At 67.2% G+C, this 57,671-nt stretch carries 46 protein-coding genes (1 of these 46 running past the window's edge); 24 read left to right on the top strand and 22 right to left on the bottom strand.

Going from position 1 to position 57,671, the window contains the following annotated elements; all coding sequences use genetic code 11:
• The 9 genes from darT to CJ014_RS28320 form a co-directional block, all read right to left on the bottom strand.
• Positions 1–389, bottom strand: partial view of a type II toxin-antitoxin system toxin DNA ADP-ribosyl transferase DarT gene (gene darT / locus CJ014_RS16920; RefSeq protein WP_100081664.1) — the 5' portion only. It extends 268 nt beyond the left edge of the window; the window shows 389 of its 657 coding nt (coding positions 1–389); the start codon lies at positions 387–389; its stop codon lies beyond the left edge, outside the window.
• Positions 390–475: 86 nt separating this feature from the next.
• A complete protein-coding gene (flbD, locus tag CJ014_RS16915) occupies positions 476–1,855 on the bottom strand; it encodes a sigma-54-dependent transcriptional regulator FlbD (RefSeq protein ID WP_100081663.1) in 1,380 nt (459 codons plus the stop codon).
• Positions 1,856–1,869: 14 nt separating this feature from the next.
• Positions 1,870–2,214, bottom strand: coding sequence for a flagellar motor switch protein FliN (fliN, locus tag CJ014_RS16910; protein WP_100081662.1), 345 nt, complete (start codon positions 2,212–2,214; stop codon positions 1,870–1,872).
• A complete protein-coding gene (locus tag CJ014_RS16905; protein ID WP_100081661.1) occupies positions 2,211–2,897 on the bottom strand; it encodes a FliH/SctL family protein in 687 nt (228 codons plus the stop codon). Before CJ014_RS16905 ends, fliN begins: the two co-directional genes overlap by 4 nt.
• Positions 2,898–2,925: 28 nt before the next feature.
• Positions 2,926–3,990 carry a flagellar motor switch protein FliG gene (gene fliG, locus CJ014_RS16900; protein WP_100081660.1) on the bottom strand — a complete coding sequence of 355 codons (1,065 nt, stop codon included), beginning with the start codon at positions 3,988–3,990 and terminating at the stop codon, positions 2,926–2,928.
• Positions 3,991–5,703: a flagellar basal-body MS-ring/collar protein FliF gene (fliF, locus tag CJ014_RS16895; RefSeq protein ID WP_100081757.1), complete on the bottom strand. Its 1,713-nt coding sequence runs from the start codon at positions 5,701–5,703 to the stop codon at positions 3,991–3,993.
• A gap of 271 nt (positions 5,704–5,974) precedes the next feature.
• A complete protein-coding gene (gene sciP, locus CJ014_RS16890; RefSeq protein ID WP_026784035.1) occupies positions 5,975–6,250 on the bottom strand; it encodes a CtrA inhibitor SciP in 276 nt (91 codons plus the stop codon).
• A 635-nt stretch (positions 6,251–6,885) separates the two neighbouring features.
• Positions 6,886–7,545, bottom strand: a complete 660-nt coding sequence (locus CJ014_RS16885) for a flagellar hook assembly protein FlgD (RefSeq protein ID WP_100081659.1) — start codon at positions 7,543–7,545, stop codon at positions 6,886–6,888.
• Positions 7,546–7,576: 31 nt separating this feature from the next.
• Positions 7,577–9,925 (bottom strand): flagellar hook-length control protein FliK, encoded by a 2,349-nt coding sequence (locus CJ014_RS28320; protein WP_100081658.1) that lies wholly within the window; start codon positions 9,923–9,925, stop codon positions 7,577–7,579.
• Between the two features lie 304 nt (positions 9,926–10,229).
• On the opposite strand from CJ014_RS28320, the gene mnmA reads away from it, so the two are divergent.
• Both mnmA and CJ014_RS16870 read left to right on the top strand, forming a co-directional pair.
• Positions 10,230–11,384, top strand: coding sequence for a tRNA 2-thiouridine(34) synthase MnmA (gene mnmA / locus CJ014_RS16875; RefSeq protein ID WP_100081657.1), 1,155 nt, complete (start codon positions 10,230–10,232; stop codon positions 11,382–11,384).
• A 1,019-nt stretch (positions 11,385–12,403) separates the two neighbouring features.
• A complete protein-coding gene (locus tag CJ014_RS16870; protein ID WP_165790872.1) occupies positions 12,404–13,492 on the top strand; it encodes a porin in 1,089 nt (362 codons plus the stop codon).
• Positions 13,493–13,898: 406 nt separating this feature from the next.
• Here the strand turns inward: CJ014_RS16870 and mgrA are convergent, their stop codons facing one another.
• Positions 13,899–14,945 (bottom strand): L-glyceraldehyde 3-phosphate reductase, encoded by a 1,047-nt coding sequence (mgrA, locus tag CJ014_RS16865; protein WP_100081655.1) that lies wholly within the window; start codon positions 14,943–14,945, stop codon positions 13,899–13,901.
• Positions 14,946–15,010: 65 nt separating this feature from the next.
• A complete protein-coding gene (locus tag CJ014_RS16860; protein ID WP_100081654.1) occupies positions 15,011–16,492 on the bottom strand; it encodes a DEAD/DEAH box helicase in 1,482 nt (493 codons plus the stop codon).
• Positions 16,493–16,891: 399 nt separating this feature from the next.
• On the opposite strand from CJ014_RS16860, the gene CJ014_RS16855 reads away from it, so the two are divergent.
• Complete coding sequence (locus CJ014_RS16855) at positions 16,892–17,227, top strand: hypothetical protein (RefSeq protein ID WP_245427412.1); 336 nt, start codon at positions 16,892–16,894, stop codon at positions 17,225–17,227.
• A 1-nt stretch (position 17,228) separates the two neighbouring features.
• Positions 17,229–17,798, top strand: coding sequence for a type II toxin-antitoxin system VapC family toxin (locus tag CJ014_RS16850; protein ID WP_100081653.1), 570 nt, complete (start codon positions 17,229–17,231; stop codon positions 17,796–17,798).
• A 22-nt stretch (positions 17,799–17,820) separates the two neighbouring features.
• Here CJ014_RS16850 and CJ014_RS16845 read toward each other — a convergent pair whose 3' ends face one another.
• On the bottom strand, positions 17,821–18,849 hold the full coding sequence (locus CJ014_RS16845) for a LacI family DNA-binding transcriptional regulator (RefSeq protein WP_425351926.1): 1,029 nt from the start codon (positions 18,847–18,849) through the stop codon (positions 17,821–17,823).
• Between the two features lie 149 nt (positions 18,850–18,998).
• On the opposite strand from CJ014_RS16845, the gene bglB reads away from it, so the two are divergent.
• The 12 genes from bglB to CJ014_RS16785 all read left to right on the top strand — a co-directional run bounded on the left by bglB (position 18,999) and on the right by CJ014_RS16785 (position 34,130).
• Entirely contained in the window at positions 18,999–20,081 is a 1,083-nt protein-coding gene (gene bglB, locus CJ014_RS16840; RefSeq protein WP_100081651.1) for a beta-galactosidase BglB, read from the top strand.
• A gap of 12 nt (positions 20,082–20,093) precedes the next feature.
• Positions 20,094–20,930: a 5-dehydro-4-deoxy-D-glucuronate isomerase gene (gene kduI, locus CJ014_RS16835; RefSeq protein WP_100081650.1), complete on the top strand. Its 837-nt coding sequence runs from the start codon at positions 20,094–20,096 to the stop codon at positions 20,928–20,930.
• Positions 20,927–23,455 carry a hypothetical protein gene (locus CJ014_RS16830; RefSeq protein WP_245427410.1) on the top strand — a complete coding sequence of 843 codons (2,529 nt, stop codon included), beginning with the start codon at positions 20,927–20,929 and terminating at the stop codon, positions 23,453–23,455. Before kduI ends, CJ014_RS16830 begins: the two co-directional genes overlap by 4 nt.
• 76 nt (positions 23,456–23,531) lie before the next feature.
• Positions 23,532–24,788 (top strand): ABC transporter substrate-binding protein, encoded by a 1,257-nt coding sequence (locus tag CJ014_RS16825; RefSeq protein ID WP_100081649.1) that lies wholly within the window; start codon positions 23,532–23,534, stop codon positions 24,786–24,788.
• Between the two features lie 143 nt (positions 24,789–24,931).
• Complete coding sequence (locus CJ014_RS16820; RefSeq protein ID WP_100081648.1) at positions 24,932–25,969, top strand: carbohydrate ABC transporter permease; 1,038 nt, start codon at positions 24,932–24,934, stop codon at positions 25,967–25,969.
• Positions 25,969–27,021 carry a carbohydrate ABC transporter permease gene (locus tag CJ014_RS16815; protein ID WP_100081647.1) on the top strand — a complete coding sequence of 351 codons (1,053 nt, stop codon included), beginning with the start codon at positions 25,969–25,971 and terminating at the stop codon, positions 27,019–27,021. The genes CJ014_RS16820 and CJ014_RS16815 overlap by 1 nt, the downstream gene beginning before the upstream one ends.
• Positions 27,022–27,034: 13 nt before the next feature.
• Positions 27,035–28,114, top strand: a complete 1,080-nt coding sequence (locus tag CJ014_RS16810; RefSeq protein WP_100081646.1) for an ABC transporter ATP-binding protein — start codon at positions 27,035–27,037, stop codon at positions 28,112–28,114.
• A 958-nt stretch (positions 28,115–29,072) separates the two neighbouring features.
• A complete protein-coding gene (locus CJ014_RS16805) occupies positions 29,073–30,020 on the top strand; it encodes a substrate-binding domain-containing protein (protein WP_100081645.1) in 948 nt (315 codons plus the stop codon).
• Positions 30,021–30,160: 140 nt separating this feature from the next.
• The gene (locus CJ014_RS16800; RefSeq protein ID WP_100081644.1) at positions 30,161–31,675 is read left to right on the top strand and encodes a sugar ABC transporter ATP-binding protein; all 1,515 of its coding nucleotides are present in this window, start codon (positions 30,161–30,163) and stop codon (positions 31,673–31,675) included.
• The gene (locus CJ014_RS16795) at positions 31,665–32,627 is read left to right on the top strand and encodes an ABC transporter permease (protein WP_100081643.1); all 963 of its coding nucleotides are present in this window, start codon (positions 31,665–31,667) and stop codon (positions 32,625–32,627) included. Before CJ014_RS16800 ends, CJ014_RS16795 begins: the two co-directional genes overlap by 11 nt.
• A 24-nt stretch (positions 32,628–32,651) precedes the next feature.
• The gene (locus tag CJ014_RS16790; RefSeq protein ID WP_100081642.1) at positions 32,652–33,533 is read left to right on the top strand and encodes a TIM barrel protein; all 882 of its coding nucleotides are present in this window, start codon (positions 32,652–32,654) and stop codon (positions 33,531–33,533) included.
• Positions 33,534–33,578: 45 nt separating this feature from the next.
• Positions 33,579–34,130 (top strand): SIS domain-containing protein, encoded by a 552-nt coding sequence (locus CJ014_RS16785; protein WP_100081641.1) that lies wholly within the window; start codon positions 33,579–33,581, stop codon positions 34,128–34,130.
• Between the two features lie 150 nt (positions 34,131–34,280).
• On the opposite strand, the gene CJ014_RS16780 is transcribed toward CJ014_RS16785, so the two are convergent.
• Positions 34,281–34,748 carry a MarR family winged helix-turn-helix transcriptional regulator gene (locus CJ014_RS16780; RefSeq protein WP_100081640.1) on the bottom strand — a complete coding sequence of 156 codons (468 nt, stop codon included), beginning with the start codon at positions 34,746–34,748 and terminating at the stop codon, positions 34,281–34,283.
• Positions 34,749–34,931: 183 nt separating this feature from the next.
• Here CJ014_RS16780 and CJ014_RS16775 point away from each other — a divergent pair, with 183 nt between their 5' ends.
• The 4 genes from CJ014_RS16775 to folD all read left to right on the top strand — a co-directional run bounded on the left by CJ014_RS16775 (position 34,932) and on the right by folD (position 40,252).
• Positions 34,932–35,354, top strand: a complete 423-nt coding sequence (locus CJ014_RS16775; RefSeq protein ID WP_100081639.1) for an organic hydroperoxide resistance protein — start codon at positions 34,932–34,934, stop codon at positions 35,352–35,354.
• Between the two features lie 650 nt (positions 35,355–36,004).
• On the top strand, positions 36,005–37,468 hold the full coding sequence (gene cysG, locus CJ014_RS16770; RefSeq protein WP_100081638.1) for a siroheme synthase CysG: 1,464 nt from the start codon (positions 36,005–36,007) through the stop codon (positions 37,466–37,468).
• A gap of 73 nt (positions 37,469–37,541) precedes the next feature.
• Positions 37,542–38,591, top strand: a complete 1,050-nt coding sequence (locus tag CJ014_RS16765; RefSeq protein ID WP_100081637.1) for a succinylglutamate desuccinylase/aspartoacylase domain-containing protein — start codon at positions 37,542–37,544, stop codon at positions 38,589–38,591.
• Between the two features lie 794 nt (positions 38,592–39,385).
• Positions 39,386–40,252, top strand: a complete 867-nt coding sequence (gene folD / locus CJ014_RS16760; RefSeq protein ID WP_100081636.1) for a bifunctional methylenetetrahydrofolate dehydrogenase/methenyltetrahydrofolate cyclohydrolase FolD — start codon at positions 39,386–39,388, stop codon at positions 40,250–40,252.
• On the opposite strand, the gene CJ014_RS16755 is transcribed toward folD, so the two are convergent.
• Positions 40,249–41,454 (bottom strand): TIGR03862 family flavoprotein, encoded by a 1,206-nt coding sequence (locus CJ014_RS16755; protein WP_100081635.1) that lies wholly within the window; start codon positions 41,452–41,454, stop codon positions 40,249–40,251. The genes folD and CJ014_RS16755 overlap by 4 nt on opposite strands.
• Before the next feature lie 330 nt (positions 41,455–41,784).
• Between CJ014_RS16755 and CJ014_RS16750 the strand changes: the two genes are divergently transcribed.
• Both CJ014_RS16750 and CJ014_RS16745 read left to right on the top strand, forming a co-directional pair.
• On the top strand, positions 41,785–42,606 hold the full coding sequence (locus CJ014_RS16750) for a hypothetical protein (protein ID WP_100081634.1): 822 nt from the start codon (positions 41,785–41,787) through the stop codon (positions 42,604–42,606).
• 416 nt (positions 42,607–43,022) lie between these two features.
• A complete protein-coding gene (locus CJ014_RS16745) occupies positions 43,023–45,080 on the top strand; it encodes a YgiQ family radical SAM protein (protein ID WP_100081754.1) in 2,058 nt (685 codons plus the stop codon).
• 223 nt (positions 45,081–45,303) lie between these two features.
• On the opposite strand, the gene CJ014_RS16740 is transcribed toward CJ014_RS16745, so the two are convergent.
• Positions 45,304–47,652: a methyl-accepting chemotaxis protein gene (locus tag CJ014_RS16740; RefSeq protein ID WP_100081633.1), complete on the bottom strand. Its 2,349-nt coding sequence runs from the start codon at positions 47,650–47,652 to the stop codon at positions 45,304–45,306.
• Positions 47,653–47,825: 173 nt separating this feature from the next.
• Positions 47,826–48,128 (bottom strand): N(2)-fixation sustaining protein CowN, encoded by a 303-nt coding sequence (gene cowN, locus CJ014_RS16735; protein ID WP_100081632.1) that lies wholly within the window; start codon positions 48,126–48,128, stop codon positions 47,826–47,828.
• Between the two features lie 365 nt (positions 48,129–48,493).
• On the opposite strand from cowN, the gene CJ014_RS16730 reads away from it, so the two are divergent.
• Together CJ014_RS16730 and CJ014_RS16725 are read left to right on the top strand one after the other, a co-directional pair.
• Positions 48,494–50,185, top strand: coding sequence for an NAD-dependent malic enzyme (locus CJ014_RS16730; protein ID WP_100081631.1), 1,692 nt, complete (start codon positions 48,494–48,496; stop codon positions 50,183–50,185).
• A 619-nt stretch (positions 50,186–50,804) separates the two neighbouring features.
• On the top strand, positions 50,805–51,419 hold the full coding sequence (locus tag CJ014_RS16725; RefSeq protein ID WP_100081753.1) for a LysE family translocator: 615 nt from the start codon (positions 50,805–50,807) through the stop codon (positions 51,417–51,419).
• A gap of 4 nt (positions 51,420–51,423) precedes the next feature.
• Here the strand turns inward: CJ014_RS16725 and cyoE are convergent, their stop codons facing one another.
• From cyoE to CJ014_RS16695, 6 genes are all read right to left on the bottom strand, one after another.
• The gene (gene cyoE, locus CJ014_RS16720) at positions 51,424–52,287 is read right to left on the bottom strand and encodes a heme o synthase (RefSeq protein ID WP_100081630.1); all 864 of its coding nucleotides are present in this window, start codon (positions 52,285–52,287) and stop codon (positions 51,424–51,426) included.
• Between the two features lies 1 nt (position 52,288).
• Entirely contained in the window at positions 52,289–52,660 is a 372-nt protein-coding gene (gene cyoD / locus CJ014_RS16715; RefSeq protein ID WP_100081629.1) for a cytochrome o ubiquinol oxidase subunit IV, read from the bottom strand.
• 1 nt (position 52,661) lies between these two features.
• On the bottom strand, positions 52,662–53,294 hold the full coding sequence (gene cyoC, locus CJ014_RS16710; RefSeq protein ID WP_100081628.1) for a cytochrome o ubiquinol oxidase subunit III: 633 nt from the start codon (positions 53,292–53,294) through the stop codon (positions 52,662–52,664).
• Positions 53,291–55,267, bottom strand: a complete 1,977-nt coding sequence (cyoB, locus tag CJ014_RS16705) for a cytochrome o ubiquinol oxidase subunit I (protein ID WP_100081752.1) — start codon at positions 55,265–55,267, stop codon at positions 53,291–53,293. Before cyoB ends, cyoC begins: the two co-directional genes overlap by 4 nt.
• A 31-nt stretch (positions 55,268–55,298) precedes the next feature.
• Complete coding sequence (gene cyoA, locus CJ014_RS16700; RefSeq protein ID WP_165790871.1) at positions 55,299–56,150, bottom strand: ubiquinol oxidase subunit II; 852 nt, start codon at positions 56,148–56,150, stop codon at positions 55,299–55,301.
• Positions 56,151–56,325: 175 nt separating this feature from the next.
• On the bottom strand, positions 56,326–57,671 hold a 1,346-nt coding region (locus tag CJ014_RS16695), incomplete at its 5' end, for a cation:proton antiporter (protein ID WP_100081626.1).

The following is a 57,671-nucleotide window of genomic DNA, read 5'->3' as shown; positions in this document are numbered from 1 at the left end:
GCTCCAGCGTTGGACAGGGTAAAAGCCCAACGACGGTTGTTCGCTTGTGCCCATTCGATCGAGGCATGCAGGTCCGCTTCGAGGTGAACAATCGGTTCCTGCCCGCCTTTGTAGGAAAGTTCCTCATTCCGACAGTAGATCAGATACAACATAACCGATCTGGGACAAAAATAGAACGGAGCACATTGTCCTACACGCAAATCGGGATGACAGCTCAGATTGAGCTCATTGAGGCGACGGGCCTTGATGCGGTGCATTCCGATCGTTGTTCCAGCGCCCTGTCGCTGCGCCATTGTCGCATCCGACCACAGAAAGCCATCCGCCACGATCGAGGCAAGCCGATCGATGTGGATGATATGGTAGATCTTTGGGCGATCAGGCACAGGCATTCTTTGGGTAAAGTTCCCTCAGATTCAATCTTTAAACACCTTCTCCGAAGTCGAGGTGCCGGGCAAGACGGGCAATTAGTGCCTCCTCATGCCGTGGCGATCCGGCTGGTGCCGGGGTCGGGCACGTCGATGCCTTCGGCTTCGTATTCGTTGAGCTTGTTGCGGAGCGTGCGGATGGAGATGCCGAGGATGCGGGCGGCGTGGGTGCGGTTGCCGAGGCAGTGGTCGAGCGTGTCGAGGATGAGGTCGCGCTCCACCTCGGCGACGGTGCGGCCGACCAGGGCGCGCGTCACCGCCTCGGCCGTCTGGGCGGCGCGGGCGGCCGGGTCGGTGGCGCGCGGCACGGCGGCGGTGCCTTCCATGCGGGCGCCGTCGGGCGAGCGGATGGCCTCGACGCCGATCTCGGTGCCGCTCGCCAAGAGCACGGCGCGGTGGATGGTGTTCTCGAGCTCGCGGACGTTGCCCGGCCAGCGGGCGGCGATCAGCTCGCGCTTGGCGTCGGCGGCGAGCGGCCGCTCCGGCATGCCGTTGATCTCGGCGTATTTGCGGCCGAAATGCTCGGCGAGCGCCAGGATGTCGGCGGGCCGGTCGCGCAGCGAGGGGATCTTCAGGTTGACGACGTTGAGGCGGTAGAGCAGGTCTTCGCGGAAGCGGCCCTCTTTCACGGCGTCGGAGAGGTTGCGGTTGGAGGTGGCGATGATGCGGATGTCCACCGGCACCGGCTTGCCGCCGCCGACCCGGTCGATCACCCGCTCCTGGATGGCGCGCAACAGCTTGGCCTGCAGGCGGACGTCCATCTCGGAGATTTCGTCGAGCAGCAGCGTGCCGCCGGAGGCTTCCTCGAACTTGCCGACGCGGCGGGCGACGGCACCGGTGAACGCGCCCTTCTCGTGGCCGAACAGCTCGGATTCCAGCAGGTTCTCCGGAATGGCGGCGCAGTTGACGGAGACGAAGGGCCTGTCGACGCGCGCCGACTTGCGGTGGACGTAGCGGGCGAGCACCTCCTTGCCGGTGCCGCTCTCGCCGGTGATCAGGATCGACGCCTCGCTCCCGGCCACCTGGTCGGCCAGCTTCAAGACCGCCTGCATCGCCTCGTCGCGCACCACCAGGTCGCGGCTGTCGGCGGTGACGGCGGCGAGCACGGCGGCGATCAGCTCGGCGTCGGGCGGCAGGGGGATGTATTCCTTGGCGCCGGCGCGGATGGCGGCGACCGCCGCCTTGGCGTCGGTGGCGATGCCGCAGGCGACGACGGGAACGTGGATGCGTTCCTCTTCCAGCGAGGTGATCAGCCGCTGGATCGGCAGCGACACGTCGATCATGACGAGGTCGGCGCCGCGCCCCGAGCGCAGCGTCCGCAGCGCGGTGTCGATGGTATCGGCCTGCAGCACCGACGCGCCCTTGTCCATGGCGATGCGGGTGGCGGCGGTGAGCTGGCCGTTGAGCGAGCCGACGATCAGAAGGCGCATGGGTCTGTCTCCGGTCAGCGCTCGGCCTTGACGATTTCGGTCATCGTCACGCCGAGCTTGTCTTCGACCAGCACCACTTCGCCACGGGCGACGAGGCGGTCGTTGACGTAGATGTCGATGGCTTCGCCGACCTTGCGGTCGAGCTCCAGCACGGAGCCGGGGGCGAGCTGCAGGAGGTCGCTGACGCCGAGGCGGGCGCGGCCGAGGATGGCCGACACGCGCACCGGAACGTCGAACACCGCCTCGAGCTCGGCGGCCGAGCGGGTGACGGCGTGATCGTCGCCGTCGTCGCCGGCCCGGCGGCGCTCGGCGACGTGTGATTCGAGGTCGATGCCCGAGGGTTCGTCGGCGGGGGTCATGCGGCGGCTCCGCTGTTGGACGTGAGGTCGGTCGGGTCCGGGGCCGGCAGGTAGCGGGCGATCGCCGCCTCGATGCCGGCGACGACGGCGGCGTGGTCGAGAACTATACCACCATCGGCCCACTCGATGCGGCAGTCGCCGCGCGTCATGCCGGGCTCTCCGAGCACCACGAGGCGGCCCTCGAAGCCGCGCTCGGCGACGAGGCGCTTCAGTTCGCCCTGGATCGGCCCGGCGTCGACGTCCGACAGGCGGATGACCAGGTGGGGCGCGGCGCGCAACGGCGCGAAGCAGTCTTCCAAGAGCCCGAGGATGCGCTCGCGCGGCTGCCGCTCGACCAGCGAGCCGGCGATCTTGATGGCCACCGTCTCGGCAAGGCGCATGGCGTCGGCCTCGATGCGGGCGCGCTCGGTGTCGAGCACGGCGAGGATCGACTGGGCGGCGCTGGCGAGGCGCTGCGCCTCGTCGGACAGGCGCATGGCTTCGCGGGCGGTGCGGTCGGCGGCCTGAGCCTCGGCGCTGTCGCGGCCGGCGGCAAGGCCCCGCTCGTAGGCAGCGGCCTCGGCTTCGGCGAGACGCGAAAGATGCTCCGGCTCGGGAACCATCACGGTCGCCGGCGCGGCGTCGGCGCGCGCCGCCGGGGCCGAGAAGTCGTTGTCGAACAGGAAGCGGGCCGGTGCCGCCATCAGCGGATACTCCTTTGCGAGGGGCCCGTCACATGACGAGCTCGTCCTCGCCCTTGTTCTTGGAAATCATGATCTCGCCCTTGGCGGCGAGGTCCTTGGCGAGATTGATCAGGGCGGCCTGGGCATCGTCGACGTCGCGCAGGCGGACGGCGCCCATGGCTTCCATGTCCTCCTTCAGCATGGCCGAGGCGCGGGCCGACATGTTGGCGAAGAAGAAGTCGCGCACGCCTTCCTTGGCGCCCTTCAGCGCCAGCGCCAGCTTGTCCCTCTCGACCTGGCGCAGCACCGTCTGGATGGCGCCGGCGTCGAGCTTGGCGAGGTCGTCGAAGGTGAACATCAGCGCCTTGATGCGGTCGGCGGCGTCGCGGTTGTGCTCCTCGAGGGCGGCGATGAACTTCGCCTCGGTGTTGCGGTCGAAGGAGTTGAAGATCTCGGCCATCAGCTCGTGGGCGTCGCGGCGCTGGGTGTTGGTGAGGTTGGACATGAACTCGACGCGCAGCGTCTGCTCGACCTTCTCGAGGATGTCCTTCTGCACCGCCTCCATCTTCAGCATGCGGTCGACCACCTCCAGCGCGAATTCGTCGGGCAGCTTGGAGAGGACACGGGCCGCGTGGTCGGAGTTGATCTTGGAGAGGACGACGGCGACGGTCTGCGGATATTCGTTCTTGAGATAGTTGGCGAGCACGTTCTCCTGCACGTTGGAGAGCTTCTCCCACATGTTGCGGCCAGCCGGCCCCCGGATCTCGTCCATGATGGCGTTGACCTTGTCGGGCGGCAGCACGGCGAGCAGCAGGCGCTCGGTGGTGTCGTAGTTGCCCATCAGCGCGCCGGAAGACGAGACGCGGGTGACGAACTCGACCAGCAGGTCGTCGAGCATGGCGGGGGTGATCGGCCCGAGCTTGGACATGGCGACGGAAAGCTGCTTGATCTCGATCTCGTCGAGCAGCTTCCAGATCGGGCCGCCGTAGCGGTCGCCGAGCGCCAGCATCATCACGGCGGCCTTCTCGGCGCCGTTCAGCGCGCGGCTCTCGCCTTCGGAGGAGATGGTGAGCGCGTTGCCTTTGGCGACCAGCGCGGTGGGAGACAGGGCCATTTACGCCGGCACCTCCGACAGCCAGTTGCGGATGATGATCGCCGCCTCGTTGGGATTGTCGCCCACGAGGTCGCCGACCTTGCGCACCTGGTCGAGCTGCATGGCGCCCTGCGCCTTGGCGCTCTCGATGCGGGTGTCGTTGGGCAGGGCGGGGATGTCCGGCGCTTCGCCGGCCACCTCCACGCCGTCGGCGCCCATCACCACCGGCTTGCCGTCGGGGTTGAGCACCACCGTCACCGCGTTGCGGCCGGCGGCCGCCGCCTCGCTCAGGGCGGAGGTGATGGCCGGCAGCGTCTCGGCGTCGATGTCCGAGCCGAGGATGCGGCGGATCAGCGGCCGGACGGCGAACAAGAGCACCAGCAGCGTCACCAGGATCAACACGCCCATCTCGGCGAAGCGCATGATGTCCTCGCGCGAGAAGTCGAACATCGAGGCCGGCGCGGCGGCAAGGTCGGCCGGGCCGGGCGGGCTGTCGGCGAACTGCAGGTTGACCACCTGCAACTGGTCGCCGCGCTTGTCGTCATAGCCCATGGCGGTGCGCACCAGCGAGGTGATCTGGTCGAGCTCGGGCTGCGGCCGCGGCGCGTAGGTCATGACGCCGTTGGCGTCCGGCGTATAGCGGCCGTCCACCAGCACGGCCACCGACAGGCGCTTGACGCCGCCGACCTCGGTCACCTGGGTGCGGGTGGTCTTGGAAATCTCGTAGTTGACCGTTTCCTCGGTGGTCTGGGCGTTGTCGGAGGTCTGCGACGCGCCCTGGGCGCCCTGCGTCTGGTTGGCGTTGGGGATCTGGTTGCCGGCCGAGACGGGCGGATTGCCCTGGTTGTCCTGGCTCAGCGACTTCTCCTCGCGCGTCTGGGTGGAGCGGACGACCTGGCCGTTGGGGTCGAAGGTGTCCTGCGTCTCCTGGACGCGGTTGAAGTCGAGCTCGGCGGCGACGCGGACGCGGGCCCGGCCGGCGCCGACCACGCTTTCGACGATGTCGCGGACGCGGGCTTCCACCTGGTTCTGGTAGGCGGTGGTGCGCTCGTCGGCGTTGGTGGCGAGGTAGGAGGCGCTGCTCTCGTCGCCGTTGCCCTGGGCGAGCAGGCGGCCGGTCTCGTCGATCACCGAGATGCGCGCGGGATCGAGGCCGGACACCGCCGAGGCGACGAGGTGCTGGATGGCGCGGATCTGGCCGGGATCGAGCGTGCCGCGCGTCTTCAGCACGATGGAGGCGGTGGGCTTCTGCTCGTCCTTGCGGAACAGTTGCCGCTCGGGCAGCACCAGGTGGACGCGCGCCTGATCGACCTGGCGGATGGTGCGGATGGTGCGCGACAGCTCGCCTTCGAGGGCGCGCAGCGCGTTGACCGACTGCACGAAGGAGGTGGTGCCCAGGGCGTCGGTCTTGTCGAAGATCTCGTAGCCGACGCTGTCGCCGGCCGGCAGGCCCTGCTGGGCCAGCGCCATGCGCGTCTGGTCGAGCTTGGTCTCGTCGACGAGGATGGTGGTGCCGCCCTCCTTCAGCGTGAAGGCGGTGCCGGCCGAGGTGAGCTGCTGGGCGATGGCCGCCGAATCGTCGAGGCTGAGGCCGGTATAGAGCGGGACCTGCTGAATGGCCGAGAAACGCAGCACGATGAACACGAAGAAGCCCATCAGGCCGAGCGCCACGGCGCCCATTGCCGCCAGCCGGCTTGGCCCCAGGCTCTTCAGGAACTCTCCAAATCCACCCACGCCGATTCCCCACTGTTCGACACGGCGTGAATCGTCGACGCCGCCGCGGACCAAGGCGGCAATTATTTCCACACGCTTATGGTAAACAAGTTATTAACGCCAGACGGCCGGTCCGGCGCGATCGGCGGAAATCCGCCAAAACCGGTTTATGAAGATTTGCATAATTCACGGCATTTTTTGCCGGGTGCAGCGGCGGGGCCACAAAAAGGCAAGGGCGGTCGATCCGTCCGGACCGGCCGCCCCCTTGAAAAGGACGCTTGTTGGGGTCCCGTCAGGGACGATATTGCTGGACGCGCGTCGCCCTGAGGCCGGCAAGCCCGTGCTTGTCGATCGACTGCTGCCAGGACAGGAATTCCTCGACGGTGAGGGTGTAGCGCTTGCAGGCTTCCTCCAGGGACAGGAGGCCGCCGCGAACGGCGGCGACAACCTCGGCCTTGCGGCGGATTACCCAGCGCTGGGTGCCTTCAGGCGGCAAATCGGCAATGGTCAATGGGCTTCCATCCGGCCCAATGACGTATTTTACGCGCGGACGCATCTGTTCGGTCATTCTACTCTCACACAAATCTGACCTTCAGAAGAGCACCCTAAATCAAGCCGTTTAAAAAACGCCTAACTGCTTCGCAAGAATTCGGTAAGATTTTGAACGACTTGCCGAAAGCCTGCCGTTTGCCGCGTTTTAGGAATTGGGCCGCCCGGCCGCGGAAATGAGGCGCTTTTCCGTTTCAAAGATTAACGGGGCCACGCGAAAGGCGTCCTCGGCGGCCCGCTCCATAGCGTGCCGGCCGATTTTGCAACGATGCCGAATGATGCGAATAACTACCTAGAGCCTCGGATCGGACGGTGGACGCCGGCTTTCGGAAAGTCCGATGCATGTTCGCAGGCCGGCCCAAAACATCCGGTTGGCAGGCGGATGAAGGAAAAAGCGGCGACCTTCCTGGAGACTTACATCGGCCGCCTGCTTCATCCTGCCCGAGGTCCTGCGCCTGCGCGCAGGATGACACCTTGTGGGGAGGTTATATATTTGTTTTCTATATATAATTCTATCATCCCGCGCGGAGGCGCAGGACCTCGGGCCGGAAAGGGCGGAAGGCGGATATAAGGCGTCGCGTCCGTTTTGCCGTTTGCATCAGGGGCGTGAGAAATCGGCAGGCGGCCGGGAGGCATCGTCAGCGCATCTCGGCGTCAGGCGGAGACCTCGGTCAGCGCCGACAGCGGCAGCAGGCGGCCGTTGACCTTGATGAACGGCTGCTGGGAGGAGGTGTCGACCGCCTGCACCTTGCCGGTGATCTCGGTGGTGATGGTGACCGCCTTGCCGTTGGCATCGGTGCCGTTGACCGAGATGGTGTAGGCGCCGGTGGACGAGCTGTAGTCGGAGCCGTAGGTGCCCTGGCCGTCCCAGCTGAAGGTGTTGTTGCCGGCCTTGAGGTCGGTGGTGCCCTGGTAGACCACGCCGCCGTTCTCGTCGGTGATGGTCACCTTGGCGCCCGGCGCGTCGGCCGAGGAATTCACCGTCCAGTCGGCCTTGCCGTCCTGGAACTTGGTGGTGTCGGAATAGGCGGTGACCGACTTGCCGACGTAGTTGACGAGCTGGAGCGCGGCGCTGGAGGTTAGCGTGTCCATCATCGCCTGGAGGTTCTGGTTGGTCTGGATCTGCTGCTCGACCGTCGAATACTGGACGAGCTGCTGGGTGAAGTTGTTGACGTCCATCGGCGACAGCGGGCTCTGCGTCTTGAGCTGGGTGGTGAGCAGCGTCAGGAAGGTCGCATAGTTGGAGGTCAGCGCGTTGGTCGCCGCCGAGGACGTGTTGCCGTTCGAGGAGGAACCGATGCCGGATACGCTCATGATGGTCTCCTGAAACTGCCGAAGCTCTCACTCAGACGCGGATATCGATGCGGCCGTCGCCGCGCGGGCGGTAGGCGCCGGGGGCGATCGCCGTCTGGACCTCATCCTCGGCCTTGCTCCTGAGAGAGCCCTCGGGCGGGGTCTGGCGGCCCTGCTGCTGTTGCTGCTGCTGGTCCTGGCGGGCGAAGGCGGCGGACCGGTCCTGCTGCTGGCCGCCGTCCTGGCGCATCGACATCGACACCGAGCCGTCCTTCACCTCGAAGCCGGCGTCGCGCAGCGTCTGCTCGATGTGCCGCTGGTCGCGCGACAGCGCCTCGAAGGTGTCGCGGCGCTCGACGACGAGATGGGCACGGGCGCTGCCATCGGCCGAGAAGTCGACCTTGACGTCGACCTTGCCGAGATCGGCCGGGTCGAGCCGCACCGAGAAGCTGGTTTCGCCGGCCTTGACGTGGCGAACGATGGTGGCGCCGACATCGTCGAGCTTGACGGCGGCGCCGGCGGTCGCGGCAGCGGCGGCCTGGGGTGCGGCCGTGGTGCCTGCGGTCTGGCCGGCCGGCAGGGCCTGGGTGCCCGGGGCGGCGTCGGCTTGCGTCGCGCCGGCGCCAACGTCGCGCAGGCGGTCGGCGAAGGCGCGGGCGGCGCTGGAAACGCCGCTCACCGTCTTCGGTTTGGCGAGGCCGTTGTCGGCGGCCTGGTTGGGAGCGGCGCCGGCGCTGCTGGCCGACGTGCGCTCGCCTGGGGCATCGGTGGCGGTCGAGGGCTTCTCGGCGGTAGCGGCCTTGGTATCGGCCGGCTTGACGCTGGCGGCGGCAGCCACGGCACCGGCGGTGGCGATCGCATCGGTGGTGGCGACATCCGTGGCGGCGGTGGCGGCGGCCGAAAGCCGACCACTGGAGGGCAGCGGCGACTGGGAGACGCGCGCCGTGGTCGCCGGCTGGGTGGCGTCGTCGGCGGCCGCCGCGCTGTCATCGGCGGATGCGGCGGTCGTCGCGGTCGCCGCCGGCTTGCCGGTGGAAGCCGCCGGCTTCGGGGGAATGCCGGCCGGGGCGGCGGCGCTCGTCTGCGACGGGGCGGCGGTATCGGCATCGACGACCGGCAGGGCGGTGGTCGTGGTGGCGGCGTCATTGGCGGCGGCCGGGATCGGTGCCGGCGGCGCGACCGTCACCTTCGGCGCGTCGGTGGCCGGCGCATCGGTGGTTTTGGTCGAGGCGGTGGCCGAAGCCGCGGTGGTGGACGCCTGCGGCGCATCGTCCGAGGATGCAGCGGGCGGCGTGGGCGCCGCCTCGGCGGGCGGCTGGAGCGTCGCGGCGGTGTCGAGCGCCGGCGTCGCCGGCTTGTTGTCGGACTGCGAGGTCGCGGCGGCCGGCGTGGCCTGCGGCGCGACCGGCGGCTCCGGCAGGTCGGCGGTGTCCGGCGTGGCGGCGGGAACGGTCACGGTGGCGGTCGTGTCGTCGGCCGGCGTGGCGGCCGGCTTCTGGGTCGCCGCCGCGGCAGCGGCCAAAGCGGCTTGATCGACTGTTGCCGCCGCCGCCGTCTGGACCGTCGCGGACTGCGTTGTGGCAGCCGGTGTCGTGGCGGGCTGCGACACCGGAGAGGGCTGCGGGGCGGACGGCTGCCGAGTGGCCGCGTCGAGCGCTGCCGCCGCCGCGTCGTCGCTCGCCGCGGCGGTGGCGTCGGCAATCGAGGCGGCGGTGGCCGCAGCGGTCGCCGCGGCAGTGCCGGCGTTCTGTCGGGACGGTTCGGGCGTCGTGGCGCCGGCATCGGCGAGCGCCTGCTGGAAGCCTTCGGCGGCGGCGGGTGTCTGGGGCGCCGGGGCCGCGGCCGGGGTGGTCGTGCCGAGCGCGGCGACGGCGTCGCCTTCGCCATCGGACTGCAAGCCGGCGTAGGCGGACCAGAAATTGGCGAGGTCGAGCGGCACGGCGGCGAGCTCGGCGGCGGCGGCCGGGTCGGCCTCGGCGACCGCATCGACGGCGACGTCGTCGAGGTCGGCGTCGTCCATCTCGGCGCCGGTATCCGCCGGGGCATCGGTGGCCGCGGCGGCGTCCCGCCGGTCGCCGCGACGCGACGGCGCGGCGTCGCCACGGTCGGCCCGGCGTCCGGGCGCATCGTCCGTGCGGTCGGCGCGGCGTCCGGAGGCCCGATCGGCCCGGTCGGCGCGACGCCCGGAAGCGCCGTCGGCGCGATCGGCGCGGTCGGCCCGTTGCGGCGCGGGCGTGTCGCGCGGCGATGCCGGCTGGGCGGTCGGCTCGTAGTCGGTCGCGTCGGCCACCATGTCGCGGAAATCGTTGCCGGCGCCCTTGACGGCGGCGACGCTCAAGGTCGCCGCCGGCGTCGGCGCGGCGGACTGGGGAAGCGGCAGAACGGGAGCGACAGTGGCCATGGACGGATCCGTTACACGCGGGACAAACTCGGTCACCCCTTTGGACTGCAAGGAAAAGGCCAACGATCGGCCGTGACCGGCCCGGGAACAAGCCATTCGCGCAACACGGTTTTTCCGCGGCGCGTCGCCAGCGCCCGCCGCCGGCGCGGCCCGGCCGGCCGGCAAGCTTTGCCGTTACCCGGCAGAAATGACCCAGCCATGCCGGCGTGGCTCTGGAGCTTGGCGGCCAAAGCAGCTATTAGGAACGAGTTGTGAGCGGAGCGGGCCGGCGGCACCGGACCCAGCGTTCCGCCGGAAAGACGCCATGCTGAATTCGCTCGATCTCGAAGGCCGCCCAGAGGACACCCGTGTCGTCGTCGCCATGTCCGGCGGCGTCGATTCTTCCGTCGTCGCCGGTCTTTTGAAACGCGAGGGCTACGACGTCGTCGGCGTGACGCTGCAGCTCTACGACCACGGCGAGGCGATCCACCGCAAGGGCGCCTGCTGCGCCGGCCAGGACATCCACGACGCCCGCGACGTGGCGGCCCGGCTCGGCATTCCCCATTACGTGCTCGACTACGAGAGCCGGTTCCGCGAGGCGGTGATCGACCGCTTCGCCGAGAGCTACATCGCCGGCGAGACGCCGGTGCCCTGCGTCGCCTGCAACCAGACGGTCAAGTTCTCCGACCTGCTCGACACGGCGCGGAACCTCGGCGCCGAGGCGCTGGCCACCGGCCATTACGTGCGCTCGCGCCTGGTGGACGGCCATCGCGCCATGTACCGGCCGGTCGATCTCGACCGCGACCAGAGCTATTTCCTGTTCGCCACCACCCAGGAGCAGCTCGATTTCCTGCGCTTCCCGCTCGGCGGCCTGACCAAGCCGGAGACGCGAGCGGTGGCCCGCGACCTCGGCCTGGAAGTGGCCGACAAGCACGACAGCCAGGACATCTGCTTCGTGCCGCAGGGCAAGTATGCCGACGTCATCGAGAAGCTGAAGCCGGAAGCGGCGGCGGCCGGCGACATCGTCCACGTCGACGGCCGGGTGCTCGGCCGCCACGGCGGCATCATCCATTTCACGGTCGGCCAGCGGAAGGGCCTCGGCGTCGCCACCGGCGAGCCGCTGTTCGTCATCCGGCTCGACGCGGCGAGCCGCCAGGTGGTGGTGGGGCCGCGCGAGGCGCTGATCACCCATCGCCTGACGCTGCGCGACCTCAACTGGATCGGCGGCGCATCGCTCGACGCCGAGGTCGACAGCGGCCGCACGGTGTTCGCCAAGGTGCGCTCGTCGCGGCCGCCGCAGGCGGCGATGATCGTCCGGCAGGACGGCCGGATCGGCGTCGAGCTCCTGGACGGCGAGCAGGGCATCGCGCCCGGCCAGGCCTGCGTGCTCTACGACGCGCCCGGCGACGAAGCGCGGGTGCTGGGCGGCGGCTTCATCGAGGCCACCGCGTCGATGCACAGGTCGCTGGCGGCGGAGTGAGGTCGGGGCGATGGGAACCGGCGAAGCGGGGATCGTCCCCGCTGGATACAAGGGTGTCTTATATTGGCCCCTTGCTCCATTCTGCCCGAGGTCCTGCGCCTGCGCGTAGGATGACAACCTATCCATATGTTTCTTATATATAATTCTGTCATCCTACGCGCAGGCGCAGGACCTCGGGCAGGCGCGGGCGAGGGGCTGGTATAGGTCTCCCGTTGCCGCTTTCATTCGGCAAAGGCGCGCGCAAGCGCTGCTGATTGCGGGCGCATGGAAGCGGCGACGCGCGCGCTTTCGTCGCGCGGTCTGCCGGTCCGCAAAAGCGAACTATCCTTCCGTTTTGTTATATGGCCGTCACATCCGCCTGCCAGAGATGCCGCACACGGACGCTGTCGTCCGGTGGCGTCGAGTCCTGTCGGGAAACGGCTTCGCTCGCCCCGTCTTGAACGGGCGCAAACGCCGAATCCGCTCCAAAAGCATCAGCACGATACTACATAGATTTTTCAGCTTGACAGACGTTATCGAGGTTGCGAATCTCGATCACGTCTTCGTGATATTTTGGCTTTATGTTGGCTTATAAATGTATTGATGTGGAATAAACATCAATTATTCACTGAATATCCGTCTAAATGGTGTGTAATATTCTAAAATATATTACATATGTAAAACCACATAGAACGCAGAGTGTTTATGAAATAGCCTTATAGAGGTGCGGTTGCGCGGGTTTGGAATCCATTCTGTTTTATATTTTCTCGGCTAAACATTTATAGTTGCCTTTTTGCAACATGGATTATTTGACTCGAATTGTGACGCGACATCGTGAATTATGACATTGAACGTCATCTCCCGATAGGTAATCAAGCGGTCGTGAGCTTGGCGAACGCGAAGCTCGCCGCCGCTTTCGGATGGGTCGGGCTGGGGAGCCGGACGGCCGGGGTGCGGTCGTAAACGGGGCCATTCCGCGATGGTTGCGGCCACGCTGCTGCCGGCGGGGAAGGGGTCCGCTCACGGTTTTGGAGATATCAATGAACCTGAAAAGCATCCTGTTTGGTACCGCTGCCAGCCTGATGGCCGCTTCCGGCGCCTTGGCGGCCGACCTGCCGGGCGAAGCCGCTCCGGCCGCCATCGATTACGTGAAGGTCTGCGACGCCTACGGCGCCGGCTTCTTCTACATTCCCGGCACCGAGACCTGCCTGAAGTTCTCGGGCCGCGTCCGTGCCAGCGTGACCTACACCAACAACGGCGGCGACCTGAATACGGGTGCCGACAACGTTCGCATGCGCACCGATGGCCGCGTGCAGTTCGACGCCCGCACGGCTTCTGACATCGGCACGGTCCGTTCGTTCTTCGAAATCGGTATCGACGACCAGACGCGCAACATTTTGGCCAACCAGGCGTTCATCCAGGTCGGCTACGTGACGGTCGGCCGTCAGGACGAAGTCGCCGACGGCGACGGCCTCTATGGCATCAACGACTCGACCTGGGCTCCCGGCGACTACACCGCCACCGGCGCCAGCGTGCTGGTTGACAAGCTCGGCGGCGGTTTCTACGTCGGCGCCGGTCTCTATGGCAATAACGACACGGAGAGCGCGACGCTCAACCGGCCCTATATCTGGCAGTCGAGCGAGTCGGCAGAGTATCAGGCCTCGGTGATCATCGGTGTCACCGGTCAGTCCTGGGGTAGCTTCGACGTGTCGGGCATCTATCGCTCCTACAACGACACTCTGGGTGCGGATGGCGACATCTTCGGTGCCAAGGCGACTGTCAACCTGAAGCTGGTCGACAAGCTGAAGCTGCGCGCCTGGGCCGCCTACCAGGATGGTGGCGACGGCATCAACCTGAAGAACATCGCCGGCTACAAGGCGGAGAACATCACCGACCTGGCCCTCGCCGCTTCGTATCAGGTCAGCGATCCGCTGGCCGTCTACGCCGGCGTTCGCTACCAGATCGTCGATGCCGCTGTTTCCAGCAACGCCGACGATTTCGTGTACGGTAACCTCGGCGTCGACTATCAGCTCGCCCCGGGCCTCAACCTGCAGGGTGAAGTCGACTACGGTGCCCAGGACGACTGGAACCAGCTCGCCGTTGTCACCCGCCTCGTCCGCGTGTGGTAATATCGATCCCCTAGGAGCGAGGGAAAGGCCCGGTTCGTCCGGGCCTTTTTCTATTGGGCGGATGGTCGGTGCGATGGGTGGGGAATATTCGGATGGTGTCGTGGCGATCGAGCGGTTTCATTTGGGTCGGTGTCCGATATCCGCCTAGGCGCCCTTTTCTGCCCGAGGTCCTACGCCTGCGCGTAGGATGACAACCTATGGATAGGTTATCTATCTGTTTCATAAATATAATTCTGTCATCCTCCGCGAAGGCGGAGGACCTCAGGCAGGAAAAAGCGAGCAGCTAATATAAGTCTCCAACCAAACCGAAGCACTGTCTGGCATCGTCGAGTTTGCGGCTTACCCCTCTCCCTGGTCCCTCTCCCACAAGGGGCGAGGGAACAGGGAGAGGGGTGACTCGGGCTGCTTATCTTGAAGGCCCCTGGCGCTCCGCCGAGGCGGCCCAGATGTTGACGTTGAGGTCGGGGGCGCGGGCGTCGATCTCGGCGAGTTCGGCGGCGGAGAACTCGAGGTTCTTCAGGGCGCCGACGCAATCGGCCACCTGCTCTGGCCGGCTGGCGCCGATCAGCGCCGAGGCGACGCGGCCGCCCCTCAGCACCCAGGCAATCGCCATCTGGGCCAGCGTCTGACCGCGCGTTTTCGCCAGGTCGTCGAGGGCGCGGATGCGGGCGAGGTTGTCCTCGGAGAGGAAGGTCGGCTTCAGCGGTCCCTTGCGGGCGCCGCGGCTGCCCTCGGGCACCTCGCCCTTCAGGTATTTGTCGGTCAGCATGCCCTGGGCGAGCGGCGAGAAGGCGATGGCGCCGACGCCGAGCTCCTCGATGGTGTCGAGCAGGCCGTCGTCCTCCACCCAGCGGTTGATCATCGAATAGCTCGGCTGGTGGATGAGGCAGGGCGTGCCGAGCGCCTTCAGGATGGCGACGGCCTCGCGGGTGCGCCGCGAATTGTAGGAGGAAATGCCGACGTAGAGCGCGCGCCCCGAGCGGACGATATGGTCTAGCGCGCCCATGGTCTCCTCGAGCGGCGTCTCGGGATCGAAGCGGTGGGAATAGAAGACGTCGACGTAGTCGAGGCCGAGCCGCTTCAGGCTTTGGTCGAGCGAGGCGATCAGGTACTTGCGGCTGCCCCACTCGCCATAGGGGCCGGGCCACATGCCGTAGCCGGCCTTGGTCGAGACGATCATCTCGTCGCGATAGGGCCGGAAATCGCTGGCGATCAGCTTGCCGAAGGCTTCCTCGGCGGTGCCGGGCGGCGGGCCGTAGTTGTTGGCGAGGTCGAAGTGGGTGATGCCCAGGTCGAAGGCGGCGCGGCAGATGGCGCGGCCGCGCTCGATCGGCGCGTTCTCGCCGAAATTCTGCCAGAGGCCGAGCGAGATGGCCGGCAGCTTCAGGCCGGACCGCCCGACGCGGCGGTAGATCATGTCGTCGTAGCGGTTGGCCCGCGCCTCATAAGCCATTGCATTGCTCCCTCGCTTGTCCGGACCTTATAGGACCGCAGCCAAGCGAGGGGCAACAGGAAGGCTTAGCGGCCGTCGCGGTGGCCGCGGCCCTGGCCGTCCGGCCGGCGCTTCAGGCCGTCGCGGCCGCCGGCCAGGAAGCCGACGCGGCCGAGGCTCTCCTCGGCGGCGCCGGTATCGCGATGGACGGGACGCTGCGAGGCCTTGGCCTGGCCCGGCTTGCCGTGGGCGGCGTGCGAGGGCTTGGCGGCTCCCGGCTGGCGCGCCTTGGCGGCGGGCATGGCGTCGCGCCGCTGCTGCTCGGCCGACACCGCCGGCGGGGCAGGGCGGCGGCTGCCGCGCCGGTCGCCCGGCTGGGGCCGCTTGCCGGCCGGGCGCTCGCCGCGCTCGGAGGTCTCCGACCGCTCGGCAAGCGCGATGGTGCCGCGCCGGTCCTCGGCCGGGATCTTCTGGCGGGTGACCTTCTCGATGTCCTTGAGATAGGGCCGCTCGTCCTCGGCGCAGAAGGAGATGGCGACGCCGGAGGCGCCGGCGCGCGCCGTGCGGCCGATGCGGTGGACGTAGCTTTCCGGGATGTTCGGCAGGTCGAAGTTGATGACGTGGCTGACGCCGGTGACGTCGATGCCGCGGGCGGCGATGTCGGTGGCGACGAGGATCGGCGTCGAACCGGCCTTGAAGGCGGCGAGCGCCTTCTCGCGCTGGGCCTGGCTCTTGTTGCCGTGGATCGCCGCCGCGTCGACGCCGTCCTGGCCGAGCTGGCGGACGACGCGGTCGGCGCCGTGCTTGGTGCGGGTGAAGATCAGGGCGCGCTCGGGCTTCTCGGCGACGATCACGTCGAGCAGCAGCCGGCGCTTGGCGGCGGCTTCCACATGGATCACCCGCTGATCGACGCGCTCGACGGTGGTGGCGGCCGGCGCGACGGAGACGGTGACCGGATTGAACAGCAATTCACCGGCGAGCTGGCCGATCTCCTTCGGCATGGTGGCCGAGAAGAACAGGCTGTGGCGCGCCTTGGGCAGATGCTTGACGATGCGGCGCACCGGCTGGACGAAGCCCATGTCGAGCATCTGGTCGGCCTCGTCGAGCACGAAGATCTCGGTCGATTCGAGGGAGACCATGCCGGCGGCCATGTGGTCCATCAGCCGGCCGGGGGTGGCGACCAGGATGTCGACGCCGCGCTTCAGGCGGTCTTCCTGGGGCCGGTGGCCGACGCCGCCGAACACCACGGCGATCGACATGTGGTTCATGTAGCGCGAGTAGGTCTTGAAGCTCTCGGCGATCTGGGTGGCCAGCTCGCGGGTCGGTGACAGGATCAGGGCGCGGACGCGGCGCGGCTGCGCCGGACGGCCGGCGGACAGGCGCTGCAGGATGGGCAGCGCGAAGGCGGCGGTCTTGCCGGTGCCGGTCTGGGCGATGCCGAGGAGGTCGCGACCCTTCAGAAGGTCGGGGATCGCCTGGGTCTGGATGGGGGTGGGGGTCTCGTATCCCGCGTCGACGAGCGCGCGGGTCAGGCTGTCGGCAAGGCCGAAGTCGGAAAAGGACGTCAAAGGGAAATCTGCTTTCAAAACCATGCGTCATCGCCGGCAGAAAGCCGGTGACGTTCGCGGGGAGCAACCGGCCCCGCGTGATCGGGCCAATTATCGGGAGGAGGAACGGCCAAGGATCGAAACCGATCCGCTCACGCGGCCGTAATAAGGGGCGGCTTGCCACCCGTTGCGCTCTCACATGACGTTTTGCGCCGCATAAGTCAAGGCAAAGAGGAACATGAGAGCTATGCAGAGGGGATGGAAGGCTTGGGGGAGCGGGCACTTTCGGATAAGTGCGCCCTATATCCGCCTTCCAGACCCGGCACCGCCGCTTGGTCAATCGCTAACCGGCGCTTGAAACGGGCTACCCTCCGCGTTATGTTGGACAAAATGATGGAATTGTCGAACGTGGAGACGGCGATGAAGGCGCTTGAGAAGCACGGCGGCGAGAAAAGCGCGAAGCGTCCTCGTTCCAAGCGCGAGCTCGCATCGGGAAACGAACCGGATATCGCGCTGCGCGTCCGTTCCGTCATGCGGGCGGCCGATCGGGCGGGAATGTTGGGCGAAAAGAGCCACCGTATCGGGGGACGGATCAGCCCGGCCCTGGTCGAGCAGGCCAAGAAGCAAACGGGGATCGAGGCCGACTCCGATCTGATCGAGTTCGCCTTGGCAAATATCGCCCTCGACGACGACTTCGGCCGTGTCCTCCGCGAAGTCAACGATACGGTGTCGCCGGATCTGAAGCTGGGTTTCTGAAGTGGCCGACTTCGATTTCGATGACGCCGTACGCTGGGGGCGTTTCGATCCTCAGCGTACCCTGGCGCGGCGAAGCGACGCGGAACTGCCTTTTATTTCGGAAGAGCCGCAGGCCGGATCGGAAGTCCTTCTGGATACCTGCGTCTACATCGACAGTCTTCAGGGCCGGGCGCCGGAGGCGCTGCTGGCCCTGCTCGACATACGCAAAGCCAATCATTCCACGGTGGCGATCCAGGAGCTGATGCATACGGTCGGCGTTCTCGATCCGAAGCACCCGCAAACAAAAACGGCAATCCGCCAGATAAGGACCGTTCTCCGGGCCATGCGGCCTCACCGGGTGTTCGCGCCCGATGCCGATCTGCTGGGGCGGGCGGCGCTTCTGTCGGGCATGCTGTGCCGCCTTCAGGGATACGACAGGGACGCCCGCTTGCGCGCCCTTCAGGACTGCGTCCTGTTCCTGCAAGCGAGCAAGCTCGGCCTCACCCTGGTGACGGGAAACGTCAAGGATTTCGATTACCTGCTCCAGCTCATTCCGTCCGGGCGGGTGCTGTTCTACAGGAAAAGCGGCTGATCGCCTTCCGAAAGCCGGCCGTTCACGGCGCACGCCCTACGGACTGACGTTCGACGATGTGGCAGGCGAGTTCCAGCCGGCGCGCCGGGGTGCCGAAGCCGTCGACCGCATCGAGCAGCAGGTCGAGCGCGGTGGCGCCGATTTCGCGCATCGGGATGTGCACGGTGGTCAGCGGCGGGTTGACGAAGGCGGTCTGCGGCAGGTCGTCCATGCCGACCACCGAGACGTCTTGCGGCACCCGCACTCCCGCCCGCGCCAGGCCGGCCATCGCGCCGATCGCCAGGCTGTCGCCGGCGGTCAAGACGGCGGTGAAGTCGAGGCCGCGTTGGGCGATCCGGGCGGCGATCGCGTCGGCGGCGAGTTCGGGAAGCCAGTCGTCGACCTCGACCGCCAGGTCGGCGTCGCAGTCGAGGCCGTGGTGGACCAGGGCGTCCCGCCAGCCCTCGAAACGCCGCTCGATGGTCCGCCGGCCGCGCCGCATCAGGAACAGGATGCGGCGATGGCCGAATTCGATCAGGTGCTCGGCGCCGGCGCGGGCGCCCGAGCGGTTGCAGGGCGTCACGCTCGACAGCCGCATCAGCGGGTCGTCGCCGTTGACCAGCACCACCGGCTTGGCGAAGCCGCGCGTCAGGGACAGCATGTCCTCGTCGTCGAGCGTCAGGAACAGGAAGCCGGCGATGTCGTCGTCGGCCAGCGCCGCTTCGAGCGAGCCGATGTCGTGGCGGGGATCGGCGATCGGCCGGGTGACGATCTCGACGCCGAGCGCCTGGGCGCGGGCGTTCAGCCCCTCCAGCACGTGGTAGGTGAACTGGTTGCGCACATAGTCGAGCATGGCGACGCCGGAGGCGGCGAGCACGATCTTGCGCCCGGCGATCGACGTGGGCACCGCGTAATTCAGGCTCTTGGCCATCTCGGCCACCCGGGCGCGGATCTCGGCGCGGACCCCCTTTTCGCCGGCCAGCGCCCGCGACGCCGTGCTGAGCGACACGCCGCACCGCTCGGCGATGTCCTCGAGGCGCACCTTGCGGCTGGGCTTTCCCCGTTTTCCGATCCTGTTCACCCGGACGCTCCCCCCTGTCCGGCGCAAATTGCAAAAAATTTTCAGATTGCGCAACTATTTTTCCTGTGAGACGCTTTTCCCCAAGCCGCACGGCAGGCCCTCGGGCAAGGAGGCGGCGGAGGAACGACGGGAGGCTGGACATGACCCTCGACGGGCACGCTCTGCGTGAACGACTGACCTTGCTCGTCGACGGCATGACGAAGCTGCGCCATGACGGACGCTTCAACGAGCCCAATCTCGACGGAACGGCGGGCGACTATATCAGCTTCAATTCCTGGGAATGGCCGCAGGGCATCGGGCTCTACGGACTGGTCCGCCTGTGGCAGCACGGCGGCGACGCCGCCCTGCGCACTGTGATCGAGACGTGGTACGACGGCCGCCTCGCCGCCGGCCTGCCGCCCCTCAACGTCAACACCACCGCCCCGATGCTGGCGCTGTCGCTCTTATGGCGCGATACCCGCGATCCCCGCTGGCAGCCGGTGATGGACGACTGGGCGAACCGGGTGCTGGCCATGCCGCGCACGCCGGAGCGGGGCCTGCCGCATATCGTGTCCGACAAGATCAACGACCGGGAACTCTGGGACGACACGCTGGTGATGGTCGGCCTGTTCCTCGCCTCCTACGGCGAGGCCAGCGGCCGGCGGGATCTCGTCGACGAGGCCTGCCAGCAGTTCCTGCTGCATGCCCGCTATCTCGCCGATCCCCGGTCCGGCCTGTGGTTCCACGGCTGGACCTTCGACGGCCGGCACAATTTCGCCCGCGCCCTCTGGGGCCGCGGCAACGGCTGGATCACCGTCGGCATCCTCGATCTCGTCGAGCTGGCGGACATCCCGGCGCCGGTGCGCACCTTCCTGCTCGGCGTGCTGGAGACGCAGATTTCCGCCCTGCTGCCGCTGCAGGCCGCGTCCGGCGCCTGGCATACCCTGCTCGATGATCCCGCCTCCTACGAGGAAACGTCGGCGACGGCCGCCATCGGCTACGGCCTGATGAAGGCGGCGCGCCTCGGGCTCGGCCCCGCCGGCTGCCGCGAGGCCGGCCTCCGGGCGCTCGCCCGCGTGATGGCCGATATCGGTGCCGACGGAACCGTGGCCAACGTGTCCTACGGCACGCGCATGGGCCACGACCTGCAATTCTACCGGGACATTCCCATCCAGCCCACCGGCTACGGGCAGGCGCTCGCCATTCTCTGCCTTGCCGAAGGGCTGCATCACGTCGGCGTTTGAGGAGTTGAGACGATGAGCATGCGCGTGATCTACGGCGCCTCGCCGGCCGACATCGCCGGCTTCGACACCAAGCGCCTCAGGGCGGAGTTCCTGGTGGAGGGCCTGTTCCGGCCGGGCGACATGGACTTCGCCTATACCCATATCGACCGGATGATCGTCGGGGCCGCCATGCCGACCGGCGCGCCGCTGACCTTCGGCGACGGCGCCGAGGTGGGCACGCCGCTATTCTTCACCGCCCGCGAGATGGGCATCGCCAACCTCGGCGGTCCCGGCCGCGCCACGGTGGACGGCGCGGCCTTCGCGCTCGGCAATCGCGACATCCTCTATGTCGGGCGCGGGGCGCGCGAGGTGACGCTGGAAAGCGCCGACGCCGCCCGGCCGGCCCGCTTCTACATGAATTCGGTGCCGGCCGGCCGCGACATCCCGCACCGCCTGATCAGCCGCGAGGAGGCCAAGCCGGTCGACCTCGGCGAGACGGCGCGCTCCAATCAGCGGCGCCTCAGGATGTACATCCACCCGGAAGTCGCCCCCTCCTGCCTGCTGCTGATGGGCATCACCGACCTGGCGCCCGGCAGCGTCTGGAACACCATGCCGCCTCACCTGCACGAACGGCGCATGGAGGCCTATTGCTATTTCGACCTCGCCCCCGAGGACCGGGTGATCCACCTGATGGGCCGGCCGGACGAGACGCGCAGCCTGATCGCCGCCGGCGGCGACGTCGTGCTGTCGCCGGCCTGGTCCATCCACATGGGCGCCGGCACCGGCCCCTATGCTTTCGTCTGGGGCATGACCGGCGAAAATCAGGCCTATACCGACGTCAACCCCGTTGCCGTGGCGGATCTCAAATGAGCGCAGTCGTGTCGTCCCCGTCCGATGTCGATCACCTTCGCCGCCCGCTGCCAGCAGGCGCGCCGATCACCTACTGGCAGCTCGGCGCCACGCAGGAGGCGCGCTACGACGTGCCGGATCAGCCGATGCACGGCGAGATGGATCCGTTCTTCTTCCTGACCAAGCATAAGAATTTCATTCCGCACGAATATCCCTGCCGCACCGCCTTCGGCCTCGAGCGGCGGGCGCGGCGGCCGGCGGTCACGGCCGATTTCGCGCTCGACCGCTTCTGGCTGCCCTTCGGCTCGCCGCGCGTCGATCTCTCCGGCTTCTGGTTCCGGCCGACGGTGATCGGCACCTGGGCGCGCACGGTGATCGTGGCGGAGGCCGCCGGCGACGCGCTGCTGCGCCTCGGCACCTGCGGCGGGGCCATTCTCCACGTCAACGGCGCGGAAGCGGGCTTCATGGCCGACTATGTCCGCAACCTCGAGGTCAAGAAGGACTTCCCGGTCGCCCTGAAGGCCGGGTTCAACGACATCGCCATCTGGTTCGACGACCTGGCCGAACGCGACGCCCGCTATTTCTTCGAGCTCGACTATGTCGCCGGCCCGGCCGCCGAGCAGGCGCTGCCCCTGCCGGTGACGGCCGGCGCGGCGGCCGAGCTGGAAGCGGCGCTCGACGGCATGCATTTCGAGCGGCCGGTCTACAAGAACGAGGAGATCGCGCTCATCACCCCCAAGCCGCTGTCGTTTGCGGCGGACGCGGCGATCGTCATCGAAGGCGATTTCATGTCGCGCGAGGAAAAGCCGCGTCTTCGCACCCGGCTCGAGGCCGGCGCCGGCCGCCTGGTGCTCGCCGGGGCCGAAGCGCTGCCGGCCGATTTCCGGCATTTCCACGTCGCGCTCAGCGCCGGCGCCTTCACGGCCACGCGGGTGTTCGGCGTCGAGATCTGCCACACGGCCCGCCAGGGGGCGGCGCCGGCCGGGCTTCAGGCGCGCATCGCCGAGGCGCTCGACGAAGTTTCCCTGCACGGCGAGGCCGACACGGTGACCGCGCTGGCGCGCCTCGCCTCGGGACGGCCGGGCACTGATACCGACGCCATGATCCTGTCCTTCCTGCCGACCATCGAGGACTGTCACGACTGCGCCGACTTCGCGCTGGTGCCGCTTCTGTGGAGCCGGATCGCCTATGGAAAGGACATGGCGCCAGAGGTCCGGGCGCGGGTCGACCGGGCCATCCTCGCCTATCGCTACTGGATGGACGAGCCGGGCAACGACGTGCAGTGGTATTTCTCGGAAAACCACGCTCTGCTGTTCCACACCGCCGCCTATCTGGCCGGCGCTCTCTTGCCGGACGACCGCTTCGTCCGCTCGGGCCGTCCCGGGCGGCAGCAGGGCGCGGTGGGCCTTGGCCGGGTGCGGGCCTGGCTCGATCATTTCGAGGAATGGGAGATGGCCGAGTTCAATTCGGCCCCCTATTTCCCGATCGACCTCAAGGGCCTCACCGCGCTCTTTGCGCTGGCGCCCGACGCCGACGTGCGCCGCCGGGCCGGCAAGGCGATCGTCCGCCTCGTCACCATCATCGCCCGCTCGGCCCATCACGGCGTGCTGACCGGCGCCCAGGGGCGTTCCTACGAGCACACGCTGCGGGCGTCGTCGTCGCTGGAGCTGTCGGGCGTCGCCCGCCTGCTGTGGGGCAGGGGCCATTACGGCCGCCGCGTGCATGCACTGCCGCAACTGGCGCTCTGCCTGCGCGATCACGGCCTCGACTTGCCCGACCTTGCCGCCGTCGCCGATTTCACCGGCGAGGGCGCCCAGGAATGGGTGTTCGCGCAAGGCCAGAACCGCATGGCCAAGCTCTACCACTACAAGACGGCCGCCTTCGCCGCCGGCAGCGCCGCCCATTATCGCTGGGGCGAGTGGGGCTATCAGGAAACGGTGCTGCACCTCAGGCTCGGCGCCGATCCCGATGCGCAGATCTGGATCAACCACCCGGGCGAAGTGATCCACAGCGGCTACGGCCGCCCGTCCTACTGGGGCGGCTCCGGCGCTCTGCCCCGCCTGCATCACTATCGCGGCCTGGCCGTGATGATCTTCAGTTGCGCCGACGAACAGCCCGGCTTCACCCATTGCTGGTTCCCGCGCCTCGCCTTCGACCGCTCGGAGGTGACGGGCGACGTGGCGCTCGCCGCCTGCGGCGACGGCCTCGTTCTCCTGAAGGGGCACGCGCCCTTCGAACCGGTGGAGGAGGGGCCGACGGCCGGCAACGAGTTGCGGCTGCCCGGCCGCCAGGCGGTGTGGATCGTGCGGCTCGGCGAGGCGTCGCGTCACGCTTCGCCGGACGCATTCGCCCGGACTTTCGCCGGACTGACGCTGGTGGAGGAGGCCGGCGGCACGCTCTCGATCACCGATCCGGAATACGGCCGCGTGCGGATGCATGCCGACGGCCGCGTCGAGGCGGAGGGCCGCTCCATCGATCCCGCCGCCTGGACCGTGGCCGGCGAGGCCACGCGCCTGCCGTCGGGGCCGCTGGCTCGGACAAGCTGAAAGCAAAAGGCGGGTCCGGCCGGAACCGCCGATGGACGGCATGGAGACCCGTCCATATCCAAGGGGAGGAGAGACCATGAGGAAAGTCATACTTGCCGCGGCGGCCATGGGGCTGCTGTCGTCCACCGCCTGGGCCGGCGACGTCCGGATCATGTGGTATTCCGACGGCGTGGAAGGCCAGGTGTTCCACGACCTGATCGACCGCTTCATGAAGGACAATCCCGACATCCGCGTCACCATCGACGACGTGGCCTACGGCACCATCAAGGATCAACTGCCGGTGCAGCTCGCCGCCGGCAACGGCCCGGACATCGCCCGCGTCACGGCGCTGAAGGCGCTGTCGCAATACTGGCTCGACATGACGCCCTATCTCAAGGACGCCGATTTCTGGGTCAGGAATTATGGCGACCAGGCGGACTGGATGCGGCCGGACGGCTCGCAGGCCATCACCGGCTTCATGACGCAGATCACCCTGACCGGCGGCTTCGCCAACCAGACGCTGTTCGAGCAGGCCGGCGTGCCGCTGCCGGACGCCAAGGCGACCTGGAGCGACTGGGCGGCGGCGGCCAGGAAGGTGGCCGACAACCAGAAGGTTCCCTATGCCATCGCCCTCGACCGTTCGGGCCATCGCCTGACCGGGCCGGCGCTGTCCTACGGCGGCAACTATATCGGCGCCGACGGCAAGCCGGCGCCGGTCGACGCGGGAACCAAGGCCTTCATCACCGACTTCGTGGCCTGGAACAACGACGGCACCGCATCGAAGGACGTCTACGTGTCGGCCGCCGGCACCACCTATCGCGCCGCCGCCGAGGACTTCATCAACGGCCAGCTGGTCTATTATTATTCGGGATCCTGGCAGGTTCCGAACTTCGCCGCCAAGATCGGCAACGCCTTCGACTGGGTGGCGACCGGCAATCCCTGCGGTCCGGCCGCCTGCACCGGCATGCCGGGCGGCGCCGGCCTCGTCGCCATCAAGGCCACCAAGAACCCCGAGGAGGTGGCCAAGGTGATGGACTATCTCGCCTCGACCCCGGTGGCCAAGGAATTCGCCGAGCGCACGCTGTTCCTGCCGGCCAACAAGGAAGTGATCGCCGGCGGCCTCGACTTCAAGACCGACGACCCGCAGGTCAAGGCGGCGCTCGACGCCTTCGTCGCCGCCACCACGACCACCTCGCCGGAGGCCCTCAAGCTGCCGGGCTGGAAGTGGTCGGACACCCTCTACGGCGCGCTGGTGACGCGGGTGAGCCAGGCGGTCGCCGGCGAGATCAGCCTCGAGGACGCCTTTGCGCGCATCGATTCCGATGTCGCCGCCAAGGTCGCCGAGGCCCAGTAGCCACGAGAGCTAAAGGCCGGTGGTCCGGCCGCGACAACCGGACCACCCGCTTGCCAACCGGCGGATGAACGGCCCCGGCCTTCCGGCCTTGGTGGCGGTTCCTCCCGCCGGCTTCCCCGCAGCACCTTCCGGGCGGACACACCATGAGCAACCGACACGAGGGCCAAGAAGCCCGGCCGGCGCGCCGGTCCGACGGCCTGCTGCTGATCCCGGTCAAGGCCGTCATGCAGGTGATCGACGTGCCGCTGCGCGCTTGGCAGCGGCTCGCCGGCCTCACCGGCATGGCCTCCTTCTTCCTGCTGCCGAACATGGCGGTGTTCGCCATCTTCGTGCTGGTGCCCTTCGTCATCAACTTCGTCTATTCGGTGACCGGCGGCACGGAGATCTTCCTCGACCAGCGCTTCTACGTCGGGGCGGCGCAGTATCGCGACATCTTCGACTGCCGCAGCTATCTCGATCCGAGCACCTGCGTGGAGGACGGCTTCTGGGTGTCGACGCGCAACACCGCGCTGTTCGTCGTGGTCCAGGTGGCGCTGATGATCCTGGTGGCGCTGGTCACCGCCCTGGTGCTCAACCGCGAGATCGCCGGCCGCAGCTTCTGGCGCGCCGTCTTCTTCTTCCCGGTGCTGCTGTCGCCGGTGGTCGTCGGGCTGATCTGGCGCTGGATCCTGCAGCGCCAGGGCCTGCTCAACCTGGTGCTCTACGAGCTGTTCGGCTTCGAGCCCTATAGCTGGCTGACCGACCGCAACGCCGCCTTCGCCGCCGCCGTCGGCGTGACCATCTGGGCGCGCGTCGGCTTCTTCGCCCTGATCCTGCTGGCCGGCCTGCAGGCCATTCCCAAGGAACTCTACGAGGCCGCCGAGATGGACGGCACGCGGCGGACGCGGGTGTTCTTCCGCATCACCCTGCCGCTCTTGATGCCCAATCTCCTGGTGGTGCTGGTGCTCGGGCTGATCCGCTCGGTGCAGGTGTTCGACGAGGCCTATGTGCTGACCGGCGGCGGCCCCGGCACCAGCACCATGTATCTCACGCAATATATCTACGAGAAGGGCTTCGCCTCCGACCTGCGCGATCCTGGCCTCGCCGCCGCCGCCTCGATCCTGATGGGCGCCGTGCTGGTGGTGCTGACGCTGGTGCAGATGGCGGCCTCCCGCCGCAACGAGAAGAAGGGAGAGCGGTGATGGGCAATGTTCTCCGTTTCCTCACCCGCCGGCGCGGCGGCGACCGCTGGCACTGGACCGACGTCGTCACCTGGGTCTGGCTGATCGGCGGCCTCCTGGTGATGTTCGGCCCGGCGGTCTGGCTGGTCCTGTCGTCCTTCAAGACGCCGGCGGCGCTCGCCGCCTTCCCGCCGACGCTGATGCCTTACGTGATCGAGGAGGCGATCGTCGCCGGCTACGACCGCCCGCTGCCCCTCTATGAGGTCCGGCAGGCGGACGGGCGGACCGTCGTCCTCGCCGAGGTGCGCCGCATCGGCATCGTCGCCCAGATGGTCGACCCCAGGGCGCCGGAGACCATCGTCAAGGTCAACATCGCCGACCGCCAGCCGGTGGAGAAGGTGTCCTTCGCCACCTCCAACTATACCGAGCCCTTCGTGCATTTCGACTTCCTGCGCTATCTGTGGAACTCGGTGTTCGTGACGGTGATGGCCACCGCCGTCACCCTGCTCATCAACTCGATGGCCGCCTTCGCGCTCGCCAAATACAAGTTCCGCGGCCAGTCGCTGATCCTGATCGTCATCGTCGGCACGCTGATGGTGCCGCTCGGCGTGATCATGGTGCCGCTCTATTCGATGATCTCGGCGCTCGGCCTGTTCAACTCGCTGTGGGGCGTGATCTGGCCGACGGTGGCGACGCCGACCGGCGTGTTCCTGCTGCGCCAGTACATGCTGACCATCCCCGACGAGCTGATCGACGCGGCGCGCATGGACAAGGCGTCGGAATGGCAGATCTACTGGCGCATCGTGCTGCCGCTGGCCACCCCGGCGCTGGCGGTGCTGGCGATCTTCTCGGTGGTCTGGCGCTGGAACGATTTCCTGTGGCCGCTGATCGTGCTCAGTCAATCGCAGCTCTACACGCTGCAGGTCGGCCTCAACGTCTACGCCGGCCAGCTCAACGTCCAGTGGCACTACATCCTGGCGATGACGGTGGTCACCATGATCCCGGTGGTGCTGGTCTTCGTCTTCCTGCAAAGGTTCATCGCGCGCGGCATCGCCACATCCGGACTGAAATGAGGAAACACGCCAAATGAGCCGGATCACGCTCGAAAAAGTCTGCAAGTCCTTCGGCGCTCTCGGCGTGCTGCACGACATCGACCTCGATATCCGCGACGGCGAGTTCGTCGTGTTCGTCGGCCCGTCCGGCTGCGGCAAGTCGACGCTGCTGCGCCAGATCGCCGGGCTCGACCGGCCGACCAGCGGCGAGATCCACATCGACGGCAAGCTGGTCAACACGGTGCCGGCGGCCGATCGGGGCCTTGCCATGGTGTTCCAGTCCTACGCGCTCTATCCGCACATGAGCGTCAGGCAGAACCTCGCCTTCGGCCTCGAAAACGCCCGCATGCCGCGCGCCGAGATCGACAAGCGGATCGCCGAGGCGGCGCGCATGCTGGAGATCGGCGACTATCTCGAACGGCGTCCCGGCCAGTTGTCCGGCGGCCAGCGCCAGCGCGTCGCCATCGGCCGCGCCATCGTGCGCAATCCCACCGCCTTCCTGCTCGACGAGCCGCTCAGCAACCTCGACGCCGAACTGCGCATCTCCATGCGCGCCGAGCTGTCGGCCCTGCACGACCGTCTCCGGACCACCATGATCTACGTGACGCACGACCAGATCGAGGCGATGACGCTGGCGAGCCGCATCGTCGTGTTGCGCAAGGGCCGTGTCGAGCAGGTGGGCACGCCGCTCGATCTTTATAACCGCCCGGCCAATCGCTTCGTCGCCGGCTTCATCGGCGCGCCGAGCATGAATTTCGTCAAGGGAACGGTGGTCGAGGCCGGCGATACGGCGACGTCGGTGTCGCTGATGGGGCTGAGCGTGGCGGTGCCGCGGCCGGCCGCCGGCGTCGCGCCGGGCCAGGCCGTCAGCGTCGGGCTGCGTCCGCAGCATATCTCGCTGGCCGGCGACGGCGGCGACGGCGTGCCGGTGGAGGTGACGCTGGTCGAGGCCCTGGGCTCCGAGACGGTCATCCACGGCCGGACGGGCGGCGGTGAACGCCTGCAGGCGGTGCTCGCCGGCCAGCATGCCCTGCGGGCCGGCGAAAGCGTGCGCCTCGCGTTCGCTCCGGCCGACCTGCACCTGTTCGACGACGCGGGGCTGCGGCTCGCCTAAGGGCGATGATCGGGGGCGAACCGGGCGGCCACCGACCGGCACGTCGCGCCACCGGCCACCGCTGCGACAACGCGCTCACGCAAATCATTCGAGAGAACAGACCGCATCCTGAATCATGGTCTGCAAAGCGAAGGAATCCCCCCGATTCCGAAAAAAGCAGGACATGCTCCAGTTACGTTTTGCATCACTTTCCATGATGCGGAACATAATCGATTTGGTTTTCTCTCACAATTCCTCGCTATAAATCACAACCATATGTGACAATGTCGCAATCGCCACTTTTTTGCAGCAAGCGCATGCAACTTCTATATCCCATAGGACGCTTGTATATATCTGTTATATAAATATTTTTCCAACAAATCATTTAGAGGAATCCCATGCGATGCTCCGAAGCATCGGCGCGCGCGCTTGACACTGGCATGGTAGATGTTATCAATAATTGTGGTAACAATAACAAAACGCATGGTATGCGGCATCGAGGGAGAAGAGACGCGGCCGCGGCTTGAACGGGGAAACGGTGCGCTTGCGCGCCTCGCGTCCGTAACAAGGGAGGCTACATGTCCGGTGCCCGCGTAATCGGCCGGAGATAGCCGATCGGCGCCTGAGCGGACCGCATAGGGACAGATCGTCTCCCCGAGCTTCGCTTCGCCGCCAAAGCGAAACCAGAGCTTGAACGATCGCCCGGCAGCCGGTGCGAAGTGGCTTTTTATTGTCGAAATGATTTGTAGTATAAATAAAGTATTATCTTGCCATTTTATAAATAAATTTGAGTGGAAATTGAAGTTGATGCAATTGTAATCTTCTTAAGTGTGGAGGATTCGATATAGACGCTAAAGAAAAAAAGAAAGGACCTGGAGGGAAAGTCCATACTTCATGCCGAAGTCGTTTGTCGTCTTTTCTCGGCCCTGCCGACAACGTTCGACACCAACGCAGGCGCCAAAACCAAGGAGGAGTACCCATGAAAAAGCTTACCGTAGCTCTGCTGACCGCTTCCGCCCTTCTGTTCACCGGCGCGGCCTTCGCCGACGAGCTGCCGGGTCTGACCAAGAAGGACAGCTTCCGCTTCGTCATCGTTCCGAAGGTCGTCCATCCCTGGTTCGACCTGGTGAATGACGGTGCCAAGCATGCCGCCGCGGTGATCGAGGCCCAGACCGGCGCCAAGGTGGCCATCGAGTACAGCGCGCCGCAGCAGGCTGACGTCGTCCAGCAGAACCAGATCCTCGAATCGACGATCGCCACCCATCCGGACGGCATCGCCATCGACCTGCTCGACCCCTCCGGCAACCGCGCCCCGCTCGAGGAGGCCATCGAGCAAGGCATCCAGGTGTCGGTGTTCGACTCCGTGCCGCCCGAGGGCATGGAGCTGACGGCGATCGGCAACGACTTCTGCGAGCAGGCGGAGATCGCGTCCGAACGTCTGGTCAAGCTGCTCAACGAAGAGGGCGAAGTCGCCATCATGATGGGCGTGCCGAGCGCGCCGAACCACGCGATCCGCGCCGACTGCCACAAGAAGGTGTTCGAGAAGTATCCGAACATCAAGCTGGTCGCCACCGGCATCGACAACGACGACATCGAGACGGCCCAGAAGCAGGCGGCCGCCATCATGCAGGCCAACCCGAACCTCAAGGGCTGGGTCGCCTGCGACGCGGCCGGCCCGATCGGCATCGCCCAGGCCATCACCGAAGCCGGCAAGGCCGGCCAGGTCACGCTGGTCGGTCTCGACAACCTGCCGGAGATGCTTCAGGCCATCCGCGACGGCATCGCCGACAGCTCGTCGTCGACCAAGCCGCAGATGCAGGGCTACTGGGCCGTCATGACCATGTGGCAGAAGGCCCTCGGCGTCGAAACGCCGAAGACCATCGATACCGGCATCGCCGTGCTGACCAAGGACAATATCGGCGAGTGATCCAGGCCCAGCGGCATCCGCCGCCGCGGGAGGGACCGGCCCGATCCCTCCCGCGAGTGCAACGGGGCGGCGATCCCGCCCGGAACGGTCGGCCGCCTCGCGAGCGGAGGCCGGCCGCCTCGGCCCCCAGGACACGAACCATGGCATTTCTCGAAGTTGAAGGTTTGGGACGCGACTTTCCGGGCGTCCGCGCGCTGGACAACGTCAGTCTCAAGCTGGAGCTTGGTCGCGTCCACGTCCTGGCCGGCGAAAACGGCGCCGGCAAGTCGACCCTGGTCAAGCTGATCACCGGCTCCGATCCGGCGCCGACCCGCGGACGTATCATCATCGACGGCAAGGACGTCGCCGAGGATCCGGCGAAGTTCCGCTTCATTGCCTACGTACCGCAGGAACTCAGTTTGTTCCCGCATTTGTCGGTGGCGGAAAACCTGTTCATTCCCTACGACCGCGCCGACTTCACCGGCCGCCTGATCAGCCAGCGCGCCCTCGAGCGCGAGGCGAAGGCCTATCTCGACCGCTTCGCCATCACCGCCAGGCCGTCGGACCTGGTGCGCAACATCTCGGTGCCGGACCAGCAGTTGCTGCAGATCGCCCGCGCCTCGACCAACAAGCACATGAAGGTGCTGATCCTCGACGAACCGACGTCGTCGCTGACGACGACGGAGATCGAGCGCGTCTTCAACGTCGTCAGGTCGTTCCGCGACACCGGCCACGCCATCATCTTCATCTCGCACAAGATGGGCGAGGTGCTGGAGATCGGCGACGACTTCACCGTGCTGCGCAACGGCGAAAAAGTGGCCGACGGCCGGATCGCCGACATCACCGAGCGCGATCTCATCCGCGCCATGAGCGGTTCCGAGCTTTCCTTCGAGGAGCATTTCCGTCCGACGCCGCCGGCCGAGCCGCCATCGGGTCCGCCGATCCTCGAAGTCCGGGGCCTCGCCGGCCGCCGTTTCCACGACATAAGCTTCGAGCTTCGCCACGGGGAGATCCTGGGCTTCGCCGGCCTGCTCGGCGCCGGCCGCTCGGAGGTGATGCAGACAATCTTCGGCTACCTGAAGGCCAGGGCCGGCACGGTCAGGCTGCGCGGCCACCCCCATACGCTCGGCGACACCAGCCATTCGGTCAACCACGGCCTGCTTTACCTGTCGGAGGAGCGCAAGCTGCACGGAATCCTGCCGCAGCTTTCGCTGCGCGAGAACATCGGCATCTCGATCCTGAAGCAGACGCTGGCCCGGTTCGGCATCTCCTCGCGCCGGGAACGGACCCTGGTCGAAGCGATCATCGCCGCCTACGACATCAAGACCGCCAGCATGGACAAGAAGATCTCGTTCCTGTCGGGCGGCAACCAGCAGAAGGCGATCATCGGCCGGGCCATGGCCACCTCGCCGTCGGTGCTGATCTTCGACGAGCCGACCAAGGGCATCGACGTCCGGACCAAGGCGGAAATCTACAAGATCATGAAGCGCCTCGCCGAATCCGGGGTCGGCATCATCCTGATCTCCTCCGAGATGGACGAGCTGCGCAAGTGCGCGAGCCGCATCGTCACCATGTACGCGGGCCGCCAGACGGGCAGCTTCGACAACGCCACCACCAGCAACGAGACGCTTATCGGCGCCATCTTCGGCTCCGGGAGTCATTCCAATGCAGCGTAAAACCCTTTCCTTCCTCCTGGCGAACTCGCTTGCCGGCGTATTCGTTGCCCTCTTGATCATCTTCGTGCTGTCGGCCCTGCTGTCCCCCTATTTCCTGACGTCCTACAACATATCGGTGATCGCCCGGTCGCTGGCCTTCGTCGGCCTGGTGACGGTCGGCCAGTCGATGCTGCTGATCCTCGGCGAGCTCGACCTGTCGCTCGGCGTGATCGGCGGCCTGTGCGGCGTCGTCGCGGGCATTCTGATGATGAGCTTCGGCATCAATCCCTGGATCGCCATCTTCCTCAGCCTCGCCCTCGGCGCCGGCCTCGGCTTCTTCAACGGCATCATGGTCACCCAGCTCGGGCTGCACTCGCTGGTGCTGACCATCGGCACGGCCGGCATCTACGGCGGCATCAACCTGGTGCTGACCAAGGGCGTGGCCATCACCAACATCCCCAAGGAGATCCAGTTCCTCGGGCGCGGCGACGTGCTCGGCGTGCCGGTGCCGTTCGTCGTCATGATCGTGGTGCTGGCGATCGCCGCCTTCGTCACCCTGAAGACGCCGCTCGGCCGCTATATCTATGCCATCGGCAACAACGCCGCCGCCGCCGCCATGCTCGGCATCAAGGTCAACCGGGTGCGCGTCCTGGTGTTCACGGCCGCCGGCACGCTGGCGGCTCTCGCCGGCCTGCTGATGGTCGCCCGCCTCGGCACGGCCCAGCCGTCGATCGGCGCCACCTGGGTGCTGCCGCCGATCGCCGCCTCGGTCATCGGCGGCGTCGCCACCACCGGCGGCGTCGGCACGCCGGTCGGCGCCATCCTGGGCGCGGCCATCATCGCCATCATCGAGAACATCATCGTCCTGTTCGGCGTGTCGCCCTATTGGCAGGGCGTCGTCAGCGGCGTCATCGTGGTGCTGGCCATCTCGTTCGACGCCATCTCCCGCCGCTACATGCGTCGCGACATCTGAACCGGAGACCAAGCGAGGATCCCCATGAAACTCGGACTCAACCTCTCCTTCGCCGTCAAACGCTGGCTGGAAGCCGAGCGCCTGGCCGCTCTGGTCGCCGACGATCTCGACACCCGCTACGTCCAGTTCACCTGGGATCTCGTCGATCCCTGGTGGCCGGAAGCCCAGCGCGACGCGCTTGCCAGCGCCTATGCCCAGGCCTTCGCCCGGGCCGGTGTCACCGTCGAGAGCAGCTTCGGCGGCCTCGCCAGCTACAGCTACAACCACATCCTGGCGCCGACGCCGGAACTGCGCGACCTCGGCCGCCAGCATCTGGTCCGGGCGATCGACATGACCGCCGCCATGGAGGTGCCGGTCGCCGGCATGCCGTTCGGCTCGTTCAGCGCCGACGATGCCGTCGATCCGGGAAAACGCCGGGAAATCTACAAGACGGCGCTCGACATCTACGTGGGGATTTCCCGCCACGCCAAGGCGCGCGGCCTCGAGATGCTCATGGTCGAGCCGGTGCCGCTGTCGACCGAATTTCCCTCGACGGCCGCCGACGCGCTGCGCCTGATGCACGACCTCGAGGGAGCGACGGATGTGCCCGTGCGCCTCAACGTCGATTGGGGGCACGCCATGTTCAAGCCACTGTTCGGCGACGACGCCACCATGGAGCACTGGATGACCGTCTGCGGCGAGTACATCGCCGCCTACCACATCCAGCAGACCGACGGCCTCTACGATCGGCACTGGAACTTCACGCATGACGGACTGATAAGTCCGGCCGATCTGTCGGCCTTCTGGAACCGGCACAAGCTGAAGGACCAAACGTTCTTCCTCGAGGTCGTCTATGCCTTCGAGGAACCGGACGCGACCGTCCTTTCCGACATGCAGGCGGCGATGGCTCTGCTCAGGTCGGCCTGAGCCGGTCCCGCTCCGCCGTGCGGAGGCCCAACAGGAGGATGGAAAATGGTGTCGATCTATCGGCGGGCGCTCGACGATCTGGCCGCCGTCTTCACCCGCATCGACGAATCCGAGGTCGATCGGGCCGTGGCGGCGATCGCCGCCGCCAGGCGGATAGCGCTTTATGGCGTCGGGCGCGAGGGGCTGCAAATCAAGGGGCTCGCCATGCGGCTCCATCATCTGGGGCGTTCGGCGTCGGTGGTCGGCGACATGAACGCGCCGCCGCTCGGCCGGGGGGATCTGCTCATCGTTTCGGCCGGGCCGGGATATTTTTCGACCGTCGCCGCGCTGATGAAGACGGCCTCCGAAGCCGGCGCCCAAACGCTCTGCGTGACGGCGCAGCCCGGCGGGGCCTGTCCCCTGGCCGCCGACGTCGTGCTGACCATCCCGGCGCAGACGATGGCCAACGATTCCGGCCCGTCGACCTCGGTGCTGCCGATGGGATCGCTGTTCGAGGGCGCCCAGTATGTGCTGTTCGAATGCCTCATCCTCAAGCTGCGCGAGGCGCTGAAGGTCGGCCCGGAAGCGATGCGCGCCAATCACACCAATCTGGAGTGACGGCGGCGGGCCGTCGTGATTCCGAAAGGCAGGAAACGCCCTATCTTATTGGGCTGACGCATTTTTCTCGCGCGGATCGGTATCCCCTCGGCTCGAAAATCGTCTGGATGAGAGCCCGATCGGTCGTCATTTCGAGGCATCGTTCGCCGGTCACCCCTGGCTCGCCTCCGGCTCGCCGACGGCACAGCCGGCTTCGCCTAACCGGTCGCGCAGGGCAGTGAGGCGCTCGCGCAGCTCGGCGATCTCTCCCAATCCGGCGCCCATGGCGCAGCCGAGCTCGACCGGCACTTGCGCCGCCTTCTCCGATAGGGCCCGTCCCTCGTCGCTGAGGCGGACGATCACCTGCCGCTCGTCCTCTCGCCCGCGCCGGCGCGTCACGTAGCCGCCCGCCTCGAGCCGCTTCAGCAGCGGCGTCAGCGTGCCGGAATCGAGCTTCAGGCGGTCGCCGATCTCCTTCACCGTCTGCCCGTCGTCCTCCCACAACACCAGCATGACCAGATACTGCGGGTAGGTGAGGCCGAGCGGCTCGAGCAGCGGCCGGTAGGCGCGGTTGAGGGCGTGCGTGAAGGAATAGGCGGCAAAGCAGAGCTGGTCGGAGAGCTTGGGCGCGCTGGTCATGTCGATCCGAAGTTGGAACCTTTCGTGGCCTTCGGCGTTTTTTCGCCGAATACGGGGATCAATATACGGTGCAGGCCACAATTCCCCAGCGGAAATCGCCGGTGATCACGGAATTGTGAATTGCTCGAAATTGAATTGCGCGCAATTAATATGGGCATCGGAACACCAACAGGCGAGGAAGCCATGACCATTCTCTATACCGCCCATGCCCACACGACCGGCGGCCGCACCGGCCACTCGGAGACCTCCGACGGCCGGCTGAAGGTCGATCTGTCGACCCCGAAGGAGATGGGCGGCGACAACGGTCAGGGCACCAATCCGGAGCAACTGTTCGCGGCCGGCTATTCGGCCTGCTTCATGGGCGCGCTGAAGTTCGTGGCGTCCAAGGAAAAGGTATCCATTCCGGCCGAGGCGTCGATCGACGCGCATATCGGCATCGGTCCGCGCGACGACGGCACCGGCTTCGGCATCACTGCCAAGCTGGAGATCAAGGTGCCGGGCGTCGAGCGCGCCGTGGTCGAGGACCTCGTCAAGAAGGCCGACGTGGTCTGCCCCTACAGCCATGCGACGCGCGGCAATATCGAGAAAACGCTGGTCGTGCTCTGAGGCGGGTTGCCCCTCCCCCCCGTCCCGCCTAATGCCGACCATCGACGCGCCGGGTGCCCCGCCCGGCGCGTCGTCGTTTGCGGGCAACAGCCCGGCACGACTCTTGGGCAGATGCCCGCGAAATGGGCAGCCGGTACGGCGGCTGCGTTTTGTCCGCCCCGCTTGGCTCATGAGACCTATATCGGCCGATTGTTCCGTTCTACCCGAGGTCCTGCGCCTTCGCGCAGGATGACAGAATTATATAGAGAAAACAGTTATATAAACTACCGCCCTCCGTGTGGGCGGAGAACCTCGGGCACGGTGCCGCCAGCCGCCGCCGCGTCCTCCATGGAACGCTCCGGGGACTGGCACGCTTTCTGCTTTTTCTCAATCCGAGTGGGCCGAGAACGGCGCACCTTCCAAGGGAACCGGCCCGACAATAGGGCCCAGCGCATCGCCGCCGGACATTGCCGCCTCCCGAGGGCGTCGATGCCGGCGGCGAACTCTTTCGGCGACCTTCGATTGTCGGACCGGGAAAAACCTGACTGCCTTTCGCAGTATTCGGGCAATGAAAATCCGGCTATGGACGGAGTTTGGCACGGCGGTTCTTCTGTCGCGCCGCCGCCTTTGAGATACTGACGCCTCACTGAACCCTGACCAGGATGCCCGAGATGACCGAGCGCGACGGACGCGCCCCGCTCCGCACCTTTCCGGCCCGCATGCAGCCGCTGGCCCGGCTGCCGCTGTTCGTCGACCTCACGGGCCGGCGGGTGGTGGTGGCCGGCAGCTCGGAAGCGGTGGCCTGGAAGGCCGAGCTGTTTTCGGCGGCCGGCGGCGACGTCCAGGTGTTCGCCGAGGCGCCGGATGTCGAGCTCGTCGCCGTCGTCGAGCGCGGCACGCCGCCGGGCCGGCTGACGCTCTTTAGGCGCGGCTGGGCGGACGCCGATCTCGCCGGCAGCGCGCTCGCCGTGCTCGACAGCGACGAGCCCGAGGAGATCGCCGCCTTCCAGGCGGCCGGCCACGCGGCCGGGGCGCTCGTCAACATCGTCGACAAGCCGGACGCCTGCGACGTGCTGTTCGGCTCGATCGTCAACCGCTCGCCGGTGGTGATCGGCATCTCCACCGACGGCGCGGCGCCGGTGATGGGGCAGGCGATCCGCCGCCGCATCGAGACGCTGCTGCCGCCGGCGATCTCCGCCTGGGGCGCGCTGGCCGGCCGCATCCGCGACGCCGTCACCTCACGCCTGGCGCCCGGCGCGCCACGGCGCAATTTCTGGGAACGCTTCGCCGAGCGCGCCTTCGGACCGGCGCCGGACGAGGGCGAGGCGGCGCGGCTGGTCGCCGAGGTGGAAGGCGCCGCCCGGTCGGCCGAACAGCCGGGCCGGGTGATCCTGGTCGGCGCCGGGCCGGGCGAGCCGGAGCTCCTGACGCTGAAGGCGGTGCGGGCGCTGCAATCGGCCGACGTGGTGCTCTACGACGATCTCGTCTCGCCGGACGTGCTGGAGCTGGCCCGCCGCGAGGCGCGGCGCGTCATGGTTGGGAAGCGCGGCGGCCGGGCGTCCTGCCGGCAGGAAGACATCAACGAGCTGATGGTCGAACTGGCGCGGGCCGGCGAGCGCGTCGTTCGCCTGAAGGCCGGCGATCCCATGGTGTTCGGCCGGGCCGGTGAGGAAATCGAGCGGCTCGTCGCCGAGGGCGTCACCGTGGAGGTGGTGCCGGGCATCTCGGCCGGCATCGCTCTCGCCGCGGCGCTCGGCGCCTCGCTGACCCATCGCGATGCCGCCCACTCGCTGCGCTTCGTCACCGGCCACGCCAAGAGCGGCGAGCTCGACGAGGGGCTCGACTGGCGCGGCCTCGCCGATCCCGACACGACGCTGATCGTCTACATGGGCGGCCGCACCGCCGGCCGGCTGGCCGCTCGGCTGATCGCCGAGGGTTTGCCGCCGGAAACGCCGGTGGCGTTCGGCTTCGGCGTCGGCCAGCGCGGGCAGCGGCTGGAGCGCCATCGCCTCGGGGATCTGGTGGCGCTCGGCTCGGTGCCGACCGACCAGCCGCTGGTGATCGGCATCGGCAAGGTGTTCGCGGCGGGAACGCCGGCGGTCAGCGTGCCGGCCGAGACGGCTACGGTTTTCTGAGCCCGTTGTTTTTCATCGCCTTGCCGCCGTCCCGGATGCTAGGACTCCGTCGCATTCTCTATGGACGGACGGCATGGACAAGACGATTCTGACCCTTCCCGGCGACATGCCGGGCCTCTGCTATTCCCTGACGGTGCTGCGCTTTCAGGGCTCCGATCCCAAGGCGCCCAAAGCCTATTTGCAGGCGGCGCTGCACGGCAACGAGTTGCCTGGCGTCGCGGCGCTGCACGTGCTGATCCCCAGGCTGCAGGCCGCCGAGGCGGAGGGACGGCTCAGGGGCTCGGTCACCGTCGTGCCCTTCGCCAATCCGATCGGCCTCAACCAGTTCCAGTGGGACGACCATCAGGGCCGTTTCTTCTACGGCAGCCGCACCAACTTCAACCGCGCCTTCGCGTTGATCGACCGGCCCGATCCGGCGCTATTGACCGACGACGCCGACGGCGTCTCCTGCGACCGCCGGCTGAAGGCGACGCTGCAGAAGCTGGCGCTCGACGCCGATCTGGTGCTCGACCTTCACTGCGACAACGAGGGGCCGAACTATCTCTACATGCCGGCCGAACTTTGGCCGCACAGCGCCGACCTCGCCGCCGTCCTCGATTGCGGCGCCGTGCTGACCTTCGAGGGCGGCACCGACGCTTCCTTCGACGAGGCGGCTTTCCGGCCGCATCTGGCGGCGGGCGGTTTCGAGCGCCGCGTCGTGGCGACGGTGGAGCTGAAGGGCATTCACGACGTCGGGCCGGACACGGCCGAGAAGGACGGCGAGGGCCTCTACCGCTTCCTGGTCGGACGCGGGGTGATCACCGATGCGGCGGCGACGCCGGTCGGGCCGTTCACCGGCAAGGGCGTGCCGCAGTCCTATGTCGAGATGATCAGGGCGCCGGTCGGCGGCATGGCCTTCTTCCACGTCAAGCCGGGCGATGTGGTCAGGGCCGGGCAGCTCGTCGCCGAACTGATTCCGGTGCCGGGCGATCCTGCGTCGGTGGTGCCGGTCCATGCCGTGGCGCCCGGCCTGGTGCTGACCCGCGTGCTCGCCCGCGCCATCCGGGTGGGCGATGACCTCGTGAAGATCGTCGGCGACGAGCGTTCGGCGACGGCCAAGGATGGCGGCGCGCTGGAGAGCTGAGGGCACCCGATATTTGCCTTGGCGCCCTTTTCGGCCAGAGGTCCTACGCCTTCGCGTAGGATGACACCCTATGGGGAGGGGAGGCTAAGGATGGAGGGCGATGCCCTATCCGGCTGTTTCCTATATATAAATCTGTCATCCTACGCGAAGGCGTAGGACCTCGGGCAGGAGAGGGCGGGCGGCTAATATAGGTCTCCGATCGGACCGGTGCGCTGTCTGGCATCGTCGAGTCTCAGGACACCCCTCTCCCTGGTCCCTCTCCCACAAGGGGCGAGGGGACGCGGTTTGGGTCTACCCATTGCTGGAAAACGCGCCCGTTCAGACCAATGGGTCGGCAAATCCCATCGTCCCCTCGCCCCTTGTGGGAGAGGGACCAGGGAGAGGGGTGGCCCGATATCAACCGCGCTTCGGGATGGTGTCGTGGCGTCCGATCGGTTTCGTGTAGGTCGGTGCCCGATATTTGCCTTGGCGCCCTTTTCGGCCTGAGGTCCTCCGCCTGCGCGTAGGATGACAGATTTATATATGGGAAACAGCCGGATAGCGCATCGCTCTCCATCCTTGCCTCCCCTCCCCATAGAGTGTCATCCTCCGCGCAGGCGGAGGACCTCGGGCAGAAAGAGGCGAGGGGCGAATATGGGATACCCAGACTGACATAAGCAGCGTGGAAAGGACCCTCTCGGATTGGACGGGGCCACCTCCATCCCGTCACCTTAGTCGATTGATTTCACCCGGCCGCTTGCAATCGCCGGGCTTATCTGGTTAGGCCCGGTTTCCAGCCACGAGGGGATACCGCCATGGTCGCACAGATTATCGATGGCTTTGCCATCGCCGCCGAGCTCCGCCGGGACATCGCCGTCCGCGCCGCCGAGATGAAGGACAAGCACGGCGTCGTCCCCGGTCTGGCGGTGGTGCTGGTCGGCGACGATCCGGCGAGCGGCGTCTACGTGAGGAACAAGCTGAAGGCGACGGCCGAATGCGGCCTCAGGAGCTTCGAGCACATCCTGCCGGCCGACACCTCGGAAGCCGACCTCTTGGCGCTCGTCGGCAAGCTCAACGCCGATCCGGCGGTGCACGGCATCCTGGTGCAGTTGCCGCTGCCGAAGCAGATCGACGCCGACAAGGTGCTCGGGCTGATCGATCCCGACAAGGATGTCGACGGCTTCCATCCGGTCAACGCCGGCCGCCTGTCCATCGGCCTGCCGGGCTTCGTGCCCTGCACGCCGCGCGGCGCCCAGATCCTGATCGACCGCCTATTGCCCAGCCTTGCCGGCAAGCATGCGGTGGTGATCGGCCGTTCCAACATCGTCGGCAAGCCGATGGCGCAGCTTCTCCTGCAGAAGAACGCCACCGTCACCATCGCCCATTCCAGGACCGCCGACCTGCCGGACCTCTGCCGCACCGCCGACGTGTTGGTCGCCGCCGTCGGTCGGCCGCTGATGGTCAAGGGCGACTGGGTGAAGCCGGGCGCCGTGGTGATCGACGTCGGCATCAACCGCATCGAGGTGGACGGCAAGGGCAAGCTGGTCGGCGACGTCGATTTCGCCTCGGCGGCCGAGGTGGCCGGCTTCATCACGCCGGTGCCGAAGGGCGTCGGCCCGATGACCATCGCCTGCCTGATGCTGAACACGCTGGATTCGGCGGCGCGGCGGATCGCCGGCTAGCCGAGCCACTCCATCAGTCCCCGCGCCGCGGCGCGGCCGGTGGCGAAGCAGCCGGTGAGGAGGTAGCCGCCGGTCGGCGCCTCCCAGTCGAGCATTTCGCCGGCGACGAAGACGCCCGGCCGCGCCGTCAGCATGAAGCGGCTGTCGATACTGGAAAAGCGGATGCCGCCGGCCGAGGAGATCGCCTCCTCGATCGGCCGGATGCGGCTAAGCGGGATCGGCAGCGCCTTGAGGCGGGCGGCGAGCCAGTCGGGATCGCGGCGCTCTTCCTCCGAGGAAAACAGCCGAGCGAGCGCCGCCTTGACGCCGTCGAGGCCGGCGCCCTTCCTCAGGCGGTTGCTGAACGACGCCTTGGCGCCCTGCCGGCCGAGGTCGCGGGCGAGGCGCTCAGCGGTGCGGCCGGGCGCCAGATCGATGACGAAATCGGCCTTGCCCTCGGCGCCGAGCCGGTCGCGCAGGGCGGCCGCATGGGCGTAGACGAGGCTGCCCTCGATGCCGTGGCGACTGATGACGAATTCGCCCGGCGTCGTGCCGGCGTCCGACGTCGCCGTCACCGATTTGACCGGCGCGCCGGCGAAACGCTCGACGAAGGCGGCGTCCCAAGCGACGTCGAAGCCGGCGTTGGCCGGTTTCAGCTCGGCGACATCGACGCCGATCGCCCTGAAGGGCGCGACCCAGCCGGCATCCGAGCCGAGGCGTGGCCAGGAGGCGCCGCCGAGCGCGAACAGCACGGCATCGGCGGTTCTTTCGAGATTGCCGTCCGGCGTGTCGAACGTGAGGCCCTTTTCGCAAAAGCCGGTCCAGCGGTGGCGCGTCCTCACCGTCACGCCGAGGCCGGCGAGGCGCTTGAGCCAGGCGCGCAGCAGCGGCGACGCCTTCATCGCCTTGGGAAATACCCGGCCGGACGAGCCGGTGAAGGTCTCGGCGCCGAGGCCGTCGGCCCATTGGGCGACATCGTCCGGCCGGAAGGCGTCGAGCGCGGCGATCAGCGCCGGCGCGGCGGGCCGGTAGCGGCCGACGAAGCGCTCGTAGGGCTCGGCATGGGTGAGGTTGAGGCCGCTCTTGCCGGCGAGCAGCAGCTTGCGGGCCGGGCTCGGCAGGCCGTCGTAGACGGTGACATGGCGGCCCGCCGCCGCCAAAACCTCCGCCGCCATCAGGCCGGCCGGCCCGCCGCCGACGATCGCCACCTCCGCCATCACCATCTCCGCTTCGGCTCCGACATTTTCATCCGCCCGATATCATGGCGAGATCAAATGTCGAAGTCACGGGAACCACTTTATTATTCTGTTGTTTCTAGTGGGGCTTTCGAATTTGTCATTTGTTTAGGCGCCTTATGCCAGCCGGAATTCAAATGTCGAATTCGTTTCGCTTGTCCCGATGCCGGCCTGCGCGGCGGCGGCTCCTCGGGCGCAAGCGGAATTTGTCGGCACGGATAGCTGCCGCGTCGCCGGGCAACTGCCGCCCAGCTGTGCTTTGAAAAAGATGACCGCTGGGATATAGTATAAATACTGAGGCCGTTGAGTGGAGTGGCCATGGGGTTTGCGGACGCAAGGGCCATCTACATCGAGAGGGCGAGCGCCCTCTATCGGAATACCGGCCTCCTCAACAAGGCCGTCAACACATTGCCGCGCCACCTCATCTTCGGCTGTGCGCTGCACGTCCATGCCCGACATGCGTTCGACCCCGCCGCGCCGGCGCTGACGCTCACCCGCCTGCAGAAACTGTCGGCGGAGCACGGCGGCGTCAGCCCGGGGCGGGTGGCGGCGCAGGTGCTGCTGTTGCGCAAGCTCGGCTTCCTCGACACGCGGCCGGCCGACGACCGCCGCCAGCGCCTGCTCGAGCCGACCGGCAAGATGGTGAGCGAGGACCATCGCTGGCTGATGGCGCAGCTCACGCCGCTCGAGCCGCTGGGGCTGTTCCGGCTGACCGAGGCCGAGCGCTCGACGCCGGAATTCGCCCTGGCCTTCCGCCTTACCCGGGCGGCGACGCCCGACGAGGTGACGGCGTTCGTGCAGCGCCATCCTACCATCGCCTTCTTCATCACGCGCGACGGCGGCTATTCGATGCTGCTGGAACTGCTGTGGGAATGGCAGAAAAGCGGCTCGACGTCCGTCGCCTTCGACGTGATGGCGACGGCCGGCGCCTTTTGCGTGTCGAAAAGCCAGATCTGGAACCTGCTGCACGCGGCTGAGGCGCAGGGGCTCATCAGGACCGAGGCGCCGGCTTGGCGGCTGATCAGCCTCAACGAGCAGTTGCTGGTCGATTTCGACGCCTGGTTCGCCGACAAGGCGAACGAAATCGCCGCCATCGCCACGCAGGCCCGGGATCTCTGGAGCGAATATCGGCCAAAATAAAAGCCGGAACAAAATTGTTCCGGCTTTTTTGAGAAATATTGCCTAAACTAGGACTGCTCGCTCGGGGCGTTTAGCTTCACGTCATGAAAATCGAACTTCCGGATCGTTCTTTTCTGTTTCGCTCGGCCCAAGGCGTTTCCTGAACGGCTTGTTATTTTATAAGTCGATATAGGCGCCTACAAATTCATCATGTCTTAATAATAGCAAAGAGCGGCGGTGGACTCAAAGGGTTTCAACCCCACCGGGCGTTATTTTTTGTATGTTTCTCCTATCGGGAGTTTTACGGCCAAGTTTTCTCTCGCGATAACCGCCTGTTTTTCAAGGGCTTGCCGCCGCGGCCGACGGCGCCGCACCGCCGGGCGGGGCCGTCGCCGGCGTTCCCTCGCCGAAGCAAATCTGTTAACGGCAGGGCCATGATGGACGCCGTCAAGCCGATCTTCTCCTACCGGAAACACTGGGCCGCCCGCTTCGGCACGGCACCGTTCCTGCCGCGGAGCCGCGCCGAGATGGAGGCGCTCGGCTGGGACAGTTGCGACGTGATCGTCGTCACCGGCGACGCCTATGTCGATCATCCGTCGTTCGGCATGGCGGTGATCGGCCGCCTGCTGGAGGCGCAGGGCTTCCGCGTCGGCATCATCGCCCAGCCGGACTGGCGCAACGCCGAGGCCTTCAAGGCGCTCGGCAAGCCCAACCTGTTCTGGGGGGTGACCTCCGGCAACATGGATTCGATGGTCAACCGCTACACCTCCGACCGCCGCATCCGCCACAACGACAGCTACACGCCGGGCGGCGAGGGCGACCGGCGGCCCGACCGCGCCGTGATCGTCTATTCGCAGCGCTGCCGCGAGGCTTTCCGCGACGTGCCGATCGTGCTCGGCGGCATCGAGGCGTCGCTGAGGCGCATCGCCCATTACGACTACTGGTCGGACAAGGTGCGGCGGTCGATCCTGGTCGATGCCAAGGCGGACATCCTGCTCTACGGCAATGCCGAGCGGGCGATCGTCGAGGTGGCGCATCGCATCGCCAGGGGTGGCGACCCGCAGAGTTTCGACGACGTGCGCGGCGTGGCGCTGATGAAGTCCGCCGTTCCCGACGGCTGGACCGAGGCGCATGCCGACGACATCGACAGCGCCGACGAGGGCGCCCGCCAGCTCGGCGCCGGCACGGTGCTGCGCCTGCCGGCCTTCGAGCAGGTGGAGGCCGACGCCGAGACCTACGCCCGGGCGAGCCGCGTGCTCCATCGCGAGAGCAACCCGGGCAACGCCCGGCCGCTCGTCCAGCGGCACGGCGACCGCGAGCTGTGGGTGACGCCGCCGCCGGTGCCGCTCACCACCGGGGAAATGGACGCCGTCTACGAGCTGCCCTACGCGCGGGCGCCGCATCCCGGCTACGGCGAGGCGAAGATTCCCGCCTGGGAGATGATCCGCTTCTCCGTCACCATCATGCGCGGCTGCTTCGGCGGCTGCTCGTTCTGTTCGATCACCGAGCACGAGGGGCGGGTGATCCAGAACCGGTCGGAAGGCTCGATCCTTGAGGAGATCGAGAAGATCCGCGACCGCACCGAAGGGTTCACCGGCATCATTTCCGACATCGGCGGCCCCACCGCCAACATGTACCGCATCGCCTGCCGCGACGGGCGCATCCAGAACGCCTGCCGCAAGCCATCCTGCGTCTATCCCGACATCTGTCCCAACCTCGACACCAGCCACGAGGCACTGATCCAGCTCTACCGTAAGGTCAGGGCGGTGCCGGGCATCAAGAAGGTGATGGTCGCCTCCGGCGTCCGCTACGACCTCGCCGTCAAGAGCCCGACCTATATCAAGGAACTGGTGCGCCACCACGTCGGCGGCTACCTGAAGATCGCGCCCGAGCATACCGAGGAGGGGCCGCTCTCCAAGATGATGAAGCCGGGCATCGGCGCCTACGACCGCTTCAAGCAGCTGTTCGACGCGGCGGCGGCCGAGGCCGGCAAGAAGTATTTCCTGATCCCCTATTTCATCGCCGCCCACCCCGGCACGTCGGACGCGGACATGATGAACCTCGCCATCTGGCTGAAGAGGAACGGCTATCGTGCCGACCAGGTGCAGACGTTCCTGCCGTCGCCGATGGCGCTGTCCACCGCCATGTATCATTCCGGGGTCAACCCGCTGAAGGCGGTGAGGCGCGGCGCGTCGGAGCGGGTGGAGACGGTGAAGGGGCTCAAGCAGCGGCGCCTGCACAAGGCCTTCCTGCGCTACCACGACCCGGAGAACTGGCCGCTGTTGCGCGACGCGCTGAAGGCGATGGGCCGCGCCGACCTGATCGGCAACGGCAAGCACCACCTGATCCCCAATTTCCAGCCGGCCGGCACCGGCCTCGGCGGCGGCGAGGGCCGCCGCACCGGCAGCAAGAATGGCACCCAGAGGTTCGTGACCAAGGGGACTTTCGGAGGTGCGCCGGGCGGCGGGCCGGCCCGGAAGCCGCGTGCCCGATAGATTTCAGGGCGACTGATATGTGACGAAGTGCCCCATTCTGCCCGAGGTCCCTGCCTGCGCGGGGATGACACCTTATGGATGGGTTATGTATGTTTCCTATATATAATTCTGTCATCCTGCGCGCAGGCGCAGGACCTCGGGCAGGATGGAGCAAGCGGCCGATATAGGTCTCCAACAAGCTGGAGCGCCCATAGCATTGTTGGGTTCCGGTGGCACCTCTCCATCACGCCGCGCGGGCATCCTGGGCGAAGGATTCGATCAGGCCGCGCATGCGGACGATCTCGGCGTGGATGGTGCCGGCGGTGGTGGTGACGGCTCCGGCCACCGTGCGGGTGCGGTCGGCGGCGCCGGCCAGTTCCAGCGTGCCGGCGGCCATGTCGTCGGTCGAGGAAGCGGCCATGGCGGCGCTGCCGGAGATCTCGGCCGTGGCGTCGCCCTGGCCCATCACCGATTCCGACAGGGCGCCGGCGGCGGCGTCGATATCGGCCATCGAGGCGGCGATGTCGCGGATCAGCTCGACCGCCGAGCGGGTGGCGTTGCCGATGCCGTCGATCAGCGTGCGGATGTCGTCGGTGGCACGCGTCGTCTGGTTGGCGAGGCTCTTCACCTCGCCGGCCACCACGGCGAAGCCCTTGCCGGCCTCGCCGGCCCGCGCCGCCTCGATGGTGGCGTTGAGGGCCAGAAGGTTGGTCTGGGCGGCGATGGAGCCGATCAGGTCCACCACCTCGCCGACCCGGGCGGTGGTCTCAGACAGGCTGGCGATGACGCCGCTGGCCGTCCGGGCATGGCCGGCGCCGGCGCCGGCGACCGAGACGGCGGCGTCGGCCTGATCGCGGGCGACGGTCTGCGAGCGGGCGAGCTCGGTCGCGGCGGCGGCCATGGTGCGGACGCTTTCGGCGGCGCTGCCGGCGGCCAGCGACGTGCGCCCGGCGAGCTCGGCCGCGTGGGAGGCGGCGCCCGACAGGTCGGCGGTGCCGCGGCCGAGCTGGTCGGCGAGGCCCTCCACCGTGGCGATGACGCCGGCGGCGGCGCTGTCGAAGGCGGCGATCGCCGTTTCCAGCGCCGCCCGGCGTTGCTCGCGCTGGGCCTGGTCGCGCTCGGCGGCGCGGCGCAGGTCCTCGCGCTCGCGGCCGCTTGCCTGGAACACCAAGAGCGCCTCGCCCATGGCGGCGATCTCGTCGCGTCCCTTGCGGACGGGAACGGCGACGTCGAGATCGCCGTGGGCCAGCGCGCGCATCGCCGTGGTGAGGGTGCGCAGCGGCCGGGCGATGCGGCGGTCGAGCAGCAGCGTCACCACGACGGCGACGCCGACGATGCCGGCGATGACGGCCAGCACGGTCAGGCTGACGCGGTCGCGGTCGGCGCGGGCCGCGGCGGCGACGCCGTCGGCGGTCCGGCGCAGGCCGTCGGCGGCGGCGGCCGACAGCCCGGTCGCGTCGGCGCGGGCGGCTTCCAGTGCCTCGGTGGCCCGGCGCAGGCCGGCGGCCGCCTTGCCGTAGTCGGCGAAGGGGGCGGCGACCTCCTTGGCGGCGTCGGCGCCGAGCTTGCTGATGGCGCCGTTCACCCGGTCGAGGGCGGCGTCGATCGCCGTGCCGTGGGCGGCGTCGGGCTTGAGCCGGTAGTCCTCGGTGGCGAGCAGCAGCTCGTAGGCGGCGGTGCGGAAATCGCGGACCGCCGCGCCGAAGGCGGCGGCGCGGTCGCGGCGGATCGACAGGCCGGCCGCCCGGTTGAACGCCTTGTCGGCGCTGGCGCGCGCCTCGGTGTTCACTGCGTCGATGCGCTGGTCGATGGTGTTGAGGCGCGGCGACAGGCGCGACCACTCGGCGGCGAGGTCGATGGTCTGGCTGTTGTCGCCCTTGCGGGCGACGGCCTGGTAGAGATCGCCGGTGAGGCTGGAAATGGCCTTCAGCGCCTCGGCAAAGGCCGGGTCCTCGCTCTCGACACGGGTGTCCTCGGCGAGGCGGGCGGCGGTGGAGAGGGCGTTCTGGCCGGCCGTCAACTGGAAGAAGTCGCCGGTGCGCAGGTAGGCCTCGAAGGCGGCCCGCCCGCGGGTGAGCCGCAGTTCGGCGTCGGTCAGGCCGGACACGATGGCCCGCGTGCCGTCCAGCGCGGCGTTGACCTCCTCGAGATCGTCCTCGGACTTGCCGAGATCCTCGACGGCGCGCGCCTCCAGCCTGGCGGCGGCGGCGGCGAGCGCCGCGAAGGCGCGGTCGATGTCGGCGCTGACGGCGTCGATGTCCCGCCAGCCGGTGGAGAGGCCGTGAACCGCCGCGGCGAGGCCGGAGGTGACGCCGGTCAGCGCCGGCGTGCCGGCGGTGCCCCGCTCGACGGCGGCGATGCCGGCCAGCGCCGCCTCGGCGTCCTCGGACCGGCCGGAGGCGTAGAGCGACTGGATGGCGGCGGTGGCGGTGTTGATGTTGGTGAGCGCCGTCGACACGCCGGTGACCGCGTCGATGGCGGCGCCGGTGCGCATCAGGCCGAAAAAGCCGGCGCCGCCGGCGGCGCCGGCCAGCAGAACCAGCAGGAGCGCGAAAAAGAAAAGCTGCGCGGTGATGCTTTGGCCTGACCGCATCGTATTCCCTCAGTGCTGTCGATTTTCGCCATGAATAAGCCGGCCGCAGCTTAATGAGGAATAAACACCTGCAAGTAATCGCATGAATTTTATATGACACACAAAGAGAACAATTTCCTTATACGTAATTATTACTATCTACCGGCGGTGGCAGACTTTGCCGACCGCGAGGGTCAGAAGCATTCCTCCTCCAGGCGGCGCAGGGCGGCGAGGGCGTCGTCGTCGTCGTTGTCCTCGAACAGCTCGGCCATGTAGTAGACGTGGGCGTGCATCAGCAGCAGCCGGTCGGCCACCGGCCGCTCCGATTGCTCGGCGAGCGCGAGGCGCCGGCGGAAGCGCTCCCAGAAGGGATTGGCGAAGGCGGGATCGTCGATATAATGGCGGAGGTGGACGAGCACCGCCTGCATGTTGCCCTCGAAGTCGATGCCCTCGAAGGTGACGTATCGGTCTTTGACGGTGCGGCCTGGGGGCGACAAGATCGATCTCCGTTGCGTGTCGAGTTGCCGTCTTCAGGTGCAATCACCTTGCCAGGTCGTGAAAAGTCCTGGATATCCGGGGTTTTCCTGAAGAAAGACGCCCCGCCGGCTGAAAAGTTTCCGCCAGATCGATGTCGCGTTTGTGACAAGGATTGCCAACTACATCGATATAGTAGTCGTTCGGGTGCCGATTTACGCGTTTAAGCTCCCTCGGGCAAAGACGACGTCGTGTTTCTACGGAAGATTTTCTGACGAAAAAGGGTCAGTAAGTGGCCCGAAAAAGCGGGACTGGCGACCGCGCCGGACCCGGGGCGTTCCGCCAAGATGGCGGGCCCGGTTCGACAGTGAGAAGGATGGAACAGCAGATGAACGACGTGACCCTCAAGGACGGCGCCGCCGTCAAGGCGATCCCCACGAGCCAGGCCCTCATCGAAGACCCGTTGCTGAACAAGGGCACGGCTTTCACCCAGGCCGAGCGCGACGCCTTCAAGCTCAACGGCTATTTCGGCGACGCCGTCGAGACGCTCGACACCCAGGTTGCCCGCAGCCTTGAGACCATCCGCGCGCTGCCGACCAACCTCGACCGCTACGTCTACCTGCGCGACCTGCAGGACGCCAACGAGACGCTTTACTTCGCGGTGATCACCCGCAATCTCGACGAACTGCTGCCGATGATCTACACGCCGACCGTCGGCGCCGGCTGCCAGCAGTATCACCACATCATCCGCCGTCCGCGCGGCCTGTTCATCTCCTATCCGAACCGCGCCAAGATGGACGAGATCCTGGCCAACCCGCGCTACGACAACGTCGAGTGCATCGTCGTCACCGACGGCGAGCGCATCCTCGGCCTGGGCGACCAGGGCGTCGGCGGCATGGGCATCCCGGTCGGCAAGCTGGCCATCTACACCGGCTGCGGCGGCATCGCCCCCGACACCGTGCTGCCGATCACGCTCGACACCGGCACCAACAACGCCGAGCGCATCGCCGATCCGCTGTACTTCGGCTGGAAGCACGAGCGCATCCGCGGCGAGGAATACGACAGCTTCATCGACCAGTTCGTCGAAGCCGTGAAGAAGCGTTGGCCGAACGTGCTGCTGCAGTGGGAAGACTTCCACAAGAACAACGCCAACCGCCTCCTGGACAAGTATCGCGACGCGCTCTGCACGTTCAACGACGACATCCAGGGCACGGCGTCGGTCGCCACCGGCACGCTGCTGTCGGCCATCCAGATCACCGGCAAGCCGCTCAAGGACCAGCGCGTCGCCATCCTCGGCGGCGGTTCGGCCGGCGTCGGCATCGCCGACCTGATCCGCATGGCCATGGTCTCCGAGGGCCTCAGCGACGAGGAAGCCCGCAAGCGCTTCTTCATCGTCGGCCGCTACGGCCTGGTCACCGAGAAGACCCCCAACCTCGACACCTTCCAGCTCGGCTTCCGCCAGGACAGCAAGATCATCGACGGCTGGGACGTCGCCGAGGCCGGCAAGGCTTCGCTCTACGAAGTGATCAAGAACGCCAAGCCGACCGTTCTCGTCGGCGTGGCCGGCCAGCCGGGCATGTTCACGGAAGAAATCATCCGCGAGATCGGCAAGCACACCGAGCGGCCGATCGTCTTCCCGCTCAGCAACCCGACCTCCTGCGTCGAGGCCCAGCCGTCGGACATCATCAAGTGGACCGAAGGCCGCGCCATCATCGGCACCGGCTCGCCGTTCCTGCCCTTCGAATACGAGGGCAAGACCTACCACTTCGCTCAGACCAACAACTCCTACATCTTCCCGGGCGTCGGCCTCGGCACGCTGGCCGTTGGCGCCAAGCGCGTGACGGACGCCATGTTCCTGGCCGCCGCCCGCGCGCTCGCCGAGCTGTCGCCGGCCAAGACCAACCCCGGCGACAAGCTGCTGCCGACGCTGGACCGCATGCGCGAGGTCTCCTCGCACATCGCCGTCGCCGTCGCCAAGCAGGCGATGGCCGAGGGCCTTGCGCCCAAGCTGGACGACGCCGCCATCAAGGCCGCCATCAAGGCCAAGGTGTGGGAGCCGGTCTACAAGCCGCTCGCCTGATCGGCGACACGCCCTTAGCGAATGAAGGAACCGGGTGGCCGAAAGGCCGCCCGGTTTCGCTTTTGGGGAAGCCGGTTCGCTTTTGGGGATGCGATCACCCCTCTCTCCAACTCTCCCCCACAAGGGGGGAGAGGGCACGGCTCGGTTCCCAACAGAACCTATTGGCTCGAAAGTTTGTGCCTTTCGGCTCGACGAACCCTCTCCCCCCTTGTGGGGGAGAGTTGGAGAGAGGGGTGAATCCTCTCAGCAGGGCAGGAGTCGCAGTGGTTGTGTGCGCCGGCCCTGCGCGTTCGGATCACGGCGCCCTATATCGGCCCCTTGTTTTATCCTGCCCGAGGTCCTACGCCTTCGCGTAAGATGACAGATTTATATATATATGAAACAGCCGGATAGCGCGTCGCCCTCCATCCTTGCCCCCTCCCCATAGAGTGTCATCCTACGCGAAGGCGTAGGACCTCGGGCAGAATGGGGCGGGAGGCGGATATAGGTCTCGTTTGCATGCCGATGCAGCTCGGCGTGATAAAATGCGGGGGCGGCAGCGGCTGGAAATCGGGTGGCTCCGTCTCGCATGGAGCGGCAGGGTAGGGCGAACCACCGGAGCCTGCCGATGTCCGCCCTCATGTCCCCCGAATTCCTGCTCACGTCGCTGATCGTCGTCGCCTCGCCGGGTACCGGCGTCATCTATACCCTCGGCGCCGGCCTCGGGCGCGGCGGCCGGGCGGCGGCGATCGCCGCCTTCGGCTGCACCTTGGGCATCCTGCCGCATCTTCTCGCCGCCGTGCTCGGCCTCTCGGCGATGATCGCGACCAGCGTTCTCGCCTTCGAGATCCTGCGGGTGGCCGGCGTCGCCTATCTCCTCTACATGGCCTGGATGACGCTGAAGGAGACCGGCGCGCTGGCCGTGGCGGCCGACGGCCGCGACGCTTCGGCGCTCGACATCACCGTCCGGGCGGTCCTTCTCAACCTTCTGAATCCCAAGCTCACCGTGTTCTTCCTCGCCTTCCTGCCGCAGTTCGTCGGGCATGGCGAGGCGCAACCGACGCTGCGCCTGATCGAGCTCGGCGGCGTGTTCATGGCGATGACCTTCGTGGTGTTCGCGCTCTATGGCGTCGCCGCCGCCACGGCGCGCGACCGGGTGATGGCGCGCCCCTCGGTGCTCGCCATGCTGCGGCGCCTGTTCGCAGGCGCCTTCGTGCTGCTCGGCCTCAGACTGGCGCTGACGGAGCAGCGTTGACCGGTTATCGGAAATCGACGGCCATCAGCACGCAGAGCGCCAGAAGACAGCCGAGCGAAGCGAGGAAGATACGCTTGGCCCAGCCGCGCTCGTCCATGGCGGCCGGGCCGGTGGCGGCGACATGCAGCCAGTAGCCGCCGCAAGCGACGGCCGTGCAGAGGTAGGCGAGGCCGGTAAAGCCGGCGAAGGGCAGGGCCACCGAGGCGACGCCGAAGGCGCCGATGGAAACGAGGATGCGCTGCTTGGTGGCGGCGATGCCGTGGCGGACCGGATAGGTCGGCACGCCGGCGGCGGCATAATCGTCGCGGCGCACGATGGCGATGGCATCGGAATGCGGGATCTGCCACAGCGCGAACATCAGGAACAGGATGACGGCCGCGCCATCCAGCCGGCCGGTGACGGCGCAATAGCCGATGACCGGCGGCGTCGCGCCGGCGAGGCTGCCGACCAGCACGCTGACCGGCGAACGCCGCTTGAACCACAGGCTGTAGGGGCCGACGTAGATGACGAGGCCGAAGGCGGCGACGGTTGCCGCGAGCGGACCGGCGATCAGGGCGAGCAGCAGCAACCCGCCGCCGGCCAGCACGCCACCGTAAGCGGTGGCCGTGGGGACGCCGACCGCGCCGGTGACCATGGGACGGTTGGCCGTGCGGGCCATGCGGGCGTCGATGTCGCGATCGATGACGTTGTTGACGACACAGCCGCCAGCCACCACCAGCGCCACGCCGACGAGCGTGGCGACAAACAGCCGCATATCGACGGCGCCACGCGCACCCAGCAGGAAGCCGCCGGCCGTCGAGACGAGATTGCCCCCGACGATACCGGGTTTCACAAGGCGCACATAAGGGTTGCGGCTGAGCGCTGTCACCTCAAAAGGCCTCGGGCGTCATGGTCATGCCGGGCATCGGCGTGCCGATGTTCATGTTGGCGTGGGCGCTGAACATGATCCAGATGCTGCCGCCCACGAGAATGCCGACCACAAGCAGCGCGAACAGCGCGGCGTAGACGTTCCAGCGTTGTTCGAGCGAGCCGTCGATATGCAGGAAGTCGACGAGGTGGACGAAGATCTGAATGGCGGCGAGGGCGAGGATGACGAATATGGTGGCATTGCGCGGCAGCGCATGGGTCATCACCAGCGCGAAAGCGGCGCCGGTGAGCAGCACCGACAGGACGAGGCCGCGGACATAATGGTGGAGCGAGGCGCCGGCGCCGGGGAGATGCTCGGTTCTGCGGTCGGCCATGTCAGAGCACTCCGATCAGGTAGACTTCGGTGAACACGACGATCCAGATCACGTCGAGGAAATGCCAGAACAAGCCGAGCAGCCCCAGGCGGCGGTGGACCGTGGCGGTAAGCCCGTCGCGGGCAAGCTGGAATCCGGTGACGATCATCCAGAGAAGGCCGCTGGCGACGTGCAGGCCGTGGGTGCCGACCAGCGTGAAATAGGCCGACAGGAAGGCGCTGCGGCTGGGACCGGCGCCCTCTTCGATCAGGTGGTGGAACTCGTAGACTTCCATGACGATGAACACGGCGCCGATGGCGAAGGTCACCGCCATCCACAGAAGCGTCGCCTGCCGGCGGTCGTCCTGGGCGGCGAGCGTGACGAAGCCGAAGGCGACGGAGCTTGCGAGCAGGACGGCCGTCTCGACCAGCACGTAAGGAAGATCGAACAACTCCTGGCCGGTCGGGCCGCCGGCATAGCTGCGGCCGACCACGGCGAACACGGCGAACAGCGTCGCGAACAGCACCACGTCGCTCATCAGGTAGAGCCAGAAGCCGAAGACGGTCTTCTCGGTGAGCTCGGCGTCGTCGGCGGCGGCGGACGGATGCTGCGGGGCGTGAACCGAATGGGCTTCGGGAAGGTCGAGTATGGTCATGACCGGCCGGCTCCTTCGAGGCGCTGCATTTCCATGTCCTTCACCTCGGCGGCCGGGATGATGAAGGCGATCTCGTCCTGGAACAGGCGATGGAGCAGCGCCGCCAGCATGGCCAGCGCGCTCAAGCCGACCATCCACCAGATATGCCAGACGAGGCCGAAGCCGAGGCCGATGCTGAACAGGCCGATCAGCAGGCCGGCGGCGGTGTTCTTCGGCAGGTGGATGTCATAGTAAGGCGTCGACCGCACGAACATGCCGCCGCCGTCCGCCTTCATGTTGGCCCAGGCGTCGATCTCGGTGACGCGCGGCGTCTCGGCGAAATTGTAGATCGGCGGCGGCGACGAGGTGGCCCATTCGAGGGTGCGGCCGTCCCAGGGATCGCCCGAGAGGTCGCGCAGCTCGTCGCGCTTCCAGATGCTCCAGGCGATCTGCAGGATCGAGAACAGGATGCCGAGGGCGATGATCGCCACGCCGAAGCCGGCCAGCACCAGCCAGGGCTGCCAGTCCGGGTTGTCGTAGTGGTTGAGCCGGCGCGTCATGCCCATGAAGCCGAGCACGTAGAGCGGCATGAAGGCGACGTAGAAGCCGACCAGCCAGCACCAGAAGGAGGCGCGGCCGAGCGGCTCGGACAGGCGGATGCCGGTCGCCTTGGGGAACCAGTAGTTGAGGCCGGCGAACATGCCGAACACCACGCCGCCGATGATGGTGTTGTGGAAGTGGGCGACCAGGAACAGGCTGTTGTGCAGCACGAAATCGGCGCCCGGCATGGCCAGGAGCACGCCGGTCATGCCGCCGATGGTGAAGGTGATCATGAAGCCGATGGTCCACAGCATGGGCACCGAGAAGCGCACCCGGCCGCGGAACATGGTGAACAGCCAGTTGAACATCTTCACGCCGGTCGGCACGGCGATGATCATGGTGGCGATGCCGAAGAAGGCGTTGACGTTGGCGCCGGCGCCCATGGTGAAGAAATGGTGCAGCCAGACGACGAAGGAGAAGAAGGTGATGGCGATGGTCGCCCAGACCATCGACTTGTAGCCGAACAAAGGCTTGCCGGAGAAGGTGGCGACGACTTCGGAAAACACGCCGAAGGCGGGCAGCACCAGGATGTAGACTTCCGGATGGCCCCAGGCCCAGAACAGATTGACGTACATCATCTGCTCGCCGCCGCCGTCGTTGGTGAAGAAATGCATGCCGGCGTAGCGGTCGAGGCCGAGCAGCGCCAGCGTGACGGTGAGGATGGGGAAGGCGGCGACGATCAGCACGTTGGTGCAGAAGGCCGTCCAGGTGAAGATCGGCATGCGCATCATCTTCATGCCGGGCGCCCGCATGCGCAGGATGGTGGTGAGGAAGTTGACGCCGGTGAGCAGCGTGCCGATGCCGCTGATCTGCAGGCTCCAGATATAGTAGTCGACGCCGACGTCGGGACTGAAGGACAGCTCGGACAGCGGCGGATAGGCGGCCCAGCCGGTCTTGGCGAATTCGCCGAAGATCAGCGAGGCGTTGACCAGTATGGCGCCGGAAAAGGTCAGCCAGAAGCTCAGCGAATTGAGGAAGGGGAAGGCGACGTCGCGCGCGCCGATCTGCAGGGGCACGGCGATGTTCATCAGGCCGACCACCAGCGGCATGGCCACGAAGAAGATCATGATGACGCCGTGGGCCGAGAAGATCTGGTCGTAGTGGTGCGGCGGCAGGTAGCCCGGGTTGGGGCTGAGGGCCATAGCCTGCTGGATGCGCATCATGATGGCGTCGGCGAAGCCGCGCAGCAGCATGACGAGGCCGAGCAGGATGTACATGATGCCGATCTTCTTGTGATCGACCGAGGTGAGATATTCCGACCACAGCCAGTGCCAGCGGCCGTACCAAGTGATGACCGCGACGACGGCCAGGACCAGCAGTGCGGCACCGCCGACGGCGCCCATGATGATGGGCTCGTTGTAGGGGATCTGCTCGAGGGTGAGCTTTCCGAAGATGAGGTTCACGTCGCGCTCTCCACGGCTGCCGTCAATGGCCCGCGTGCGCCGGCGGCGGCGCATGGCGATATTTGTTGATGAGGCCCTGCAACAGGCCGGGATTGCCCGGCGCGTAATAGACGACCGGGCTGTTGCTCTTGTCCTTGGCGAGATCGTCGAAGGCGGCGGTGTCGAGCGGTCGGCCGCTCGCCGCCACCTTGCGCGTCCAGGCGTCGAAATCGCCCGGCGACATCGCCAGCGCCTTGAATCGCATGCCCGAGAAGCCGGCGCCGCTGTAGTTGGCCGACAGGCCGCCGAAGGTGCCCGGCTTGTTGGCGATCAGGCTGAGCTCGGTGCGCATGCCGGCCATGGCGTAGATTTGGCCGGCGAGGCCGGGGATGAAGAAGGAGTTCATCACCGTGTCGGAGGTGATCTGGAAGCGCACCGGCGTGTCGACGGGGAAGGCCACCTCGTTGACGGTGGCGATGTTCTCTCCGGGGTAGACGAACAGCCACTTCCAGTCGAGCGCCACCACGTCGATCTCCAGCGTCGGCGTGCCGTTGCCTTCCAGGGGCCGATAGGGATCGAGGGCGTGGGTGGTGGTCCAGGCGAGCCAGCCGAGGGTGATGACGATCAGGAGCGGCACGGTCCACACCACCACCTCGATGGCGTTGGAGTGCGCCCAGGTGGGCATGGCGTTGGCGCGAGTGTTGGAGGCGCGGTACCAGAAGGCGAAGATCAGCGTCAGGATGATCACCGGCAGCACGACGAGCAGCATCAGCGCGGTGGAAATGAGGATGAGCTGCTTCTCCTTGGCGGCGATCGGGCCGCTCGGATCCAGCACCACGAAGCGGCAACCGGCCAGAAGAAGCGCAAAACCCAGGACGACCGACGCCGAACGCAAGCGGGCAAGGCGGGATTTTCCGGGTGTGAAACGCCTGAAAACAGAGGCGACACTCTTTCCGGGACGATGCTTCAAATAAGACATGCGAACGTTCCACGGTGCGCGGTAACCCGCGGCCGGACATAGTTTCCCCCTCCGTAATAACACGGAAGGAGGCGGTTGGCTCCGAGCATCGTCATTTATTTTCGGCCGGCGGCGGCTGGGCGTCGGCGGCGGCCATCGGCGGCTCGGCGTTGGGCGACATGACGGTGGTGCGGCGGATGACGCGCTCGAGCGTGAGGCCCTGGACGATCGACGAGAACAGGATCACCGCGTAGGTGGCGGCGAGGATCAGCTCGCGTTCGCCGCCGTAGGGCACCGACAGGGCGAGGGCGGCCGAGATGGCGCCGCGCACCGCCGACCAGGTGAGGACGACGCCGGCGCCCCGGTCGAAGCGCAGCCAGCCGCCCAGGGTGGCCAGCGTGGCGGCGACGGTGGCCGAGCGGGCGATCAGCACCACCGGCACGGCGATCAGGCCGAACAGGAGGGGTGCCGGTTGGAGGTGCAGCACCAGCACCTCGAGGCCGAGCAGCACGAACAGCGAGGCGTTGAGCAGGTCGTCGATCAGGCGCCAGAAGCCGTAGAAATAGGCGCGTGTCCGCTCGCTCATGGCGCGCGGCGCGCCGAGGTTGCCGATCAGCACGCCGGAGGCGACGACGGTGATCGGCCCGCTGACGCCGATGGCGTCGGCCAGCGCGTAGCCGCCCATGGCGAGGGCGAGCGAGATCAGCACCTCCACCGAATAGTCGTCGATCTTGCGGAAGGCGTAGGTGGCGGCAAAGCCGGCGGCGATGCCGAGCGCCAGGGCGCCGGCGATCTCGACCAGCACGTCCAGCGCGGCGACGGCGATGCCGGTGTCGCCGTCGCCGGTTGCCATCGACAGCGCCAGTCCAAACAGCACCACGCCGACGCCGTCGTTGAACAGCGACTCGCCCATGACGTCGACGCGCAGCCGGTCGGGCAGCGGCACGTGCTCGAGGGCCGCCGACACGGCGATCGGGTCGGTGGGGGCGATCAGCGCGCCGAACACCAGGCACCAGGCGAACGATAGCGGCAGGCCGGCGGCCCCGGCCACCGCGTAGAGCATGCCGGCCACCAGCACCGCCGACAGCGCCACGCCGATGGTGGCGAGCAGCGCGATGGCGAGGCTGCGCCGCTTGAGCTCGTGCCAGTCGATGGTGATGGCGGCGGCGAACAGCAGGAAGGCGAGCACGCCCTGCATCAGCGTCGCCTCGAAGTCGATGCGCCGCAGCATCGCCTCGACGGCGGCCACCGGCCACAGCCATGGCACCATCCACTCCACCAGCACCAGCGCGACCGCCGCGCCGAGGCCCATCAGCAACAGCGCGATGTGATCGGGCAGGCGGATGAAGCGCTGGTTCAGCCAACTGAAGCCGGCGGTGGTGACGACCAGCAGCGCGAAGACCTGGAACAGCGACAGTTTGGCCTCCGTCGGGCTGGGGGCGCGGGCTGGGGGTGCGA

This window comes from Pleomorphomonas carboxyditropha, assembly GCF_002770725.1.
In the GTDB taxonomy this organism is placed as follows: Bacteria; Pseudomonadota; Alphaproteobacteria; order Rhizobiales; family Pleomorphomonadaceae; genus Pleomorphomonas; species Pleomorphomonas carboxyditropha.
This window is presented reverse-complemented; position numbering and strand designations above follow the sequence as displayed.

What these genes read in the sequence shown, in the direction of transcription:
- flbD (WP_100081663.1), bottom strand. Translation starts at nt 1,855, where the DNA reads ATGCGCCTTCTGATCGTCGGCTCGCTCAACGGCCAGCTCACCGCCGCC.
- fliN (WP_100081662.1), bottom strand. Translation starts at nt 2,214, where the DNA reads ATGACCCCCGCCGACGAACCCTCGGGCATCGACCTCGAATCACACGTC.
- CJ014_RS16905 (WP_100081661.1), bottom strand. Translation starts at nt 2,897, where the DNA reads ATGGCGGCACCGGCCCGCTTCCTGTTCGACAACGACTTCTCGGCCCCG.
- fliG (WP_100081660.1), bottom strand. Translation starts at nt 3,990, where the DNA reads ATGGCCCTGTCTCCCACCGCGCTGGTCGCCAAAGGCAACGCGCTCACC.
- sciP (WP_026784035.1), bottom strand. Translation starts at nt 6,250, where the DNA reads ATGACCGAACAGATGCGTCCGCGCGTAAAATACGTCATTGGGCCGGAT.
- CJ014_RS16885 (WP_100081659.1), bottom strand. Translation starts at nt 7,545, where the DNA reads ATGAGCGTATCCGGCATCGGTTCCTCCTCGAACGGCAACACGTCCTCG.
- CJ014_RS28320 (WP_100081658.1), bottom strand. Translation starts at nt 9,925, where the DNA reads ATGGCCACTGTCGCTCCCGTTCTGCCGCTTCCCCAGTCCGCCGCGCCG.
- mnmA (WP_100081657.1), top strand. Translation starts at nt 10,230, where the DNA reads ATGCTGAATTCGCTCGATCTCGAAGGCCGCCCAGAGGACACCCGTGTC.
- CJ014_RS16870 (WP_165790872.1), top strand. Translation starts at nt 12,404, where the DNA reads ATGAACCTGAAAAGCATCCTGTTTGGTACCGCTGCCAGCCTGATGGCC.
- mgrA (WP_100081655.1), bottom strand. Translation starts at nt 14,945, where the DNA reads ATGGCTTATGAGGCGCGGGCCAACCGCTACGACGACATGATCTACCGC.
- CJ014_RS16855 (WP_245427412.1), top strand. Translation starts at nt 16,892, where the DNA reads ATGAAGGCGCTTGAGAAGCACGGCGGCGAGAAAAGCGCGAAGCGTCCT.
- bglB (WP_100081651.1), top strand. Translation starts at nt 18,999, where the DNA reads ATGACCCTCGACGGGCACGCTCTGCGTGAACGACTGACCTTGCTCGTC.
- kduI (WP_100081650.1), top strand. Translation starts at nt 20,094, where the DNA reads ATGAGCATGCGCGTGATCTACGGCGCCTCGCCGGCCGACATCGCCGGC.
- CJ014_RS16830 (WP_245427410.1), top strand. Translation starts at nt 20,927, where the DNA reads ATGAGCGCAGTCGTGTCGTCCCCGTCCGATGTCGATCACCTTCGCCGC.
- CJ014_RS16825 (WP_100081649.1), top strand. Translation starts at nt 23,532, where the DNA reads ATGAGGAAAGTCATACTTGCCGCGGCGGCCATGGGGCTGCTGTCGTCC.
- CJ014_RS16820 (WP_100081648.1), top strand. Translation starts at nt 24,932, where the DNA reads ATGAGCAACCGACACGAGGGCCAAGAAGCCCGGCCGGCGCGCCGGTCC.
- CJ014_RS16815 (WP_100081647.1), top strand. Translation starts at nt 25,969, where the DNA reads ATGGGCAATGTTCTCCGTTTCCTCACCCGCCGGCGCGGCGGCGACCGC.
- CJ014_RS16810 (WP_100081646.1), top strand. Translation starts at nt 27,035, where the DNA reads ATGAGCCGGATCACGCTCGAAAAAGTCTGCAAGTCCTTCGGCGCTCTC.
- CJ014_RS16805 (WP_100081645.1), top strand. Translation starts at nt 29,073, where the DNA reads ATGAAAAAGCTTACCGTAGCTCTGCTGACCGCTTCCGCCCTTCTGTTC.
- CJ014_RS16800 (WP_100081644.1), top strand. Translation starts at nt 30,161, where the DNA reads ATGGCATTTCTCGAAGTTGAAGGTTTGGGACGCGACTTTCCGGGCGTC.
- CJ014_RS16795 (WP_100081643.1), top strand. Translation starts at nt 31,665, where the DNA reads ATGCAGCGTAAAACCCTTTCCTTCCTCCTGGCGAACTCGCTTGCCGGC.
- CJ014_RS16790 (WP_100081642.1), top strand. Translation starts at nt 32,652, where the DNA reads ATGAAACTCGGACTCAACCTCTCCTTCGCCGTCAAACGCTGGCTGGAA.
- CJ014_RS16785 (WP_100081641.1), top strand. Translation starts at nt 33,579, where the DNA reads ATGGTGTCGATCTATCGGCGGGCGCTCGACGATCTGGCCGCCGTCTTC.
- CJ014_RS16780 (WP_100081640.1), bottom strand. Translation starts at nt 34,748, where the DNA reads ATGACCAGCGCGCCCAAGCTCTCCGACCAGCTCTGCTTTGCCGCCTAT.
- CJ014_RS16775 (WP_100081639.1), top strand. Translation starts at nt 34,932, where the DNA reads ATGACCATTCTCTATACCGCCCATGCCCACACGACCGGCGGCCGCACC.
- cysG (WP_100081638.1), top strand. Translation starts at nt 36,005, where the DNA reads ATGACCGAGCGCGACGGACGCGCCCCGCTCCGCACCTTTCCGGCCCGC.
- CJ014_RS16765 (WP_100081637.1), top strand. Translation starts at nt 37,542, where the DNA reads ATGGACAAGACGATTCTGACCCTTCCCGGCGACATGCCGGGCCTCTGC.
- folD (WP_100081636.1), top strand. Translation starts at nt 39,386, where the DNA reads ATGGTCGCACAGATTATCGATGGCTTTGCCATCGCCGCCGAGCTCCGC.
- CJ014_RS16755 (WP_100081635.1), bottom strand. Translation starts at nt 41,454, where the DNA reads ATGGTGATGGCGGAGGTGGCGATCGTCGGCGGCGGGCCGGCCGGCCTG.
- CJ014_RS16750 (WP_100081634.1), top strand. Translation starts at nt 41,785, where the DNA reads ATGGGGTTTGCGGACGCAAGGGCCATCTACATCGAGAGGGCGAGCGCC.
- CJ014_RS16745 (WP_100081754.1), top strand. Translation starts at nt 43,023, where the DNA reads ATGGACGCCGTCAAGCCGATCTTCTCCTACCGGAAACACTGGGCCGCC.
- CJ014_RS16740 (WP_100081633.1), bottom strand. Translation starts at nt 47,652, where the DNA reads ATGCGGTCAGGCCAAAGCATCACCGCGCAGCTTTTCTTTTTCGCGCTC.
- CJ014_RS16730 (WP_100081631.1), top strand. Translation starts at nt 48,494, where the DNA reads ATGAACGACGTGACCCTCAAGGACGGCGCCGCCGTCAAGGCGATCCCC.
- CJ014_RS16725 (WP_100081753.1), top strand. Translation starts at nt 50,805, where the DNA reads ATGTCCCCCGAATTCCTGCTCACGTCGCTGATCGTCGTCGCCTCGCCG.
- cyoD (WP_100081629.1), bottom strand. Translation starts at nt 52,660, where the DNA reads ATGGCCGACCGCAGAACCGAGCATCTCCCCGGCGCCGGCGCCTCGCTC.
- cyoC (WP_100081628.1), bottom strand. Translation starts at nt 53,294, where the DNA reads ATGACCATACTCGACCTTCCCGAAGCCCATTCGGTTCACGCCCCGCAG.